Origin of the sequence: Streptomyces sp. NPDC087845, assembly GCF_044742755.1 — a bacterium.
Lineage (GTDB): Bacteria > Actinomycetota > Actinomycetes > Streptomycetales > Streptomycetaceae > Streptomyces.
The window spans coordinates 281003-338673 of sequence record NZ_JBIUVC010000005.1; the positions used below are offsets into that span (position 1 = coordinate 281003).

The following is a 57671-nucleotide window of genomic DNA, read 5'->3' on the forward strand; positions in this document are numbered from 1 at the left end:
GGCGGCGGCTGGGATCCGGGCGAGGCCACGGACGACACCCAGATGGCGGTTCTGGTCGCGGAATCCCTGCTGGAGCGGGGCGGCCTCGACCTGCCCGACCTGTTCGGCCGGTTTCGCCGATGGGCGGCGGGCGGACCGAAGGACATCGGGCTGCAGACCGCGGACGTACTGACGAGCGGTGAGCCCTGGGACCTCGCGGCGGCGCTGCACTTCCAGGTCAGCGGGCGTGCGGCGGGCAACGGTTCACTGATGCGCGCCGCCACGTCGGCCGTGTACTTCGCGCGGGCGGGCCGGGAGGCGACGATGGGCGCCGCCCGCCGGATCGCCGCGCTGACGCATGGCGACCGGGCCGCCTGGGAGGGCACCGCCGTGCTGCACGAGCTGCTCCGGGTGGCGCTGGACGGCGGCGATCCGCTCGCCGCCGTGGCGGGCGTCCTGGGCCTCGTGCACGAGGATCACCGCGCGCGCTGGGCCGCCGTCCTCGCGCCCGACTGGCATCCGGATTCCGCCACGGAGTTCAACGGTGCGGTGTGGCCGTGCCTGGGCTCCGCCCTGTGGGCGCTGCGGACCACACGTACGTACGAGGACGCACTGGCCGCGGCGGTGGACGCGGGCGGGGACACCGACACGGTCGCGGCGGTGACCGGCGGCCTGGCCGGGGCGGTGTACGGCTGCGGCGCCGTTCCGGCCCGCTGGACGGATCCCCTGCACGTGCCGCTGCCGGGATACGGGAACCGTGTGCTGCGGACACCCGGTCTGGCGGCCCTGGCCGAGCGGCTGGACAGCGCCTCGTAGCGCGGTGGTTCCCCGCGCTATTCACTCGCCCTAAAGATATTGATTCACCCCAGAACTCCACATAAGGGTGATATAAGCGCACAATGACATTGAGGCCGCTCATCATGCGAAGCGGCGCCAGGTCTGTAGGAGCGAAGGAGACGAACCCCATGTCAAACCTCTCGCACACCGGCCGTGACATGGCCAGTCACCCCGATGTTTCCGAAATGCGCGACCGCTACGACCGAATGCTCGGGGGCCGTGACGTGGCCCTCGTGGACGCACCGGTGTTCCTCGTCGGTCTCTACTGCGCCATCTCGCCCTGGGTGCTCCACTTCACGACGAGCCAGCCCACCCTCGTGGCGCACAACCTGATCATGGGTATCGCCATCGCCGCGCTGGGTCTCGGGTTCACCGTCATGCCGCAGCGGATGTACGGCCTGAGCTGGGCCATCTGCGCCATGGGTGCCTGGATGATCATCTCGACGTGGGTCGTCGGCAGCAGCCCGAGCCTCGGCGTCATCCTCAACAACGTCATCATCGGCGGGCTGACCCTGCTGCTGGGGCTGGTCTGCGTGGGTGCGTCGATGAAGACCGGCAAGCGCACGGTCTGAGACACACCGTCCGATACAGGGACCGCCGGCCGGCCCGCGTGGAGCGGGCCGGCCGACGGTGGGCGGGGCGAGTGACGGTGGGCGGGGCAGGTGGCCCGGACCCGATGCGGTGCCGTGGGTCAGACCTCCCGGAACGGCAGGTAGTCCACGTCGTAACCGAAGTACCGCGGCCCGGCGAGGGCCAGGCCGCCCGGTGTGGTCCAGCGCGGGTCGCACGGGGCCGCGAGAACGCTGACGCGCAGGCCGTAGCGCAGGCCCTCCGTCGTCACCGGGTCGCCGGTGTCGGTGTCCAGCACGCAGATGAGGTCGGGCGTGGTGGCGACCGTCTCGCCGTCGCGGGTGGCGAGCAGGTGCTCGTTCTGGAAGCCGAGCTCCAGGACCCGGCCCGCGTCGTCGCCGATGCCCTCGATCCGGGCGCCGCCGCGGGCGAAGCCGCCCTGGGTGCGGCGGCTGACGTCGACGACCTTGCCGGTCAGCAGGTGGGTGCCGGACAGCATGGAACGGGCCGCGCGCACCGGGTCCTCGTGCGCGGCGCGCGCCTCGCGGACGGCCGCGCCGAGCCGTTCGGCGAGCGTCATCGTGGCGGGGACGAGGCCGTCGGCGAGCTGGTCCCCCCGCATCACGGTGTCGGCGCTGGAGATCTGGCAGCCGAGCTCCACACAGACCGCCCGTGCGATGCGCTCCGCGGCGTGGTTGGAGACGGCGTCGACGATGATGCTGTTGCCCTTGTCGTCGGCGAGCGCCATCGGCGTGTTGGCCACTCCGATCAGACCGGGCAGCACCATCTGGGCCTCGGGAAAGGCGCGGCCCATGGCGTCGCCGTCGACCAGCGGCAGCCCCGCCTCGGCGGCGCAGGCGATGGGCAGCATGGAGTTGACGCCGCCGACCTCGATCGGCGCGATGTGGGTGGCGGGGCGGCCGATGTGCTTCTCCAGGGCGCGCAGGGCGGCCACTCCCTCGCCTCCGGCCGGGACGCGCTCCAGCAGCACGGTCGGAGCGCCCATGCCGGAGACGGGCACGACGGTCGCGTCGGCCGGCACCTCGTCGAAGCCGACGAGCCGGACCGGCCCGTACGTGCGGATGGCCTCGCGGGCCAGCAGCTTGCCGATGTACGGGTCGCCGCCCCCGCCGGTGCCGAGGATGCCCGCGCCGCGCGCGATGTCGTCCAGGTTGTCGAGGTTGATCTCACGCATGTGAAGCTGCTCCATGGGTGTCGCGCGCCCCGGCCGGGGCGCGGGTGCTGCCGATGCCGTTCAGGTCGAGATCGCCGACCGCCTTGACCCGGATACGGGTCGCGCCGCCCGGCAGATAGGCGAGCGGAACCTCCTCCACGTCGACGATGCGGACCGTGCCGGGCCTGGCGCCCGCGCTCTCGGCCCGGCCCACGGCCTCCTCGCGGGCCTCGGCGAGTACGGAGTCCCTGCGCCCCTCGGGCACCTGGAAGACCCGGTCCACCTCTCCGCCGACCTGGGCGATGGCGGCGCCCACGGCGTTGGCGACGTCGAAGTGGCCCGGGCGGCGCACCTCGTCGAACCCCGGCAGGGCCGAGGGCACCAGCACGCTGCCGCCGCCCACCGCGACGACCGGCAGCGGCCCCGCCGAGGTGCGCATCCGGTCGACCGTCTCGGCCAGCCGCTCGGCGATCCGGTCGAGCGCACGGGTGACGAACCCGTGGTCCAGGTGCGCGACACGGGAGTGGTCGCCGATGTCCGCGCGGCCCGCGGCGACCGCGAGATCGGTCGCCGTCAGGGTGGAGCCGCCGAAGACCAGTGCCTCCTCGGTGAGCCGGAAGCCGACCGAGCGGGGGCCCGTCTCGCCGTCGGCCGACACCAGGGATCCGCCGCCGATACCGAGCGAGAGGACGTCGGGGATACGGAAGTTGGTGCGGATACCAGCGGCCTCGCTCTCGCCCGCCGCCTCGCGCGGGAAACCGCCGGCCAGTATGCCGACGTCCGCGGTCGTGCCGCCGACATCGACGACCGCGCAGTCGCCGAGACCGGACAGGAACGCGGCGCCGCGCATCGAGTTGGTGGGCCCGGAGGCGAAGGTCGCCACCGGGTAGGCGCGGGCGAAGTCCACGTCCATCAGGGTGCCGTCGTTCTGCGACAGGAAGAACGGGGCGGTCAGCGAGACCTCGGCGAGCGACTTGGCGAAGGACTCCACGATCGCGGTCGCCAGGTCGCGCAGGGCCGCGTTGATGATCGTGGCGTTCTCCCGGGCCAGCAGCCCGACCCGGCCCAGCTCGTGCGAGAGCGAGAAGTGGACGCCGGGGCCCAGTTCCGCGCCGAGGATCTCGGCGGCCCGGCGCTCGTCGTCCTCCGCGACCGGGGAGAACACGGACGAGACGGCCACCGAGGTCAGTCCGCGCGCGGCGATGTCCGCGGCGGTGCGCTTCAGCTCCTCCGGGTCGAGCGGCGACAGCGGCCGTCCGTCGAACTCCCGCCCGCCGTGGCAGAGATAGCCGTGCCCGCCGACGGCCGCCCGCTGACGCTCCGGCCAGTCGGTCATCGGTGGCAGGGCGGCCGTCGCGGGCAGGCCGAGGCGCACGGCGGCGACGGGTGCGAGCCGGGCGCCCTCGATCAGCGCGTTGAGGAAGTGGGTCGTGCCGATCATGACGGCGGTGACGGATTCCATCGGCGGGTCGAGTGCCCGGATCGCCGCGGTGACGCCGGAGGTGATGTCGGAGGTGGTGGGGGTCTTCGCGGTGGCGATGATCCGGTCGTCGTCCCCCAGAAGGGCGGCGTCGGTGTTGGTGCCTCCGACGTCGATTCCGATGCGCATGGTGTGTCTGTCTTTCGTAGGGGGTGGGATTTCGGGTCGGGCGTACGGCTCAGGCGGTGGCCTTCGACGACCAGGCCGTGCCCGCCGCCGCCTCGATCGCGGCGGCGGGTCGGACCGGCTGGTCGAACGGCAGGTCCCGGGCACCGCGCACCAGGCCGAGCTTGCCGAGGACGACATAGCCGAGCCCGGCCAGCAGCAGGGAGTTGAGCGCCGGGATCCCCCACCACTGGTAGTGGTCGCCGAGCCAGCCGAACAGGGACGCGGCGGCCCACAGGACGATCGTGGCCGGAACCCAGCTGGGTTCCGTCTCGGGCAGCCGCCCGAGGGAGCGGGACGCGTCCAGCTGCGGGCGCCACTTCTTCACCACGAAGTACTCGGCGACCATGATCCCGGCGACCGGCGGGGTGAGGACACCGAGCACCGTGAGGAAGTCGGTGAACCGGTCCAGGATTCCGGCCGCGGCGGCGAGGCTGCCGAGCACGCCGATCGTGACGGTCGTACCGACCCGGTGCAGCCGGACCTTGAAGAGCGCCTCGACGGCGCCGATCAGGCCGAGCGACGACGAGTACAGATTCCAGTTGTTGATCTTCACGGTGGCGGAGACCAGGACGATGACGCCGATGACACCGGAGGAGGAGGTGATGATGGCGATCAGGTCGGACGACTTCACCGCGTAGGCGAGCAGCACACCGCCGAGTCCGAGGACGTACTCGCCGAGGCTGATGCCGACGACGGTCTGCTTCACGACATCGCCGGTGTTGCGGTTGAAGCGGGTCATGTCCGGGGTGGTGACGGCTCCGACAATGTACGAGCCGGCGACTACGGTCGCGCCGGTGGCGATGGACATGTGGGCGCCGAACGGCGCGGACGCCACCAGATCCCCGATGTTGTGCCGGGAGAACTCGACGGTCATCGCCCAGCCGGCGAGGCCGAGGAAGGCGGGGACGGTGACGAACGCGGTCCAGCCCATGGCGCGGAAGCCGCGCAGCACGAGCGCGGTGACACCGAGGCCGCAGACGAGGCACCAGGCCCACACGGGCAGCGCGGGCACGATGGAGTGCAGCCCGGCCGCGAACACGGCCGTCTGCACACCGAACCAGCCGAACAGGCTGACCGCGATGACGAGTCCGATCAGGGTGGAGCCGTAGCGTCCGAAGCCGGTCCAGCGGACCAGCATCGAGGTGGACAGGCCCTCCCGCATGCCGGCGATGCCGACGAAGATGCAGACGATCTCCAGGATCACCGAGCCGAGCGTGAAGGCCCAGAACGCCCCCCAGAAGGAGAGCCCGGCGCCGAGCGCGGCACCCAGCAGGAACTGCGTCAGGTCGGAGAGCTGGCCGAAGCGCTGCACGGCGACGTTGAACCAGGAGTAGCGGGCCGCGCGCGGCACCCGCTCCAGCGGGTAGTCCTCGTCCGTCCGCGCCCGCGCCTGCTGCCGGTCCGGCTGCTGTCGGTCCGGCTGGTTCTGAGCGGATGGCTGTGGGTGCACATCGAACTTCTGGGTCACGGGGACGGTCCTCGGGTGGGCGGGGCGGGCAGGAGGGCGCAGCAGCACGGCACCGGGCCGCTGCGGAGGAGGAGGGAACGGGGAGTGGGGAGTGGGGGTCAGAGCGGGAGGGGCGGTCCCACGGCCCGTGCGCGAAGGAGCACAGCACCCGGCAGATACGGCACCGGCAGGTCCGGCTCCGCGTGGGTGTGTACGCGCCGGGGATCGGCCCCCGCCCGTACGGCACCGGCCCGGGCCAGGTCCCGCACCTCGTCGCGTACGGCGTCGAGACGGCGGCCGGGCCCTCGGTGGACGATGCGGTCGTAGTGGCCGCCGACCGGACTGGCCGCCGCGCCGAACGCCCCGGCGACGCCGCCGTGTTCGGGCCGTACGACATCGAATCCGGTGAGTACGCGGCCGGGCACGCCACCCGCGCCGCCGCCGACCAGGATCAGCGGGAGGAGTCCGGCCGCGGGACGCATCCGGTCGGCCGCCTCGGCCAGTTCGCGGTGGGCGTCGGCGCTCACGGTGATCAGGTCGGGGAAGCGCAGGCTGACCGGGACGCCGCCGATACGTTCGCCGGGGCCGGCCTCCTGCGGGTAGCCGCCGGTCAGGGCGCCGACCCGGGCCCGGCGCTCGCCGATGTCGGCGACCACGGCGTCGCGGAGGCCGGCCAGGAGTCCGGCGCCGCGAATGGTGCAGGCCGGGCCGCTGCCCAGGCTGAGTCCGGGCTGGCGGCGCAGATACTCCAGGCTCATCAGCGTGCCGTCGCTGCGGGTGACGAGGACGGCGGCACCGGGGGCGAGGCCGAGGCCGGGCAGGGTGGCAGTCAGCTCGTCCGCGACCCGCGCCACGAGCACGGACAGGGCCGCGTCGAGGACCGTGGCGTTCTCGCGGGCCAGCAGGTCGAGGGTGCCGACGTCGCTGGAGAGCAGAACGGTCGTTCCGGGGCCCGTCTCGGCGCGCAGGATCTCGGCGGCCTCCCGCTCCTGGCCGCCGTCGACGGGCGAGAACACGGCGGTGACCGCGAACGCCTCGGCGCGGCCCGCGAGTGCGGCGCCGAACCGGGCCACGGCGTCCCGGTCGAGCGGTGTGGTGTCACGGGGTGCCAGGCCACCGCCGCCCCTGACGTTCGCGGTACCCGCGCACACGGCGTCGCGCAGCGCCTCGGGCCAGCCGAACAGCGGCCGCACGGCGTCGGCGGCGGCGCCCCCGACGCGCAGCACTCCGACCCGGGCCAGCCCGTCCCGTTCCCGCACCGCGCGGGCGGCGACCCGCAGCCCCACGGCGAGCTGGGTGGCCCGGCGGCGCAGCTCGGCCGGCAGCGCGCCGACGGCGGCGCAGAGCGACCCGACGGCGTCACCGGCGATCGAGGGAACCTTGACGGCCCGGACCGCCCGGTCACCGTCGAGGAGGACGGCATCGGTGTTGGTGGGCCCGACGTCCACGCCGAGGATCACGGGGTGCCTCCCCGCGACGTGCGGCCGCCGGTGCGCGAGGAGCTGTCCCACGCGAGCCCGCCGGGCCCCGCGAAACCGCCGGGCCCGTCGGCTCCCCCGGCTCCCCCGAGACCTGCGAGGCCGAAGGCGGACGGGCCCGCGAGCCGCAGTCCGTCCGGCGAGTACCAGACCGGGGCGGAGGGCAGCGCGACGAGGTGGACGCGGAGGCCGTAGCGGACCTCCTCGACCGGGACGGCCCAGCCCGTCCGCACGTCGACCAGGGCGATGACGTCCGGCACGACCGCGAGCGGGGTGCCGTCCTCCAGCGCCGCGACGAACTCGCTGCGGGCCTCGATGAGCATCGTCCGGCCCGCGTCGGGGCCCCCGCCCTCCAGCAGGACACCCGTGGCGTCGTCGCTGTCGGCGCCCTCGGTGGCGTACCTCCGGACCGAGGAGACCTTGCCGGTCAGCAGGGGGGCCGGCCCTTCGCCGCGGCCGAGGGCGAGTGCGCGTGTGACCGATCCGGCGACGGCGTACCGGGCCGCCTGCCCGGCGGTGAGGGGGTAGTCGGTGGATGCGGCACGTCCGCCGAAGGCGGCGACGGCGGCACGGGCGAACCGTTCGAGATGCGCGCCGTCCACGTCGTCGATGACCACCGTGTGGCCGTGTTCGTCGGCGAGGACGGCCGGTCCCGGGCGCAGTCCGGCCAGTTCGAGGACGTTCTGGTCCATGCGCGGAAAGGCGCGGCCCATCGAGTCGGCGTCGAGCAGCGGCAGCCCCAGCCGGGCGGCCCAGGCGACGGCGACGCAGCCGTTGAGGCCGCCGATCTCGCTGCTCATCACGGCGGCCACCGGCGCACCGTGCAGGGCCTCGAAGCGGGCGCGCAGCCGTGCGGGTTCGTCCCGGCCGCCGATCCGCTCGGCGGCGACGGCGGGCGACCCCACCAGCCCGACGGGCATGACGAGCGCGTCGGCGGGCAGCGCGGCCGGGGCGACGACGGGCACCGGACCGCACTCCTCGATCGCCTGTCCGGCGACGGGCAGGGTCACATCGGCGGGTCCGCCGCCTCCTGATCCCAGGACGGCACAGCCCCGCGCGAAGTCGGCGAGTGCTCCGGCGTCCACGGTCATGGATCCCAGCGTAGGAAGGAGAAACACGCCCCGTATGGGCCGGTGGCTCACGGTTGAGCGGCCTGGTGTGCTTCCAGCACACTGGAGGGATGCCGAACATCCTGGAGCTCCTCTCGTCCCCCGGCCTCGACGAGGTCCGCCCGCTGGTGGGGCCGCTCGACGCGGTGGAGGTCACGGGGGTGCGCCTGGAGCCACGCCCGGACCGGCTCGCCGCCATGCCCGCCGGCACGGTCGCGGTGCTGCTGGCGCCGGTGCCGGGGCATCTGCTGGATGTCGCGGTGCGGGACGCGGCGGCCGCCGGGGCCGCCGCGCTGGTGCTGACGGGGGTGACGGAGGCCCCGCACGGGCTGCCCGCCGAGGTGACGGCCACGGCGCGGGCGCTCGCGGAACGGGGCCGGGTCGCGGTGCTGTACGCGGAGGGGGATCTCGCCGCTCTCGTGGTGGCCGTGGAGCGGGCTGTGGCCGGGTCCGCGGCGGACGCGCTGTCGCGGGTCGCCGCCGCGGCGCGGGAGGTGACGGCCGTCGCGGGTGACCCGGACCGGGTGGCCGCGGCGGCCGCCCGCGCCCTCGGCGTGCCGGTGGAACTGCGTGCGGCGGGGCCGGGTGAGGAGGGTGCCGCCGCCGCGGGCCCGGACGGCGAGATCCGGCTCGCGGCCCCGGCCCGCCCCGGTCACGCGGGGGCGGCGGTGCGCTCCGTCCTCGCGCTGGCGGCCCTCGCGGCGGCGGGCGGCGGGCACGGCGACGTCCCCGTGCGCTCGCGCGGCCGGCTGCTCGCCGAACTGCTCGCGGCCCCGCAGGACCAGGCCGTCCGGCTGGCCGCGCGGGGCCGGGCGCTCGCGCTGCCGGTGGACGGCTGGCACATCGCGCTGCGGGTGGAGGCGGGCGGCCTCGACGCCGCGAACCGTCCGAAGGCGCTGGACGCGGTGATGTCCCAGGCACTGACCCTGCTGCGGACCTGGGACGGCCCGGCGGCGCACCCCGGCGCACCCGTGCCCCCGCCCGCGGACACCGTGCAGTGGAACGCCGCCCTGGTCGACGATGCCCTCGTCCTGCTCAGCACCTGGCCCGCCGCCCCGGGGACGGACGGGCGCCGCGCCACCCTGGCCCGGGCCCGACGTGTGGTGCAACGGCTGGCCGGACCGCGCCCGGAGGCCGGGTTGAGATGCGGCGTGGGCTCACCACACCGGGGCCCCCTGGGCATCCGCACCTCCGCCCGTGAGGCCCGCGCCGTTGTGCCGCGCGGCGCGGGGCCGGCGGTGGCCGCGCACGACGCGGTGGGCCTCGACCGGATGCTGCTGGAGTGGTACGCCTCGGACACGGCACGTGAGGCGGTGGCCGAACTCCTCGCTCCGGTCCTGGCGTTGGGCCCGGAGCGCGCCGAGCCGCTGCTGCGCACGCTCCAGGGGTACCTGGACCACAACAACTCGCCCGCCCGCGCGGCGGAGGCCCTGCATCTGCACCGCAACGCGGTGGGCGCCCGCATCCGCAAGATCGTCCAGCTGACGGGCGCCGATCTGAACGAGCCGGATGTCCGCCTCGCACTCCAACTGGCCTGCCGCGCGGGCCTGTCCACGCCCCCGGGCGAGCCGACCCCGTTCCCGTCGCCCGACCTCCGGCCCTGACACCCGCTGCCCGCGGCACCGCGCCCGCCGCGGCCCCTCGACGGCGCATCGGTCCCGGAAACGGTTGACTCGGCACCAACACGCCTGTTCCACTGGGCAGATGCGTCCTCAGCTGCGGCTGGTCACCCGTGACCACATCGACTTCGGTCGAGTGTGGTCCGCCTCGTGTTGTCGCTGACCGCTCCCGCGTCAGCGCCGCAGACCACCGTTCCCCGCAGCACGAGATGAGGCTTTGCCATGCCCGTCGAGTTTCTCGGCATCGCAGCAACCAATGAAGGTTCCGAAGTGACCCCCCGGTCCGGGGCGTCCTTCGACAAGGAGTACACGCTCGCACTGGCCCGCGCGCACGAGGAGCACGGCTGGGACCGGGTGCTGTTCGCCTACGGTTCCGGCTCTCCCGATCCGTCCCCGGCCGCCGCCTACATCGCGGCCCGCACCGAAACGCTCCAGATCCTGGTCGCGCACCGACCCAACGTCTCGTACCCGACGTTCGCGGCCAAGACCTTCGCGACCCTGGACCGGATCAGCGACGGCCGCCTCGCCGTGCACTTCATCACCGGCGGCAACGACCACGAGCAGCAGCGCGAGGGCGACTTCCTCACCAAGGACGAGCGGTACGCGCGCACCCGCGAGGCCATCCGGATCATCAAGAAGGCGTGGACGTCGCACGAACCCTTCGACCACGAGGGCACGCACTACCGCTTCAACGACTTCGTGAGCGACACCTTTCCCGTGCAGCAGCCGCATCCGCGGGTCTCGTTCGGGGGATCCTCACCGGCGGCGTATGCGGCCGGGGGCGCCGAGGCCGACATCTACTGCCTGTGGGGCGAGCCGCTGGCACGGACCGCGGAGCAGATCGCGGCGGTGAAGGCCGCGGCGAAGGCCGCCGGCCGTACGGACGTCCCCAGGATCCAGGTCGCCTTCCGCCCGATCATCGCACCGACGGAGGAACTCGCCTGGGAGAAGGCCCACCGGACACTGGCCCGGATCAAGGCCCGCAAGGCCGGCGCGCCGCAGAGCCGCCGCCACCCGCTGAACAGCCCGGAGAACGCCGGCTCCCAGCGGCTCCTCGCGGTGGCCGCCGAGAGCGAGCGCCACGACCGGGCCCTGTGGACGCCGACCGCGGCGGAAACGGGCGGCGCGGGCAATTCGACGGCCTTGGTGGGAACGCCCGAGACGGTGGCGCAGGCGTTGCTGGACTACTACGACCTGGGCGTGGAAATCCTCTCGGCCCGCGGCTACGACCTGCTGGACGACGCGATCGACTTCGGCCGCCACGTCATCCCGATCGTCCGCGAGGAAGTGGCCAAGCGGGACGCGGCCCGCCCGGCGCACATCTTCAGCCCCTCCGGCGATTGAGGAGCGGGGGTCCGGGGGCGGAGCCCCCGGTTACGGGAAGGGGCGGGTAGGGGAACAGGCCCGCCGCAGGCGCACCCCCGCACCTCACCGCAAAACCCCACCGCACTCCGCCCCGGAATCCGCACCCAGCGGAACCCTCACCCCACGGAGCTGTAGGCCACAACCCCCCGCAACACCGCATCCACCGCCTTGCGCGCGCTCCGCGCGACAGAACTCCCCTCCCGCGGAGCCGCGGCCGCAATCTGCCCCAGCACGTCGATCACCTGCTTGCACCACCGCACGAAGTCCCCGGCCGGCATGTCCGCCTCGCCCAGCACCTCGTCCAGCGTCCGCCCCGACGCCCACATGTAGACCGCCCAGGCAAACCCCAGATCGGGTTCGCGCTGCCCGACCCCCTCCGCCTGGTTGATCTTGAATTCCTCCTCCAGGGCATCGAGCCGGCCCCAGATCCGGACCATCTCGCCCATCGCGGTCTTCGCGGGACCCGACGGCAGCTTGGGCGCCACCGCGTCATCGGCCTGCCGTGCCTCGTACACCAACGCCGAGACGCACGCGGCGAGTTCGGCGGGGTTCAGGTCCTCCCACACGCCGTCCCGCAGGCATTCGCTCGCCAGCAGGTCCAGCTCGCCGTAGAGCCGTGCGAGGCGCCGCCCGTGTTCGGTGACCTCATTGCCCCGCAGGTAGTCGAGCTCGGTGAGCAGCGCGACGATCCGGTCGAAGGTGCGGGCGATCGTGTTCGTCCGCCCCTCGATGCGCCGCTCCAGCTGCTTGGTGTCGCGCTGCAGCCGGTGGTACCGCTCGGCCCATCGAGCGTGGTCCTCCCGCTCGTCGCACCCGTGGCAGGGGTGTGCGCGCAACGCCGCCCGGTAGCGGGCGATCTCCCGGTCGTCGGCCGCCGGGGACCGCTCCTTGCGGTGCCGCTCCGGCGCTATGTGCCCGGCCTTCGTCCGCAGCGCGGAGGCCAGATCGCGGCGCGACTGGGGCGAGCGCGGATTGAACGACTTCGGTACCCGCATCCGCTCCAGCGCTTCCACCGGGACCGGGAAGTCGATCGAGGCGAGCCTCTTGACCTGCCGCTCGGCGGTCAGCACCAACGGCCGTGGCCCGTCGTGGTATTCGAGCCCGCGGTGCCCGTGCGCGTTGGTCCGTCCGGCGGACAGCCCCGGGTCGAGGACCAGCGCCAGTCCGGCGAACTTGCCGGTGGGTACGTGAATGACGTCGCCCGGCTTGAGCTTCTCCAGGGACGCCGCCGCCGCGGCCCGCCGATGCGACGCGCCCTGCTTGGCGAGCTCGGTCTCCCGGTCCTTGAGGTCGCGGCGCAGCCGCGCGTACTCCTCGAAGTCACCGAGGTGGCAGGTCATGCCCTCCCGGTAGCCCGCCAGCCCCTCTTCGTTCCGCTGGACCTGGCGGGAGATCCCGACCACCGACCGGTCGGCCTGGAACTGGGCGAAGGAGGTCTCCAGCAGCTCGCGCGAGCGATGCCGCCCGAACTGGTGCACCAGGTTGACGGCCATGTTGTACGAGGGCCGGAAGCTGGACCGCAGCGGATACGTCCGCGTACCCGCGAGTCCGGCCAGCGCGCCCGGGTCCATGCCGCGCTGCCACAGCACCACCGCGTGGCCCTCGACGTCGATCCCGCGCCGTCCGGCCCGCCCGGTCAGCTGGGTGTACTCGCCGGGGGTGATGTCGGCGTGCTGCTCGCCGTTCCACTTGACGAGCTTCTCCAGCACGACCGAGCGTGCGGGCATGTTGATGCCGAGGGCGAGGGTCTCCGTCGCGAACACGGCCTTGACGAGCCCTCGTACGAACAGTTCCTCGACGACTTCCTTGAACGTGGGCAGCATCCCGGCGTGGTGCGCGGCGATGCCGCGCTCCAGTCCTTCGAGCCACTCGTAGTAGCCGAGTACATGGAGGTCCTCGCCGGGGATGGACGCCGTCCGCTCCTCGACGATCTCGCGGACCAGTCGCCGCTTGGCGTCGTCGTTGAGCCGGAGTCCGGCATGCAGGCACTGCTGTACGGCGGCCTCGCAGGCGGCCCGGCTGAAGATGAACGTGATGGCGGGCAGCAGCCCTTCGGCGTCCAGCCGGTCGATCACCTCGGGCCTGGAGGGGGTCCAGATCCGGCTGCGCTGGCGGCGCTCGCGCTCGCGGTCCGCCTCGCGGACCATTTTGCCGCGGCGGCGCTCGCGCGGGTTGTATCCCCGCTGGTTCTCCATCCGGGCGAGCCGGACGAGGTCGGGGTTGACCTCGCGGCGTCCGGTGCCGCGGCCGCCGTGGTCGGTCTCCTCCTCGAAGAGGTCGTACATCCGGCGGCCCGCCAGGACGTGCTGCCAGAGCGGCACGGGGCGGTGTTCGGAGACGATGACCTGGGTGTCGCCGCGGACGGTGTCCAGCCAGTCACCGAACTCCTCGGCGTTGGACACGGTCGCCGACAGCGACACGAGGGTCACGGAGTCCGGGAGGTGAATGATCACTTCCTCCCAGACGGCGCCCCGGAAGCGGTCGGAGAGGTAGTGCACCTCGTCCATCACCACATAGCCGAGGCCGCGCAGCGTCTGCGAGCCGGCGTACAGCATGTTCCGCAGCACCTCGGTGGTCATGACGACCACCGGCGCATCGCCGTTGAGGCTGTTGTCACCGGTCAGCAGGCCCACCTTGTCCGGCCCGTAGCGCTTGACCAGATCGGCGAACTTCTGATTGGACAGGGCCTTGATGGGGGTGGTGTAGAAGCACTTGCGGCCCTGCGCGAGCGCGAGGTGCACGGCGAATTCGCCGACGATCGTCTTGCCCGAGCCGGTCGGAGCGGCGACGAGCACCCCCTTGCCGGCCTCCAGCGCCTCGCATGCCTCGATCTGGTAGGGGTCCAGATCGAACTCGTACAACTCGCGGAAGGGCGCGAGTGCGGTGGCCAGCTCGGCGGCGCGGATCCGAGAAGCCTGGTATCGCTCAGCTGGTGAGAGGTCCTCTGTCATCTTGCTTATGAGCCTACCCGCCACCTCTGACAGTGACGCGATCTTTAAATCACGGTGGGAGGACCCGGTGCGAGCACCCTCACCGCGCCCGGTACGCAGGTCGCGGTGAGCGGCAGCGCCCCGAGTTGTTCACCGTCCGCGTACGCCGTGACACCGGCTGCGGCCAGTTCGATCGAGGAGACCCGGTACGAGGTGACGTCGGGGTGGCCGAGGTGCGTTCCCTTGTAGACGCGCGGAAAGACCTTGAGGAGTGTGGTGCGGCTGCAGTCCCCGACGACGGTCACGTCGAAGAGCCCGTCGTCCATGACGGCGTCCGCGCAGATCCGCATGCCTCCGCCGTACGTCGATCCGTTGCCGACGGCGACGAGCGTCGCCTCGATCTCCCGGACCAGCCCCCCGTCCAGCCCGATGCGGTACGGGATGGGTCTGAACGCGGCGAGCTCGGCGAGGATCGCGAGATCGTACTTGAACCGTCCGCTGACCCAGCGCATCCGGTTGCCGCGGTCGTTGACCCGGGAATCGAAGCCGGAGGCGAGCACGGACCCGAACCACCGCTCACCGACCCTGCCGAGGTCGATCGTCCGGACCGCACCGCCCTTCAGCGCCTGGGCGGCGAGCCGCCCGGCGGCGGCCGGATCCCGTATCGGCGTCCCCAGGGCGCGGGCGAAGTCGTTCCCGGTACCCACGGCGACGACGCCGAGCGGGGTCCTCGTGCCGGCGACGGCCTGCAGGGCGAGGGACATCATGCCGTCCCCGCCCACGGCTATCAGCGCACCGGTGCCGCCCGCGACGGCCTCCCGTGCCCGCCGCAGGGCGTCGTCGGCGTCCTCGCCGAGAATCGTGCGCACGGAGAATCCGGCGTCCCGCAACGCGGAAGCGGCCGGCTGCGCGGCGTGCGCGCCCCGGCCGCGTCCGGCGGTGGGATTGACGAAAAGGGTGATCTCGCTGGTCACCCCGGGGACCCTACAAGGTCAGGTGATGTCGTCGTAACCGTTGGCCCGGTCACGGTCCGAGCTCGCCTGGGTGGGCAACGACCGTCCGGAGGAGACCGGTTCGATCTCACCGATGTCCTCGGGGGTGAGGTCCAGCTCCGAGGCCTCGTCGTCGGCGGGTCCGGCCGCCACGACCCGTGCCTTGCGGCGGTCGTTGAGGAGCGAGATCGCCGTGGCCACGAAGTAGAGCACCCAGATCGGTCCGGCGAGCCCCAGCATGCTCACCGGGTCGGTGCTGGGCGTGGCCACCGCCGCGAAGACCGTAATGCCCATGATCATGCCCCGCCACCAGCCGAGCATGCGCTTGCCGGTGAGGACCCCGCCGAAGTTCAGCATGACGAGCAGCAGCGGCAGCTCGAAGGAGAGCCCGAAGACCACCACCATGCGCGTGATCAGGTCGAGCAACTCGTCCAGCGGCAGCTGGTTGTCGAGGTCGGCCGGCGAGAATTCCAGAAGCACCCGCGCCATGGTCGGCAGCGTCTTGTACGCGAAGAAGCCACCGGCCAGGAAGAGCGGGAATCCCGCACCCACGAAGGCGAGCGAGTACTTCTTCTCGTGCTTGTGGAGCCCCGGTGCGACGAAGGCCCACAACTGGTAGAGCCAGATCGGCGACGACAGGACGACACCTGCCATCAAGGAGACCTTGAGGGCGAGGGTGAACGGGGTGAGCAGACCGTTCAGGACGATACGCGCGCAGGTACCGTCCTCCTGCTTGGTGAGTTCGGCGAAGCTGTACGCGCACCCGACCGACTTCAGCACCGGGTCGGTGAAGAACTCGATGATCTCCTTGTAGAAAAACGCGGCCACAATCGTGACGACGACGATCCCGAGCAGCCCCTTGGCCAACCGGTTACGCAGCTCACGCAGGTGCTCGACCAGGGGCATGCGCCCCTCTGGGTCCGTCTCCTGCTTGCGGGCAGACTTGAGCAACCCACGTCCTCATCTCGTGCAGCAGGCCCTCACCGATCAGGGCGCCTGCGTCGGCCCGTTTCTTGTCAGCGCTTGGTCGAGTCGGTCGGCTCGGCGACCGGCCGCGAACTGGTCACGTCACCGGGCGCGGCCTTGATGGTGCGCGGGGCGGCCTGGTCCTGGGCGGCGGTGTCGTTCGCCGGTTCGGCCGGGGTGGCCGACGGACTGCCCTCGGACTTCATGGCCTTGGCCTCGCTCTTGAGGATGCGGGCCGACTTGCCGAGCGAGCGAGCCATGTCAGGAAGCTTCTTCGCGCCGAACAGCAGAACAATGACGACGAGGATCAGGATGATCTCGGGAGCGCCGAGCCTTCCGAACATATGCGTGTACCTTCTCACCGAGGCAGCAGGGGTGGGGCGGATCGAACGTCGGACGGACGTCCGATCGTCGTACTGTCAGCGATCGTATCCCGCAGGAGTAAACGCAGGGCAATACCCATGCATCCTTGCGATTACGGCCCATGCCTCGCTCTCCGGGCCGCTTTCAGCAGCGTACCCCCCGAACCCGCGAAACTGGAGGCCGCGCCCGCTCCGTTCGATCGTCCCTGCTCACGGGGGTGCAGGGGCACGGCGCCCCGGGGTCACCCGAACGTGGGAGCGGTCCTTCTAGCGCAACGCCTCACCGGTGGCAGCGAGGTCCGTCGCAGCGCGTTCGAGGTCCTCCGCCGCCCGGTTGATGCGCTGGGTGGTTCGCGTCACCTGACGCCCCAGACGCTGGGCCTCGACGAAGACCTTGACGGCCAGCACCCCGAGGACGGCGATCCCGAGGAACCCCAGGGCGATGGCGAGCATGGGCCAGAACATGCGCAGAGCCTCGATGTGTCTAGGTGTCCGGAGTTCTAAAGGCCGGTGTGCAGGCGCAGCGTCCGCACGCCGCCGCCGGTGAGGAGCTCAACTATCCGCTCCCCGGCGGGTTTGCGGACGGCCGCACCGCACGCGGGGCAGGTGAAGGAGTAGAACGTCGTCCGGCGGCTGGCACCCACGGCGAGGCGGATGGCGCTCGCCGCCAGCTCGAACCGCTCGCGGCAGTCCGGGCAGGCGGCCTTGAACCGTACGGACTCGGGCACCACCACGGTCGGCACGCCTGACATCACGGACATATTGTTCATATCTCTCAGGTCCTCGTTCAGGCCGGGCCGTCGTAGGCAGCGAGCGCCGCACGGGCTGCCCGCTGTGCGCTCTGTGCCAGTTCCGGCGGGGAGACGATGCGGCCTTCCCCGCCGAGCCGCAGCGCGAGCCTGCGCAGTGAGGCCGGGTCGGGCGTGCGCAGGGTGATCCGCAGCCCGCCGTCGGGCAGCTCCTGGGCACTGTCGTGCGGATAGTACTCGGCGACCCACCGGCCGCCGGGGCCCACCTCCACCACGACCTCCGGGTCCTCGGCCGACGGCTGGACGAGCCCTTCGGACAGATCCCGCAGCTCCAGCTCGGGCGGCGCGGCCGGCTCGTCCAGCAGCCGGATCTCGGCGACCCGGTCGAGCCGGAACGTACGCCGGTCCTCGGTGGACCGGCACCAGGCCTCCATGTACGTGTGGCCCACGGCGAACAGCCGGATCGGGTCGACCTCGCGCTCGGTCAGCTCGTCGCGCGCGGGCGAGTAGTACCGCAGCCAGAGCCGGCGCCGCTCGGAGATCGCCCGGTCGACATCGGCGAAGACACCGCCCTCGGACTCGAAGGTGACCGAGAGCCGCGAGCTCGCCGCTCCCACCTCACCGGCCGCGGTCTCCAGCTTCGCGGTGGCCCGCAGCAGCGCCTGCCGGTCGCTCTCGCGCAGCCCCGGCAGGGTGGCCACGGCGCGGGCGGCGACCAGCAGCGCCGTCGCCTCGTCGGCCGCGAGCCGCAGCGGCTCCGCGACATCGTCCGGGTTGTGCCACCAGATCCGGTCGCCGTCGGTGTCGATGTCCAGCAGGTCGCCGCCGCGGAAGCTCGTCCCGCACATGGGCAGCACATCGAGGTCCGAGATCAGCTCGTCCTCGGTGATCCCGAAGGCGCGGGCGACGTCCTGGACGTGGGCGCCGGGGCGCTCACGCAGATACGTCACCAGGGAGAGCATCCGGCGGGTCTGGTCGATCGCGTTCGTGGCCATGAATGGGTCCCCTCAGTCCTTGGCCACGGCACGCAGCCGGTCCACCACATCGGCCCGCAGATCGGCGGGTTCCTGTACGACGACGTCCGGACCGAACTCGACGAGCCAGGCATCCAGACCGTGTCCGTACGGAATCTCCAACTCGTCCCACCCGTCGCCGAGTTCCCGGACCGATACGGCGCGCGAGCGCAGCGGGTATCCGGCCCCCGCGCGCAGCCTGATGCGTGCGGTCCGGGTGGCCGTCTCCCCCGCCCAGCTCTCGACCGTCTCCCGGACGGTCACGACGTCGGGCACCTCGGCGGTGAACGCTCCGGCCCGGGAGCGGACCCGGCCGGTGATCCGGGAGAGCCGGAACACCCGCTCGGCGCCGCGCTCCCGGTCCCAGCCGGCCAGGTACCAGTGGCCGCGCCAGCACTCCAGCGTCCACGGCTCGACCTGGCGCTGCTCGGGCCGGGCGGCGTTGGCCTTGCGGTAGTCGAAGGTCACCGGGCGGCGGTCCCGGCAGGCCAGCATCAACGGCTCGAAGGCGGCCTCATGAACGGGGATGCGGGGTTCGAGGGCGCTGTGCACCTCGTACGCGTCCTCGGCCTCCGGCATGCCCGCGGCCCGCAGCTTCTGCAGCGCACCACTGGCGGCACCGGCCAGCCGCGCCTGCTGCCAGACCTTGGCGGCCAGTCCGAGGGCGGCGGCCTCCTCGGCGTCCAGCGTGATCGGGGGCAGCCGGTTGCTGTCGCGGCGGGCGAGATATCCCGTCTCGCCGTCCAGGTTCTCCACGGTTTCGATGACCAGACCGAGCTCGCGCAGATCTTCCTTGTCGCGCTCGAACATCCGGTTGAAGGCGTCGTCGGAACCGGCTTCCAGATAGGCCTCGATGGAGCCGCGCAGCTCGCGCTTGCTCAGCGGACGCCGGGTCCCCAGCAGACACAGAGCCAGGTTCATCAGCCGCTCGGCCTTGGCGATCGCCATCGACGCCCTTTCTGTTTTGCTCTACGACGGTCGACCGTACCGCTCCGCGGTGTCCGGACAAAAGCGAGGGCCCGTGCCTTGCGGCACGGGCCCTCGCATCGCACGGATGCGGATCAGACGGCGACCAGGTCGCAGACGAAGATCAGTGTCTCGCCGGGGGCGATACGGCCGCCGCCGGCGCCGCGGTCGCCGTACGCGAGGTGCGCGGGGATGGTCAGCTGGCGGCGGCCGCCGACCTTCATGCCCTGCACGCCCCGGTCCCAGCCGGAGATGACCTGGCCGGCACCGAGCTGGAACTGCAGCGGGGCGCCGCGGTTCCAGGAGGCGTCGAACTCCTCGCCGGTGGAGAAGGCCACGCCCACGTAGTGGACGGAGACGGTGGCGCCTGCCTTGGCAACCGCGCCGTCGCCTTCCCAGATGTCCTTGATCTCCAGGTCGGCCGGCGGCTCGCCACCCGGGAAGTCGATCTCGGGCTTCTCGATGCTCACTGACTTGCTCCTCTTAATGATGAACTGGGCAACCGGGACAGTCTTACATCTTCGCCAGGATGTCCACGGCGAAGACCAGCGTCGACTTCGCCGGAATCGACTGCTGCGCCTTGTCGCCGAACCCCTGGTCCGGCGGGATGACGAGGAGCACGCGGCTGCCGATCTTCTTGCCGACCAGACCGTTCTTGAGCCCCTTGAGGGTGACCTGGGCGAGCGGGAAGGTCTGCGTCTTGCCCGCGGTGTAGGTGCTGTCGAACGTCTTGCCGTCCTTCCACAGCAGACCCACGTAGTTCACGACGACGCTGTCGGTGTCCTTCACGACATCGCCCTTGGACTCCAGGATGTAATTGGAGACGAGCTTCTTCGGCGGGTCGCTCTTGGTCGGGATGGTGACCTTCGGGGCCTTGCCGTCCGTGTTGGTGCCGACCTTGGGCAGGGCGATGTCGTCCTGGGCGACCTCGGTGCCCTTGGCGGACGCCGGGATCTGCGTCGACTTCAGAACGTCGACGACGAAGACGAGCGTGGCGTTCGGCTTGATGTCGCCCTGGCCCTGCGCCCCGTAGCCGAGCTCCGGCGGAATGACCAGCTCGACCCGGCTGCCGACCTTCTTGCCGACCAGGCCCTTGTCCCAGCCCTGGATCACCATGCCGGCGCCGAGGGTCAGGTCGAACGGCTGCTTGCGGTCGAAGCTGTTGTCGAACGGCTTGTCGGAGTCCCAGGCCTGCCCGAGGTAATTGACCTGGATCGCGTCACCGTTCTTGAGCGTGGCGCCGTCCCCCTCGCTGACGACCCGGGTCTTCAGCTCCTTGGGCGGGTTCCCCGTGCCCTTGGCCAGGGTGGGCTTCTCGCCGAACTTCGCGCCCGCGGTGATCGCGGGGAACCCGTCCTTGGACGCGGCGGAGGCGGAAGCGGAATCGGAAGCGGAGCCCTTTTCGTCACCGCAGGACGCTGTCAGCAGCAACAGGGGGACGACGAGAAGGCCGGCAAGTCGGCGCACTTGTTCCTCAGATCTCAGACGGCACAGTTGGTTGAGTCCCCGACACTCTAGGGCGTACGCAGGGCCCCGTACGAGGAACGTACGGGGCCCGCGTCGCGTCGGAAGCCGGGGTTTCCTGTCGCCGGCTCACATACCCGCGATCAGCTTCTCCACCCGGTCGTCGACCGAACGGAACGGGTCCTTGCACAACACCGTGCGCTGCGCCTGGTCGTTGAGCTTGAGATGGACCCAGTCGACGGTGAAGTCCCGCCGCTGCTCCTGGGCCCTGCGGATGAAGTCTCCGCGCAGCCGCGCCCTGGTCGTCTGCGGGGGCACCGACTTGCCCTCGAAGATCTTCAGGTCGTTGCACACACGGGCGGCCTGCCCCTTGCGCTCCAGCAGGTAGTACAGGCCGCGGCGGCGGTGGATGTCGTGGTACGCGAGGTCTATCTGGGCGACCCGCGGATGCGACATGGTCATGTTGTGCTTGGCCCGGTACCGCTCGATGAGCTTGTACTTCATCACCCAGTCGATCTCGGTCTCGATCCGGTCGAGGTCCTCGGCCTCGACCGCGTCGAGCGTACGGCCCCACAGTTCCAGGACCTGGGCGACGGTTCCGGTGCGGATGCCCCGGCGGTCGACGAAGTCCACGGCCTTCTCGTAGTACTCGCGCTGCACCTCGATGGCGGACGCCTCACGGCCACTGGCCAGGCGTACCTTGCGCTGCCCCGTGGTGTCGTGACTGACCTCGCGGATCGCCCGGATCGGGTTCTCCAGCGTCAGATCCCGCATCACGGTGCCCGCCTCGATCATGCGGAGCACCAGATCGGTCGCGCCGACCTTGAGCAGCATCGTCGTCTCGGACATGTTGGAGTCGCCGACGATGACGTGGAGGCGGCGGTAGCGCTCCGCGTCCGCGTGCGGTTCGTCGCGCGTGTTGATGATCGGGCGGGAACGGGTCGTCGCGGAGCTGACGCCCTCCCAGATGTGCTCGGCACGCTGGCTGACGCAGTAGACGGCGCCCCGCGGTGTCTGCAGCACCTTGCCCGCGCCGCAGATCAGTTGCCTCGTGACGAGGAAGGGAATGAGGATGTCCGCGAGCCGGGAGAATTCTCCGTGCCGCGCCACGAGATAGTTCTCGTGGCACCCGTAGGAGTTTCCCGCCGAGTCGGTGTTGTTCTTGAAGAGATAGACGTCGCCCGCGATTCCCTCCTCGTGCAGGCGGCGTTCGGCGTCGACGAGCAGACCTTCGAGAATGCGCTCGCCGGCCTTGTCGTGGGTGACCAATTCGGTCAGGTTGTCGCATTCGGGGGTTGCATATTCCGGATGCGATCCCACGTCGAGGTAGAGGCGGGCGCCGTTCCGCAGAAACACATTGCTGCTGCGGCCCCATGACACAACACGGCGGAAGAGGTAGCGCGCCACTTCATCAGGGGACAGTCGGCGCTGTCCCCTGAACGTGCACGTGACGCCGTACTCGTTCTCCAGCCCGAAAATGCGGCGGTCCATGACTGAACATTACGCCTGATGGCCTGAGCTGAAACCGGGTTCGACAGCACCGTTTCGATCATTTTCCGATCCCTGTACGGCAACTGCCGTGCGCCCGGGAACTGCGAGGACCCTTCCCGTGGCCAGCAGAACCAGCAGCGCCGCCACCCCACCGGCCCCCGCGACGGCGAAGCTCCACGCCGTACCGCCCAGCTCGACGGCCGGGCCGGCCACGGCCGTTCCCGCCGCCGCGCCCACCCCGAACGTCGTCACGAGCCAGGAGAACGCCTCCGTCACCGTGCCCCGCGGGGCGTGCCGGTCGACCACGATGAACGAGCACGCGATCGCGGGCGCCAGAAAGACTCCGGCCACCGCCGCCAGAGCGGTCATGGCGGCCACCCCCGGGGTCAGCATCAGCGGCAGGTAGCCCAGTGCCAGCAGGGCGACGATGCCCCGCAGCCGTCGCTCGGGAGCCCCGGCCCACTGCCGCGCCCCGTACACCGCGCCCCCGACCAGCGCACCCAGGCCGAGCGCGGCCATCAGCCAGCCGTACACCGACTCCCGGCCGTGGTCGTCGGCGTACGCCACACCGGCCACCGTGATGGAACCGAGGGCGAGCCCGACGAAGAAGAACGAGCCGAGCAGCGCCAGCAGCCCCGGCGAACGCAGCGCACCCAGCCAGTGCGCCTCGCGGGGCGCGGAGCGCCAGGCGCGGGAGGGCTCGGAGAGGACGACCGAGAGCGCCCCCAGAACCCCGATCGCATTGATCACGAGCAGGGCGGCGGCGGGCGACCACAGGGAGACGAGCAGGGTCACCAGCAGCGGGCCCACGGTGAACATGACCTCCTGGGCGACGGCGTCCATCGCGTACGCCCGGTGCACCCGGTCCTCGCTGCCCAGGACGCTCGGCCACAGGGCCCGCAGACCGCCCTCCAGCGGCGGGGTGAAGACGCCGGCCACCACCACCGCCCCGTAGGCCAGCGGCAGCGACCCCAGGCCCACCAGAGCCAGCAGGGCCATGCCCAGCGCCGACACCGCGGCGGCCGGCAGCTGGACGCGCGGCTGGCCGTACAGGTCGACGGCGCGGCCCAGCAGCGGCTGCCCGACCGCGGTGGACAGCCCGTACACGGCCGCGAGCGCGCCGGCGAGGGTGTAACTGCCGCCCTCGGCCCGGGTGAACAGCACGATCGCGATGTGCGCGGTGCCGTTCGGCAGCCGCCCCACCAGGGTTCCCGTCAGCAGCCGGGCGGCATGCCGCGCCCGGAGGATGTCCAGATATCCCGCGGCCATGTCCCGCCCTTCTCCTGCGGGCGCTCTCCGGCACCCTGAGGTTTTACGTATAACGTCGAGGCTCATACGTACCATGTGCCCAGTCCGCAGGTCCACCTCACGGCGCCTGCCCCGACCGGCCCGGAGGCCCCGAGTGACCAGCGCACCACCGTCACGCCCCGACCCGCCCCGGCCCACCAGCCGCGATGTCGCGCGGGCCGTCGGGGTCTCGCAGGCCACCGTCTCCCTCGTGCTCGGCGGCAAATGGCGCGGCCGGGTCTCCGAGGCCACGGCCGAACGCGTCCGGCACGCCGCCCGCGGCCTCGGCTACCAGCCCAACCTCGCCGCCCGCAGCCTCCGCCTCGGCCGTACCAGGACCGCTCTGCTCGTCGTCCCCGCGCTCACCAGCGAGTTCTTCGCCCGCGTCTACACCGGCGCCGCCGAGGTCGCCGCCGAACACGGCTTCGGGGTCGTCCTCTACCCGTCGCCCGAAGGCGTCGGTCCGGCCAGGGATCCGTTCGCCTCGGCGCGCGCCTCCCTGGACGGGGTGATCGCCTCGTCCATGGCCGCCGGCGCCCTCGACGCGCTGCGCGGCGCCGGTCTGCCGCTGGTCATGCTCGACAGCGACCCGGCGGACACCGGTGTCGCGGCCCGGGTCAACCTCGACATCGCCGACGGCATGCGGCAGGTCGCGGACCATCTGCTCGCGCTCGGCCACCGCCGCTTCGTGCACCTCGCGTCGGCGGTCGACTCCTGGACCTTCGCCGCCCGCGCGCGGGCACTCCACGACGCCCTGGCGGCGGTGCCCGGCACCTCCGTACGGACCGTCGCGGCGGTGCTCGACGTGCACGCGGGCCGCGAGGCGACGGAGCGGGCGCTGGACGCCCCCGGCCCCCGGCCCACCGCCCTCGTGTGCGACGACGACATCCTCGCCGCGGGCGCCTGCAAGGCCGCCCGCAGACTGGGGCTCCGGGTCCCCGACGACCTCTCCGTCACCGGTTTCGACGATCTGGCCCTGGCCACGGCCGTCGAACCGGAGCTCACCACCGTACAGCTGCCCGCCGAGCAGGTCGGGGAACGCGGCATGGCCGCCCTGCTGGCGGTCCTGGACGGCCGCCCGGCCGAGCCCGGCAGCCTGCCCGTGCGGCTGGTGGCACGCGGCTCCTCGGCACCCCCGCCCGCGGACGGCCCGCGGGCATGACGGTGCCCCGGCCCGCCGGGAGGGACGGACCGGGGCACCGGAGGAACTACTCCACGTCCCCACCGGAGTCGGTGGAGTCGGTGGGCTTGGCGACGTCCGTCGTGCTCGCGGGAGACCCGGTCTCCTCGCCGTCCTCGATGTCCGAGGGGGCGTCCGTCGGCGCGGCGCCGCCGTCCGCCTCCAGCAACCGCGCCAGCTGCCGGCCGACGATCCGCTTGAACTTGCGCTGCTGCGGCCTCGTACGGTCCAGGACCGCGACCTCCAGCCGCTCCGCGGGGATCTCCCGCTCGCTGCCGTTGGGATCACGCGACAGCGCCTGCACGGCCAGCTTGAGCGCCTCGGCGAGCGTCATCCCGTCCCGGTGCCGCTGATCCAGGAAGGTGCTGATCTGCTCGGCGTTGCCGCCGACCGCGACGGAGCCGTGCTCGTCGACGATCGAGCCGTCGTGCGGCAGCCGGTAGATCTGGTCGCCCTCCGGCTCGGCGCCCACCTCGGCGACCACCAGCTCCACCTCGTACGGCTTCTCGGCCGCACTGGAGAAGATGGTGCCCAGCGTCTGCGCGTAGACGTTGGCCAGCCCACGGGCCGTCACATCGTCGCGGTCGTAGGTGTACCCGCGCAGATCGGCGTAGCGCACACCGCCGATGCGGAGGTTCTCGTACTCGTTGTACTTGCCGGCGGCGGCGAAACCGATCCGGTCGTAGATCTCGCTGAACTTGTGCAGCGCACGGGACGGGTTCTCGCCGACGAACACAATGCCGTCGGCGTACTGCAGCACAACCAGGCTGCGACCACGGGCGATGCCCTTCCGGGCGTATTCCGCCCGGTCGGCCATGGCCTGCTGAGGTGAGACATAGAACGGCGTCGACACCGGTTATCCGTCCCTTTCTGTCAGTGACAAGAGCATCGAAGAAGCAGCGGAACGGCGGTCAGAGCAGCGCGGCGCGCGGGCCGTCGGGCTGTTCCATGCGACGTTCCAGGATCGTGCGGGCGATCTCCGAGGATTCCGCCTCGGCCAGCTTCCGGAAGCCCTCGTCGGTGATGACGGTGACGATCGGATAGATCCGCCGGGCCACATCGGGACCGCCGGTCGCCGAATCGTCGTCCGCGGCGTCGTACAGGGCCTGGACGACCAGGGTGAGGGCCTCCTGCTCCGTCAGGTCTTCGCGGTAGAGCTTCTTCATCGACCCGCGGGCGAAGATCGATCCGGAGCCGGTGGCCGCGTAGCCGACTTCCTCGGAACGGCCGCCGGTGACGTCGTACGAGAAGATCCGGCCCTTCTCGCGGTCGACGTCGAAGCCGGCGAAGAGCGGCACGACGGCGAGGCCCTGCATGGCCATGGCCAGGTTGCTGCGGATCATCGTGGAGAGCCGGTTCGCCTTGCCCTCCAGGGAGAGCTGGGCGCCCTCGACCTTCTCGAAATGCTCCAGCTCCAGCTGGAAGAGCTTGACCATCTCCACGGCCAGCCCGGCCGTACCGGCAATGCCCACCGCCGAGTACTCGTCGGCCGGGAAGACCTTCTCGATGTCGCGCTGCGCGATCATGTTGCCCATGGTGGCCCGCCGGTCGCCGGCCAGGACCACACCGCCGGCGAACGTCGCCGCGACGATGGTCGTCCCGTGCGGCGCCTCGATGACCCCCTGCAGGGGCGGCAGGCTCCGGTTGCCGGGGAGCAGCTGGGGAGAGTGGTCGGACAGGAAATCCATGAACGAAGAGGATCCCGGCGTCAGGAAGGCAGCTGGTAGACGCCCGGTGCTACGAGTGTTGGCTTCCACGCGTTTCCCTCCAGGTAAGCGACGGCCCCGCGGAAGGTGCCGGGATCGTCTCCCGACGTGCCGATGGCCGAATTGCAGTTGATGCGGTTACGCCACGGACCCTACCCGCCCCGTGGCAGTGATCCACCTGAACTGCGGGGGCGGCCGCACCGCTCGCGGTGCCGCTTGTGCCCGCGCGGCACGGGCCGACTCCGCCCGCACCGCGCGCACCTCTCCACCCCCGCGTTCACGTCTGTGAACTACTGTCCACCCTTTTGAACGAAGGAACGCACGAAGTCCTCTGCGTTCTCCTCGAGCACGTCATCGATCTCGTCCAGAACCGAGTCGACATCGTCGCTCAGCTTCTCCTGGCGCTCCTTGAGGTCCTCGGACGCCTGCGCGTCCTGCGCCTGCTCCTCGACCTCCTCCGTGGAACGCGTCGCCTTCTGCTGTCCGCCGCCGGTGTCCTTGGTCGCCATATAGCTCACCCCGCTCGGTTCGAAGCACTTGATCAGACCCTACCCACGGGGTCCGACATTGGCCCGGTACTTGTCTCAACGTCCGGGGGTCATCCCGATGATTCCCCGATCGCGGCCCTTTCAGCCGCCCGACAGCACCTGGACCAGCTCCTCCGCCGTGCGGCAGCGGTCCAGCAGCTCCTTGACGTGGTTGCGGGTGCCCCGGAGCGGTTCCAGGGTGGGGACCCGCTGCAGCGAGTCATGGCCCGGAAGGTCGAAGATCACCGAGTCCCACGAGGCCGCGGCCACGTCGTCGGCGTACTGCTCCAGGCAGCGGCCCCGGAAGTAGGCCCTGGTGTCCTCCGGGGGGGCCGTACGGGCCTTCTCGATGTCCCCGTCGTCCAGCAGGCGCTTCATCTTGCCGCGCGCCGCCAGACGGTTGTACAGGCCCTTCTCGGCCCTCACGTCGGCGTACTGGAGATCCACCAGGTGCAGCCGCGCCGCGTCCCAGTCCAGGCCGTCACGGCGACGGTAGCCCTCCATGAGTTCCCGCTTGGCGATCCAGTCGAGCTCGCCGGACAGGCTCATCGGATCGTTCTCCAGCCGGTTGAGGGTGTCCTCCCAGCGGACCAGGACGTCCTTGGTCTGCTCGTCGGCGTCCGCCCCGTACCGTTCCTCGACGTATTTGCGGCCCAGCTCGAAGTACTCCATCTGGAGCTGCACCGCGGTGAGCGTACGGCCGCTGCGCAGCGTGATCAGGTGCTGCAGAGTCGGGTCGTGGGAGACGTGGTGCAGCGTGCGCACCGGCTGGTCGACCGCGAGATCGACGTTGATGAAGCCGTCCTCGATCATGGAGAGGACCAGGGCGGTGGTGCCGAGTTTGAGGTAGGTGGAGATCTCCGAAAGGTTCGCGTCGCCGATGATCACATGGAGCCGGCGGTACTTCTCGGCGTCGGAGTGCGGTTCGTCGCGGGTGTTGATGATGGGGCGCTTGAGGGTGGTCTCCAGGCCGACCTCGACCTCGAAGTAGTCGGCGCGCTGGCTGATCTGGAAGCCGTGCTCGTGGCCGTCCTGGCCGATTCCCACGCGTCCCGCGCCGGTCACCACCTGGCGGGAGACGAAGAACGGGGTCAGATGGCGCACGATGTCGGAGAAGGGGGTCTCCCGCTTCATCAGGTAGTTCTCGTGCGTGCCGTACGAGGCGCCCTTGTTGTCGGTGTTGTTCTTGTAGAGGTGGATCGGCTGGGCGCCGGGCAGCTGGGCCGCGCGCTCGGCCGCCTCGGCCATGATGCGTTCGCCGGCCTTGTCCCAGAGCACCGCGTCCCGCGGATTGGTGACTTCCGGGGAGCTGTACTCGGGGTGCGCGTGGTCGACGTAGAGGCGGGCCCCGTTGGTGAGGATGACATTGGCGAGGCCGATGTCCTCGTCGGTGAGCTGGCTGGAGTCCGCGGTCTCGCGGGCGAGGTCGAATCCTCGCGCGTCCCGCAGCGGGTTCTCCTCCTCGAAGTCCCAGCGGGCGCGGCGCGCCCGGTGCATCGCCGCCGCGTAGGCATTGACGATCTGGGACGAGGTGAGCATGGCATTGGCGTTGGGGTGGCCGGGGACGGAGATCCCGTACTCCGTCTCGATGCCCATTACTCGCCGTACGGTCATGCGGCCCTCCTTGCCCGGCGGCGCTCCCTTGAGGGGCGGCGCTCAAGTACCGCTGCTTGTCGGTGGCGCGTGCGCTGCCCGTCCACGCACTGCGCGACCGGGCGGTACGCAAGAGCCTAGAGCGCCTCTGTGCTGGTGGGGAGATCAATTGCGTCATTGCTGCGGTGTCGTGCGAGCTGTCCGGAAAGCAACCGGCTGCGGATGCCCGGCCGGGCATCCGCAGCCGGTCCGCGCTTTACAGGTACTGCCCGGTATTCGCCACCGTGTCGATGGAGCGGCCGGTGTCCGCGCCCTGCTTTCCGGTGACAAGCGTACGGATGAACACGATCCGCTCGCCCTTCTTGCCGGAGATGCGGGCCCAGTCGTCCGGGTTCGTGGTGTTCGGCAGGTCCTCGTTCTCCTTGAACTCGTCCACGCATGCCTGGAGGAGATGGGAGACGCGAAGGCCCTTCTGGCCCTGGTCGAGGAAATCCTTGATGGCCATCTTCTTGGCCCGGTCGACGATGTTCTGGATCATCGCGCCGGAATTGAAGTCCTTGAAGTAGAGGACTTCCTTGTCGCCGTTGGCGTACGTGACTTCGAGGAAGCGGTTCTCCTCGGACTCGGTGTACATCCGCTCGACGACGGACTGGATCATCGCGTGCGTGGCGGCCTCCTTGGAGCCGGTGTGCTCCGCGAGGTCGTCCGAGTGCAGGGGCAGAGAAGGCGTGAGGTACTTCGCGAAGATGTCCTTCGCGGCCTCCGCGTCCGGGCGCTCGATCTTGATCTTCACATCGAGGCGGCCGGGTCGCAGGATCGCGGGGTCGATCATGTCCTCGCGGTTGGAGGCGCCGATGACGATGACGTTCTCCAGGCCCTCGACACCGTCGATCTCGGCGAGCAGCTGGGGGACGATGGTGTTCTCCACGTCCGAGCTGACGCCGGATCCCCGGGTGCGGAAGAGGGACTCCATCTCGTCGAAGAAGACGATGACGGGAGTGCCCTCGCCGGCCTTCTCGCGGGCACGCTGGAAGACCAGGCGGATGTGCCGCTCGGTCTCGCCGACGTACTTGTTGAGGAGCTCCGGGCCCTTGATGTTGAGGAAGTAGCTCTTGCCCGCGGGCTGGCCCGTGACTTCGGCGACCTTCTTGGCAAGGGAGTTGGCCACCGCCTTGGCGATGAGCGTCTTTCCGCAGCCGGGCGGTCCGTAGAGCAGGATGCCCTTCGGCGGCCGCAGTTCGTGCTCCTTGAAGAGGTCGGGGTGGAGGTAGGGGAGCTCGACCGCGTCCCGGATCAGCTCGATCTGGTCGCCCAGGCCGCCGATCTTGTCGTAGTCGATGTCCGGGACCTCTTCGAGGACGAGCTCTTCGACCTCGCTCTTGGGGACCACTTCGTAGACATAGCCGGACCTGGATTCGAGCAGGAGCGCGTCGCCGGGGCGGATGGTGGCGTCCAGCAGTGGCTCGGCGAGCCGTACCACCCGTTCCTCGTCGGTGTGTCCGATGACCAGGGCCCGCTCGCCGTCCTCAAGGATCTCCTTGAGGGTGACGATGTCCCCGGCCCGCTCGAATTCCATGGCGTCGACCACGTTGAGCGCTTCATTGAGCATGACTTCCTGGCCGCGCCGGAGGTCGTCGAGTTCGACGCTGGGGCTGACATTCACCCGGAGCTTTCGGCCTCCGGTGAAGATGTCGCAGGTGCCGTCCTCATTGCCCTGCAAGAACACACCGAACCCGGCCGGCGGCTGTGCGAGCCGGTCGACTTCTTCCTTGAGGGCCACGATCTGGTCGCGGGCCTCGCGGAGCGTGTTGGCGAGCCGTTCGTTCTGCGCGGACACGCCTGCCAGGTTGGTCTGCAACTCGACGATCCGCTCTTCGAGAATCCTCGTATGGCGCGGAGAGTCGGCGAGCTTACGTCGCAGGACGGCGATTTCCTGCTCGAGATAGGCGACCTGGCCGGCTGGGTCTTCGGACCCCCGCCCGGGCCGGATGCCGCGGTTGATGTCGTCGTCGTGGGCTGCCACGGTCCTCACCTCCTCCAAGGGGAGCTGGACGCTTCCTGACCCTACCTGGGTGGGTGATGATTGAAACCCCTAGATCACAAAGACTGCGGGGCGTGTCCGATCTTCACCCTTGCGTTCCCCCTCGTGAGAGGGGAATACCCACCCTTCAACATCGGAAAGCGGCCGGTTGTATCGTCGAACCGTTCAACACCCGTCAGGGCTGGCTTCTTTTGGTTCGGATACGCAGGGAACGGCAGGAGAAATGACCGTGCAGCAGGACGCTCCCACCGGCAGCGACACACAGGGTCTGGAGGTCTGGATCGACCAGGACCTCTGCACGGGGGACGGCATCTGCGTGCAGTACGCGCCCGAGGTGTTCGAGCTGGACATCGACGGTCTGGCGTATGTGAAGAGCAGCGACGACGAGCTGTTGCAGGACAAGGGCGCGACCACGCCCGTACCGCTGCCGCTGCTTCAGGACGTCGTCGATTCGGCCAAGGAGTGCCCGGGCGACTGCATCCATGTGCGTCGTGTTTCGGACAGGGTCGAAGTGTACGGTCCCGAGGCCGCCTGATCCGGCGGCTCCGGGCGGGCGGGCACGCGCGGTGACCGCTCAGGCGTCGGCCGGGGCGGCCCGGACGCTTCGGACGAACGCGCCGCCCTTCCACCGCCAGGTGACCTTCTCCTGCTGGTCGGGGCAGCAGCGGGGTACGTCGGCCGAGGAGTAGCCGAACAGGGTGGCGGAGACGACGCCGTCACGCACCGCGAGATCGCCGACGTTCATCTTCTGCGCGGGGTCCACCAGGGTCGCCACGATCCTGGGTGCGGCCCCGCTTCCCCGTGTGAGGACGTAGACGCCGCTGGGCGGGGTACCGGATCCGGCGTCGCAGTGGACGACGGCGACGGTCTCGGGGCGGCCGTCGCCGTCGAGGTCGCCGGGTGCCTGTTGGGCCACGACACTCCCCACCCCGGCGCATTCCAGGGGATAGGCCACCCGCTCCGGATCGGGTGCGGCGACGGGTGCGGTGCCGTGCTGTGCGGTGGTCCGGTGGGTGGTCGAGGCGGAGGCGGCGGGGTCCGGCTGGAGCATTCCGGCGGCTGCGACGACAGCGGCCATGGCTGTCGCGGTGGCGAGCCAGTGCAGCGGCCTGCTGTCGGTGTGCGCGAGGTCCGGGAGCTCGGAGGGCTGCACGCGGGATGTCTCCTGTGGTTCCTGTGGATCGAGGATGCCTGGATGCCCGGGCGGGCGGTGCCGCCCGTGGGACGTCCGCGGTGGCGTGGGGTGGCCAGCATCGTGCCACACCCCATGGGACAGGGGAACGGTGGGGTCGGCGCGGATGCGTGTCCCTGTCGACAACGGAAAGGCGCCGCCGCCGAGTTCCCGGGTCGGTCCGGGAACTCGGCGTCGGCGCCGGTACGTTGTGCGGCTCAGCCGCGGGAGGAGCCGCTCTGGCTGCCGGGACCGTCGTAGTCCTCGCCGTAGGCGCCCTTGGCCGGGCGGCGGCGGCGCAGCGGGGCCTCCACACCGTCGGCCAGGCGGCGGGCGGTGACGAGGAAGCCGGTGTGGCCGATCATCCGGTGGTCCGGACGGACGGCCAGTCCCTCGACGTGCCAGTTGCGGATCATCGATTCCCAGGGCTGCGGTTCGGCGAAGCAGCCCATCTCGCGGATGGACTCGACGGTCCGCGCGAGCTGGGTGGTCGTCGCGACGTACGCGCAGAGGATGCCGCCGGGGACGAGCGCCTTGGAGACGGCCTCCAGGCACTCCCAGGGGGCGAGCATGTCGAGGACGACCCGGTCGACGTCGGTGTCCGAAAGGTTGTCCTGGAGGTCGCCGACGGTGAGCTGCCAGGCGGGGTGGGGTTCGCCGAAGTAGCGTTCCACGTTCTGCTGGGCGATCTCGGCGAAGTCCTCGCGGCGCTCGTAGGAGTGCAGCATGCCCTGGTCGCCGATGGCGCGCAGCAGGAAGGTGGAGAGCGAGCCGGAGCCGACGCCGGCTTCCACGACGCGGGCGCCGGGGAAGATGTCGGCGAAGGCCAGGATCTGCCCCGCGTCCTTGGGGTAGACCACGGCGGCGCCGCGGGGCATGGACAGGACGTAGTCGGGGAGCAGGGGGCGCAGCGCGAGATAGGCGACGTTTCCCGTGGTTCGGACAACACTGCCCTCGGGGGCACCGATCAGCTCGTCGTGCGGGAAAGAACCCTTGTGGGTGTGGAAGTTCTTTCCGGCTTCGAGCGTGAAGGTGTAGTGGCGTCCCTTGGGATCGGTGAGCTGGACCTGGTCCCCGACCTTGAAGGGCCCGCGTCGGCGGGCGGCACCGGTCGGTTCAGACATGTGACCAGCGTACCGGTGATTCCCCGGGCTCCGACCGCGAGGCGGGGCGCGGGCCGGGCGGTCAGGCGGCCGGCCTGGCCAGGGCGGCGACGAATGCCCGTTCGACGTCGGCGGTGGACAGCACGCCGAAGATCTCCCCGGTCTCCTCGAGGACGAGGTATTCGGTGGCGGGATTGGCCTTGAGGCGGTCCAGCAGTGCTTCGCCGGCCAGCTCGGCGGAGATCTTCATGCCTTCGGTGAGGTCCTGGGCGAGGCCGCCCACGGCGACCCACGGGCGGCGGTGTTCGGGGACGGAGACGATGGCCGTTTCGCGGACGACGCCCTTGGGTTCGCCGTGCCCGTCGACGACGACGAGGGCGCGGGCGCCCGCCTCGTTGGCGCGGCGCAGGGCCTCGGAGAGCGGGGTGGCGGCCTCCACCGGGACGGCGCGCCGGGTGAGGGTGCGGGCACGCAGTTCGGGGAGGTGCTCGCGCAGGCGGGCCATGCGCAGGCTGTTGCCCGCTCCGGTCCAGATGATGGCGGCGAGGATGGCGGCGAGCAGCGCGTCGGTGACGGTGTCCATGCCGCTGAGGTCCCGGGGGTCGTTCCCGAAGGAGCCGGTGTGGGTGAGCAGCGGGAGGCCGATGAGGGTGACGACGGCGAGGGCCCGGCCGACCCAGGCGGCGGCGACGGTGCCGCTCATCGGCCGGCCGGTGATCTTCCAGACGACGGCGCGGAGCATCCGTCCGCCGTCGAGCGGGAGGCCGGGCAGGAGGTTGAAGGCTGCCACCAGGAGGTTGGAGATCATCAGTCCGGCGAGGAGGACGCCGGGCACGGTGCCGGGTGCGACGAACAACATCCCGACGTAGAAGAGGCCGGCCAGCACCAGGGAGAGCAGCGGGCCGACGAAGGCGAGCAGGAATTCGCGGCCGGGCGTCTCGGACTCCTTCTCGATCTCGGAGACGCCGCCGAAGAACTGGAGCTGGATGCGGCGCACGGGCAGCTCGTAGCGCAGCGCGACGACCGTGTGGGCGAGTTCGTGGACGAGCACGGAGGCGTAGAAGGCGATCGCGAAGAAGAGGGAGACCAGGTAGCGCGCCGCGCCGAGCTCGGGCAGTACGCGTTCGAGCTGACCGCCGAAGACCCAGGTGATCAGTGCGGCCACGATGAACCAGCTCGGTGCGACGTACACGGGCACGCCGAAGGGACGGCCCATGAGAAGGCCGCCGCCGGGCTCTTCGGGGCGCCGCGGTTCGCCCTTGCCGGGGCCGGTGCCGGGGGCCGTTCCCCCCGTACCGGGCTGCGGCCGCCCGCTGTCGCCGCTCTCGTCCACGGGGTCCTTTCGGTCGGTGCCGTACGGCACGATCATGCAGTGTTCGAGGGTCTGTGGTCGATGGTATGCCGCCGGCTGTCGGTGGCGGGCCGTAGGGTCTTCGACATGACCTCCCTGCCGCGGCCCGCTCAGCCGCCTTCGTCCCTGTCGCCGTCGCGGGCGAGCGATTTCATGCAGTGTCCTCTGCTGTACCGCTTCCGGGTCATCGACAAGCTGCCGGAGAAGCCCAGCGAAGCGGCTACCCGGGGCACGCTGGTCCACGCGGTGCTGGAGCGGCTCTTCGACAACCCGGCCGCGGAGCGCACGGCGGGCCGGGCCACCTCGCTGATCCCCGCCCAGTGGGACCGGCTGCTGGAGTCGAAGCCGGAGCTGTCGGAGCTGTTCGCGGAGGATGCCGGGGGCGAGCGGCTGTCGCGCTGGCTCTCGGAGGCGGAGAGCCTGGTGGAGCGCTGGTTCTCGTTGGAGGATCCGACGCGCCTGGAGCCCGCCGAGCGGGAGATGTTCGTCGAGACGGAGCTGGAGTCGGGCCTGCGGCTGCGCGGGGTGATCGACCGGATCGATGTGGCGCCGACGGGCGAGGTCCGGATCGTCGACTACAAGACGGGAAAGGCACCGCGCCCGGAGTATGCGGAGGGCGCGCTCTTCCAGATGAAGTTCTACGCCCTGGTGATCTGGCGGCTGAAGGGCGTGGTGCCGCGCCGGCTCCAGCTCGTCTATCTCGGCAGTGGCGACATCGTGACGTACGACCCGGTGGTGGCGGATCTGGAGCGGGTCGAGCGGAAGCTGCTGGCCCTCTGGGACGCGATCCGGCTGGCCACGGAGACGGGTGAGTGGCGGCCCCGGCCGACGAAGCTGTGCGGCTGGTGCGACCACCGGTCGGTCTGCCCGGAATTCGGTGGCACTCCCCCGGTATATCCGTTGTCCGTACGCCCGGCGGAGCCGGAGCAGGATGTCCAGGGCAGAATGGACCCGGTCCGCGCTGAGGCCGCCCGGCCTGTGGCCCTCGAAGGACCTCAACTCGAAGGACCGTAAGGAGACCCTGTGGCTATCCGCGTCCTACTGGTCGACGACCAACCACTGCTGCGCACCGGCTTCCGGATGATTCTGGAGGCGGAGGGGGATCTCGCGGTGGTGGGCGAGGCCGGTGACGGCCTCCAGGCTCTCGACCAGGTGCGGGCGCTGCAGCCCGATGTGGTGCTGATGGACATCCGCATGCCGCGGATGGACGGCGTCGAGGCGACGCGTCAGATCACCGGTCCGGGCCGGGACGGTCCGGCGAAGGTGCTGGTGCTGACCACGTTCGATCTCGACGAGTACGTGGTGGAGGCGTTGCGCGCCGGCGCCAGCGGCTTCCTGCTGAAGGACGCTCCGGCCAATGAGCTGGTGCAGGCGATCCGTGTGGTCGCGGCGGGCGAGGCGATGCTCGCTCCGAGCATCACCCGCAGGCTGCTCGACAAGTACGCGGACCACCTGCCGTCCGGCGAGGAGCCGCTGCCGGACACCCTGCACACGCTGACGGACCGGGAGGTCGAGGTGCTGAAGCTGGTGGCGCGCGGCCTGTCGAACGCGGAGATCGCCGCGGATCTGTTCGTCAGCGAGACGACGGTCAAGACGCATGTCGGCCACGTGCTGACCAAGCTCGGCCTGCGGGACCGGGTGCAGGCGGCCGTGTACGCGTACGAGAGCGGCCTGGTGCGCCCCGGCGCCCAGTGAGCGAACCGGAGGGCGGCCCCGCGAGGCCCGGAACGCGGACGGCGCCCCCCGGCCGGGGGGCGCCGTCCGCGTTCAGCCGGTGCCCTTGCCGAGTTCCCAGAGGTGTAGATCGGCGGAGGAGTTGACCGCCCACTCGACGCCGGTGAGTCCTTCGCGGGAAGCGGCGTACTGCTTGCCCTGCCAGATCGGCAGGAGGGGGACGTCGGTGGCGATGATGTCCTGGAGCTGCCGGAAGGTCTTGGTCGCGGCGCTGCGGTCGGACTCCCGGCGGGACTGCGGGATGAGCGTCTTCTGGGCCGGGGTCAACGTGTAGGGCGAGTTGAGGAAGTTGTTCCGGTCGAGGAACGGCGCCACGAAGTTGTCGGGGTCCGGGAAGTCGGGGAACCAGCCCATGCCGTACACGGCGTAGTCGCCGCGCAGCTGTGCCGGGCGGTACTTCGCCCAAGGGGTTCCCTCGACGGTCACGTCGAACAGTCCGGTGTCGTTGAACTGCTTCTTCAGGGTTCCGAACTCGGCGGCGGAGCCGGCCCCGACACGGTCGGACGGGTAGTGGAGGGTGAGCTTCACCGGGGTGTCGACGCCTGCGTCGTCCAGGATCGCCGCGGCCTTCGCGGCACTGGGCTCCCGGTACTTGTCGTAGAACGAGTTGGCGTGCGCGGTGATGCCGGACGGGATCAGCGAGTACAGCGGCTCGGCCGTGGTGCCGTACACCTTGCCCGCGATCTCGCCGCGGTCGATGATCTGGGCCATGGCCTGGCGGACGGCCTTGTTCTTCACGGCCGGGTCGTTGGTGTTGAAGCCCAGGAAATGGATGGCGAGGCCGGGCATCTCGGTGAGTTTGATGCCGTCCTCGGGCTTTTCGAGCATCTGCCGGGACTGCTCGGGCGACATGGTGCGGGTCATCATGTCGATCTTCTTGTCGTCGAGGGCCTTGCCCATGGCCTCCGGGCCGGGGAAGACGTCCAGCTCGACCTTCTCGTTCCGCACCTTCAGGTCCCCCTTGTAGAGGGGATTCCTGGTGAAGAGGACCTTGACGACCTTGTTGTGCTCGACTTCCGGCTTCATCGTGTACGGGCCGGAGCCGTCCACCTGGAATCCGGCGCGCGCGGACTTCGCCTCGTACTTGCTCCGGGGCACGATCCCGGCGACCGGGGTGGCGAGCTTGTACGGGAACGTGGCGTCCGGCGTGCGGAGGTGGAAGACGACCTCCCGCTCGCCGCGCGTCTCGACGGTGTCGATGTTGGCGAGCAGGGCGACGGGGCCGTTGTCGGCGTCGATGCGGATGACGCGGTCGATGGAGTACTTCACGTCATCGGCGGTGATCGCCGTGCCGTCGGCGAACTTCAGGCCGCCGCGCAGCTTGCAGCGGTAGCTCTCGTTCTGGGTGTCCGTGAAGGCGCAGCTCTCCGCCGCTTCGGGTACCGGCTCGCCGCCGCCGCGCGGCACATGCATCAGCGTCTGCACGGTCTGCCGGAGAACGTTCCAGACGCCCGCTTCGTAGCCGATGGCGGGGTCGAGGGGGGCGGGGCTGTCCTTGGAGGCGACGAACTGGTCCGTGGTGCCGACAACGATGGCAGCCTTGCCATCGCTCCCGTCTCCCGACGCGCCGCAGGCGGCGAGTGCGGGTGCGAGCAGGCCGACGACGGCCGGCAGCACCAGAGTCTTGCGGTTCATTGTGGACGCTCTCCCTCATCCGGCATTGAGAGAGCGACACTAGTGCGCGCCGTCGGCGTGGCCGGACCGGAGCTGCCCCGATGCGTAATCGGACGGTGATGGGAATGACCGGCGAGCCGTTTTCCCCGGTCGGGAAGGTTTCTCACGAGAAGCCATCAACCGGGACACTTCGATACCCCAAAAAGGCCATCTCGGGCGATCTTGAAGAGCCATTGATCGCGATTCGGGTGACAAAGGTCACGCCCGAACCCGTTTTCCCTCTGCCGTGGGCCCGGCTTGCGCACACGTACACACGACAGAAAACGCACCGTCCCGCGCCGAGAGTTTTTCGGTTCGTTCACAGGAACACTCTCGGTGTGCGGATCAGCGCACTCCCGTGACCAGGCCCCGGAGGAATGCGAGATCGACTTCTTCGAGCGACCGCACGACCACGCGGCCGGACGCGGGGGCGATGGGCGCGACGGACGGTACGGCGACGACCCGGCAGCCCGCGGCCTCCGCGGCAGCGACACCGGTGGCGGTGTCCTCGATGACCGCGCAGCGCTCGGGCTCCGCCCCGAAGCCGGACGCGGCGGTGAGATAGGGCTCCGGGTGCGGCTTCGTACGGGCGACCTCGTCGCCCGCGACGGTGAGCGAGAAGTGGTGGTGGCCCACCGAGTCCAGCACCCGGTCGATGATCCGCCGGTGCGAGGCCGAGACCAGGGCGGTGGGAATCTCGTGCCGGGCCAGTTCGGCCAGCAGCCGTGCCGCGCCCGGCATCAGCGGCACTCCGCGGCCGATGCGCTCCTCGAAGCGGTCGTTGAGCAGCACGGTGAGTTCGGCGAGGGTGATGTCCGCGCCGGTGACGTCCATGAGGTAGCCGGCGCTGCGGGTCATCGGCCCGCCGACCACCACGTCCCGCCAGGCCTCGTCGAGCCGGTGCCCGAGACCGGCGAAGACCTCCACCTCGGCGTCCCACCAGAAGCCCTCGGTGTCGACGAGGGTGCCGTCCATGTCGAGCAGGACGGCCTGCAGGGCGGCGCCTTCGGCCGTGCGGGTCATGGACGCGGGAACCGTGCTGGTCATCCGGCACACCTTCCGTAAGGGACGAGAAGGCCGGCCGCCTTTTCCCGTGGGAGGGGCGACCGGCCTGCACTGGACCGACCAGTGTACGACTTGTCCTGCTACCGCGCGGTGAACGCCGTCTTACCGCGCGTTGAAGTACTTCGCCTCCGGGTGATGGATGACGATCGCGTCGGTGGACTGCTCCGGGTGCAGCTGGAACTCCTCCGAGAGATGCACGCCGATCCGCTCCGGCTGGAGCAGCTCGGCGATCTTCCCCCGGTCCTCCAGGTCGGGGCAGGCACCGTAGCCGAGGGAGAAGCGCGCGCCCCGGTACTTCAGCGCGAACATGTCCTCGACATCGGCCGGGTCCTCGCCGCCGAAGCCGAGCTCGGAGCGGACCCGGGCGTGCCAGTACTCGGCAAGGGCCTCGGCCAGCTGCACGGACAGGCCGTGCAGCTCCAGGTAGTCGCGGTAGGAGTTGGCCTCGAAGAGCTTGGCGGTCTCGCCGCCGATCTTCGAGCCGACGGTGACGACCTGGAGGCCGATCACGTCCGTCTCGCCGGATTCCTCGGGGCGGAAGAAGTCCGCGAGGCAGAGGCGGCGGCCACGGCGCTGGCGCGGGAAGGTGAAGCGGGTGCGCTCGGAGCCGTCCTCGTGGAGCAGGATCAGGTCGTCGCCCTTGGAGACGCAGGGGAAGTAGCCGTAGACGACGGCGGCTTCCAGCAGGTTCTCGGTGTGGAGCTTGTCGAGCCAGCCGCGCAGGTGCGGGCGGCCCTCGGTCTCCACCAGCTCCTCGTACGTCGGTCCGTCACCCGCGCGGGCCTGCTTGAGACCCCACTGGCCCTTGAAGAGCGCGCCCTCGTCCAGCCAGGACGCGTACTCCTTGAGCTGGATGCCCTTGACGACCCGGGTGCCCCAGAAGGGGGGCTCGGGGACCGGGTTGTCGACGGCGACGTCGGAGCGGACGCCCTCCTCCGGCTCGTCGGTCTCCGGGGCCACGGTGTCGCGCTTGGGTACGCGGCGCTGCTTGAGTTCCGGGAGGGCGGCGCCGGGGACGCCTCGCTTGACCGCGATCAGGGCGTCCATCAGGCGCAGCCCCTCGAAGGCGTCGCGGGCGTAGCGGACCTCGCCCTCGTAGATCTCGTGGAGGTCCTGCTCGACATAGGCCCGGGTGAGGGCGGCGCCGCCGAGGATCACCGGGAAGTCGGCGGCCAGCTTGCGCTGGTTCAGCTCCTCCAGGTTCTCCTTCATGATCACGGTGGACTTCACCAGGAGGCCGGACATGCCGATGACGTCGGCGCGGTGCTCCTCGGCGGCCTCCAGGATCGCGGAGACCGGCTGCTTGATGCCGAGGTTCACGACGTTGTAGCCGTTGTTGGACAGGATGATGTCGACGAGGTTCTTGCCGATGTCATGGACGTCGCCGCGGACGGTGGCCAGGACGATGGTGCCCTTGCCCTCGGCGTCGGACTTCTCCATGTGCGGTTCCAGATGGGCCACCGCGGTCTTCATGACCTCGGCGGACTGGAGCACGAACGGCAGCTGCATCTGGCCGGAGCCGAAGAGTTCGCCGACGACCTTCATGCCCTCCAGGAGGGTGTCGTTGACGATGTCGAGGGCCGGGCGGGTCCGCAGGGCCTCGTCGAGGTCGGTCTCCAGGCCGTTCTTCTCGCCGTCGATGATGCGGCGCTGGAGGCGTTCGTCGAGCGGCAGGGCGAGGAGTTCCTCGGCCTTGCCGGCCTTCATCGACTTCGTGCTGACGCCCTCGAAGAGCTCCATGAGCTTCTGGAGGGGGTCGTAGCCCTCGGAGCGTCGGTCGTAGACGAGGTCGAGTGCGACCTTGACCTGCTCCTCGTCGAGACGTGCGATCGGCAGGATCTTGGAGGCGTGCACGATCGCGGAGTCGAGACCGGCTTTGACGCACTCGTCGAGGAAGACGGAGTTGAGGACGACGCGGGCGGCCGGGTTGAGGCCGAAGGAGATGTTGGACAGGCCGAGCGTGGTCTGTACGTCGGGGTGGCGCTTCTTGAGTTCGCGGATGGCGCCGATGGTGGCGATGCCGTCGCCGCGGGACTCCTCCTGACCGGTGCAGATGGTGAAGGTCAGGGTGTCGACGAGGATGTCGGACTCCTGGATGCCCCAGTTGCCGGTCAGGTCCGCGATGAGCCGCTCGGCGACGGCGACCTTGTGCTCGACGGTGCGGGCCTGGCCCTCCTCGTCGATGGTCAGGGCGATCAGCGCGGCGCCGTGCTCGGCGGCCAGCGCGGTGACCTTGGCGAAGCGGGACTCGGGTCCGTCGCCGTCCTCGTAGTTGACGGAGTTGAGGACGGCACGGCCGCCGAGCTTCTCCAGACCGGCCCGCAGGACGGGCAGTTCGGTGGAGTCGAGCACGATCGGCAGGGTGGAGGCGGTGGCGAAGCGGCCGGCCAGCTCCTCCATGTCCGCCACACCGTCGCGGCCCACGTAGTCGACACAGAGGTCGAGCATGTGGGCGCCCTCGCGGATCTGGTCGCGGGCCATCTCCACGCAGTCGTCCCAGTGGCCCTCCAGCATGGCCTCGCGGAACTTCTTCGAGCCGTTGGCGTTCGTACGCTCACCGATCGCGAGGTACGAGGTGTCCTGGCGGAACGGGACGGTCTGGTAGAGGGACGCGGCGCCCGGCTCGGGGTGCGGGGTGCGGGTGGTGACGGCGACGCCGCGGACCCGTTCGACGACCTGGCGCAGGTGCTCCGGGGTCGTACCGCAGCAGCCGCCGACCAGCGAGAGGCCGTACTCGCGGACGAAGGTCTCCTGCGCGTCGGCCAGTTCCGCCGGGGACAGCGGGTAGTGCGCGCCGTCCTTGCCGAGCACGGGGAGGCCGGCGTTGGGCATGCAGGAGAGCGGGATGCGCGAGTGGCGGGCGAGGTAGCGCAGGTGCTCGCTCATCTCGGCGGGGCCGGTGGCGCAGTTCAGGCCGATGAGGTCGATGCCGAGCGGCTCCAGGGCGGTGAGCGCCGCGCCGATCTCGGAGCCGAGCAGCATGGTGCCGGTCGTTTCGACGGTGACGGAGCAGATCACCGGGAGGTTGGCGCCGGTGGCCTCCAGGGCGCGGCGGGCGCCGATGACGGAGGCCTTGGTCTGCAGCAGGTCCTGGGTGGTCTCGACCAGGAGGGCGTCGGCGCCGCCGGCGATCATGCCCTCGGCGTTCTGCTGGTAGGCATCGCGGAGCCTGGTGTACGGGGCGTGGCCCAGCGTCGGCAGCTTCGTGCCCGGCCCCATGGAGCCGAGCACCCAGCGCTGCTGTCCGGTGGAGGCGGTGAATTCGTCGGCGACCTCGCGGGCGATGCGCGCGCCGGACTCGGAGAGCTCGAAGACCCGCTCGGCGATGTCGTACTCGCCCAGGGCCGCCAGGTTGGCGCCGAAGGTGTTCGTCTCCACGCAGTCCACGCCGACGGCGAAGTACTCCTGGTGCACGGAGCGCACGATGTCGGGACGCGTGACGTTCAGGATCTCGTTGCAGCCTTCGAGGTTCTGGAAGTCCTCGAGACTGGGGTCCTGTGCCTGGAGCATGGTGCCCATGGCACCGTCGGCCACCACCACCCGGGTGGCGAGTGCCTCGCGGAGGGCTTCGGCTCGGTTCCGGCTGTCGGCGGAAGGGGTCGGCGACGAGGCCATGGATGTACTCCCTGGGATGCGACGGCTGTCGGCTTTGCGTCTTCGGCGGAAGGCGCACCAGGCCAGCGTAGCCGGGTGGCACCCGGGGCCGTCACTCCGTCCCAGGGAACGGACGGCATGCTGTGCGGGGGGACGTCCGGATCGGAGTGGTGCAGCGGTTTTCCTGCGTGATCGCGCACGGGTCGGCATCGACCGATAGTGTTCAGCATTGTCGAACCGAGGTGGAGGAGTACGGCGCGATGGCCAAGAACATCCAGTCGCTGGAGCGGGCGGCGGCGATGCTGCGCCTACTGGCAGGCGGCGAGCGGCGGCTGGGGCTGTCCGACATCGCCTCTTCACTGGGCCTGGCCAAGGGCACCGCGCACGGCATCCTGCGCACGCTCCAGCACGAGGGCTTCGTCGAGCAGGACACGGCGTCCGGCCGCTATCAGCTGGGCGCCGAGCTGCTGCGGCTGGGCAACAGCTATCTGGACGTCCACGAGCTGCGGGCGCGCGCGCTCGTCTGGACGGACGACCTGGCCCGCTCCAGCGGCGAGAGCGCCCATCTGGGCGTCCTGCACCAGCAGGGCGTCCTCATCGTCCACCACGTCTTCCGGCCCGACGACAGCCGGCAGGTCCTGGAGGTCGGGGCCATGCAGCCGCTGCACTCGACGGCCCTGGGCAAGGTGCTCTCCGCGTACGACCCGGTGGCGCACACCGAGGCCCTGGAGGCCGAGCGGCGGCCGTTCACCCCGCGCACCGTCACGGACGTGGAGGAGTTCGAGGCGATGCTCGACCTGATCCGGGCCCGCGGCTGGGCAGCTGACGTGGAGGAGACCTGGGAGGGCGTGGCCGCGGTGGCCGCCCCGATCCACGACCGGCGGCGGATGCCGGTCGGCGCGGTGGCCGTGACCGGCGCGGTGGAGCGGGTCTGCGCGGACGGGGAGCTGCGCCCCGAACTGATCGCGGCGGTGCGGGACTGCGCCCGCGCGGTCTCCAGGGATCTGGGCGCCCGGCCCTTCTGACCGCCTCGGCGGGTGGCCGTCACCGGCGGCGCGACACGACGGGTCGCCGGTAACGATCGAGTTATGGGCCACACAACCCTTGACGCATGATTCACCGGGGTGAAGCATTGCCGTTCATCGGTCGGCATTGTCGAACAGCTAACGGAATTTCGCGTTAAGGTGTGACAGCGCCAAGGGCCGGAAAACGCCCTCACGTGAGGGCGCGGACCACCGGAGGGACCCGGGGTTCGGCTTCCCTGGACGAAGGACAAAGGAGTCGCGGGTGTCCAGCTCCGACATCTTCATCGGCGAGACCATAGGTACCGCCGTACTCATCCTGCTCGGCGGCGGTGTCTGTGCCGCCGTCACTCTCAAGCGCTCCAAGGCGCAGAACGCCGGCTGGCTCGCCATCACCTTCGGGTGGGGTTTCGCCGTGCTGACCGGCGCTTATCTGGCCGGTGGCGTTTCCGGCGCGCACCTCAACCCGGCGGTCACGATCGGTCTCGCGATCGAGGGCGGCACCAAGTGGAGCGACGTCCCGCTGTACCTCGGCTCCCAGCTGTTCGGCGCGATGATCGGCGCGGTGCTGGTCTGGCTGACGTACTACGGGCAGTTCCGGGCGCATCTCACAGATCCGGAGATCGTGGGCGCCCAGCCGGGTGAAGAGGCCATGGTCGACCAGGTCTCGGCCCCGAAGGCGGGCCCGGTGCTGGGCATCTTCTCCACCGGTCCCGAGATCCGCCACGCGGTGCAGAACCTCGTCACCGAGATCATCGCCACCGTCGTGCTCGTCCTGGCGATCCTCACCCAGGGCCTGAACAACGACGGCAACGGCCTCGGCACGCTCGGCGCGTTGGTCACCGCTCTGGTCGTCGTCGGCATCGGTCTCTCGCTCGGCGGGCCGACGGGATACGCAATCAACCCGGTTCGCGACCTCGGTCCGCGTATCGTGCACGCGCTGCTGCCGCTGCCGAACAAGGGCGGCTCCGACTGGGGCTACGCGTGGATCCCGGTGGTCGGACCGCTCATCGGCGGCGCGATCGCGGGCGGGCTCTACAACGTCGCCTTCGCCTGAGCCGTGACGCACAGCGCCGTGACGTACCGAGCCGCAACCCTCACGACCACACAGACTTCCGGGAGCACACCGTGACCGACGCACACACCACCGGCCCGTTCATCGCCGCCATCGACCAGGGCACCACCTCCAGCCGCTGCATCGTCTTCGACAAGGACGGCCGGATCGTCTCCGTCGACCAGAAGGAGCACGAGCAGATCTTCCCGAAGCCGGGCTGGGTCGAGCACAACGCGACCGAGATCTGGGAGAACGTCCAGGAGGTCGTGGCGGGCGCCGTCGTCAAGGCGGGCATCACCGCCGCCGACGTGAAGGCCATCGGCATCACCAACCAGCGCGAGACCACGCTGCTCTGGGACAAGAACACCGGTGAGCCCGTCCACAACGCCCTCGTCTGGCAGGACACCCGCACCGACGCGCTCTGCAAGGAGCTCGGCCGCAACGTGGGCCAGGACCGCTTCCGCCGCGAGACCGGTCTGCCGCTCGCCTCGTACTTCGCCGGCCCCAAGGTCCGCTGGCTGCTCGACAACGTCGAGGGGCTGCGCGAGCGCGCCGAGCGCGGCGACATCCTCTTCGGCACCATGGACTCCTGGGTCATCTGGAACCTGACCGGCGGCACGGACGGCGGCGTCCACGTCACCGATGTCACCAACGCCTCGCGCACCCTGCTGATGAACCTGCACACCATGACGTGGGACGACAAGATCCTCGCGTCCATGGAGATCCCGGCGGCCGTGCTGCCCGAGATCCGCTCCTCCGCCGAGGTGTACGGCACCGCGAAGGGCGGCGTGCTGGACGGTGTCCCCGTCGCCTCCGCGCTCGGCGACCAGCAGGCGGCCCTCTTCGGCCAGACCTGCTTCTCCGAGGGCGAGGCCAAGTCCACGTACGGCACCGGCACCTTCATGCTGATGAACACCGGTGAGACGCCGGTCAACTCCTACAACGGACTGCTGACGACCGTCGGGTACCGGATCGGCGACCAGAAGCCGGTCTACGCCCTGGAGGGCTCCATCGCCGTCACCGGTTCGCTGGTGCAGTGGATGCGCGACCAGATGGGCCTGATCAAGTCCGCGGCCGAGATCGAGACGCTGGCCTCGTCGGTCGAGGACAACGGCGGCGCGTACTTCGTGCCCGCCTTCTCGGGTCTGTTCGCCCCGTACTGGCGCTCCGACGCCCGCGGCATCATCGCCGGTCTGACCAGGTACGTCACCAAGGCGCACATCGCCCGTGCCGTCCTGGAGGCCACCGCCTGGCAGACCCGCGAGATCACCGACGCCATGACGAAGGACTCCGGTGTCGAGCTGGCCGCCCTGAAGGTCGACGGCGGCATGACCTCCAACAACTTGCTGATGCAGACGCTCGCCGACTTCCTGGACGCACCCGTGGTGCGGCCCATGGTCGCCGAGACGACCTGCCTCGGCGCCGCCTACGCCGCCGGTCTCGCCGTCGGCTTCTGGCCGGACACCGACGCGCTGCGCGCCAACTGGCGCCGGGCCGCCGAGTGGACCCCCCGCATGGACGCGGACACCCGCGACCGCGAGTACAAGAGCTGGCTCAAGGCCGTGGAACGGACCATGGGCTGGATCGAAGACGAGGAGTAATCGACATGACCACCCTGCGACGCGTTCCCGCGCTGGGGACGCACCCGGCCTCCGGCTCCCTTCCGAGCCGCGCCGAGACTCGGGAGCAGCTGTCCAAGGCTGCGTACGACCTCCTGGTGATCGGTGGCGGCATCCTGGGCATCTCCACCGCCTGGCACGCCGCGCAGTCCGGGCTGCGGGTGGCCCTGGTGGACGCCGGCGACTTCGCCGGCGCCACCTCCTCCGCCTCCTCCAAGCTGCTCCACGGCGGTCTGCGCTACCTGCAGACCGGTGCGGTGAAGCTGGTCGCGGAGAACCACTTCGAGCGCCGTGCGGTGTCCCGCCAGGTGGCTCCGCACCTGGCCAATCCGCTCACCTTCTACCTGCCGGTCTACAAGGGCGGCCCGCACGGCGCGGCCAAGCTCGGCGCGGGCGTGTTCGCGTACTCGGCGCTCTCCGCGTTCGGTGACGGTGTCGGGCACGTGATCAGCCCGGCGAAGGCGCAGCGCGACGTGCCGGAGTTGCGCACGGACAACCTGAAGGCCGTCGCGGTCTACGGCGACGACCAGATGAACGACGCCCGCATGGCGCTGATGACGGTCCGCGCGGCCGTCGACGCGGGTACGGTCGTCCTGAACCACGCGGCGGTGACCGGGCTGCGGTTCACCCGGGGCCGGGTGACGGGCGCCGACCTGGAGGACCGTACGGACGGCACGGAGTTCGGCGTCAACGCCCGTCTCGTGCTGAACGCCACCGGCCCGTGGGTCGATCACCTGCGCAGGATGGAGGACGCCGGCGCGGCTCCTTCGATACGCCTGTCCAAGGGCGCGCACCTGGTGCTGAAGCGGACGCGTCCGTGGAACGCCGCGCTGGCCACGCCGATCGACAAGTACCGGATCACGTTCGCCCTGCCGTGGGAGGACATGCTCCTGCTCGGTACGACGGACGAGGAGTACGAGGGCGATCCGGCGGACGTCGCGGTCAACGAGAAGGACACCGCGCAGATCCTGGACGAGGCCGCGTTCTCCGTCAAGGACCAGCAGCTTTCGCGTGATCTGATCACGTACTCCTTCGCGGGGCTGCGGGTGCTGCCCGGCGGACCGGGCGACACGTCCAAGGCCAAGCGCGAGACGGTCGTGACGGAGGGCCGCGGCGGAATGCTGTCGGTCGCGGGCGGCAAGTGGACGACGTTCCGCCACATCGGCCGTACGGTGATGAACAAGCTGGCCGCGCTCCCCGGGCACCCCCTGGCGGAGGACATGGAGCCGATCGCGCATCTGCCGAAGAAGCTCCCGCTGCCCGGCATCGCCAACCCGAGAGCGGTGGCGCACCGGCTGCTGGTCGACGGCGGTACGCCCGGTCCGCGGATGGCGGCCGACACGGCCCGCCACCTCGCCACCCACTACGGCTCGCTCTCCTTCGACATCGCGCGGCTGGCGAACGAGAACCCGGCACTGGCCGAGCGCATCCACCCGGACGCGCCGGAGATCTGGGCGCAGGTCGCCTACGCGCGTGACCACGAGTGGGCCGAGACGGCGGACGACGTGCTGCGCCGCCGGACGACGCTGACGATCCGGGGCCTGGCGACGGACGAGATCCGGGCCGGCGTCGAGTCCATGCTCGGCGACCGGGGCTGACGGAACCGGACGCATCGGACGGGGCGGCTCCCACGCGGGGGCCGCCCCGTCCGCGCGTCCGGAAGACCCCGGCCCGGTGAACGCGCCGTACGACGCCATACGGCTGCCATACGGGTGCAATATGACGCGGGGACAGTTGAACTATGAAGCTCTCCGTGCTTTCCCTCATCGGCCACGCCCCGCACCCGCTGACCGGTCGGCGCCCCTCCCCCGCCGAGCGGTTCGAGGAGGTGATCGAGACCGGAGTCGTCGCCGAGCGGCTCGGCTTCGACGCGTACGCGATCGGCGAGCGGCACGCCGGCCCCTTCCTGTCGTCGAGTCCGAGTGTGGTGCTCGGCGCGCTGGCGGCCCGTACCTCCGCCATCCGGCTCCTGACCGGTGTCACGGTCGTCGCGATCCTCGATCCGGTGCGGGTGGCCGAGGACTTCGCGACCCTCGACCAGCTGTCCAGGGGCCGGATCGAGCTGGTCGTCGGGAAGGGCGCCGAGGCCGGCCACTTCGACCTCTTCGGGCTCGACGAGGAACGGCAGTGGGACCTCCAGAAGGAGAAGTACGAGCTGCTGCGGCGGCTCTGGACCGAGGAGGGCGTCGACTGGGAGGGCGAGTTCCGGCCGGCCCTGAAGAACGCGACGACCCTGCCGCGCCCGTACGCCGGGGCCCCGCGCGTCTGGCACGGCTCGGCGACCAGCCTCAACTCCCCCGAACTGGCGGCGTTCCACGGCGATCCGCTGTTCACCGCCAATGCCGTCCAGCCCCGGGCTGCGTACGCCCGGCTGATCGGCCACTACCGGGAGCGCTTCGAGGCGTACGGCCACGATCCGGCCCGCGCGCATGTGGCGGCGGGTTCCGGCGGGCTGCTGATCGCCGACAGTTCGCAGCAGGCGGTGGAGCGCTACAAGGAGCTGTACGAGGCGAAGGTGAGGCAGTCCTCCCGGCCGCATCTGGAGGGCCGGCCCGGCTACAACACCCCGTTCCGGACGATCGAGGAGGCCATCGCGGACGGGCCCCAGCTGATCGGCAGCCCGCAGCAGATCATCGACAAGATCCTCGGCTGGCACGAGGTGTACGGGCACGATCTCCAGTCGGTCACCGTGGACGGGTTCGGGCTGAGCCACCCCGAGCAGATCGAGACGCTGGCGCGGTTCGCCGAGGACGTGGCGCCCGTGGTGCGGCGCGAGGCACCGTCCGCGCTCTGGGACTGACCCCTGCCCGGCCCGGCGGCCGCGCACCCGGGACGGCCTTCGCCGGACCTGGCTCATCCGCCTCTCCCGACCCGCATAATGAGAGGAGACATCGGATGTCTGATTCCAGTCCGGATCCAGGAGGACCGTCATGGCTGTCACCGACGAGGCGATCGAGAAGATCAAGGGAATGATCGTCTCGGGTGCGCTGAGGCCCGGCGACCGGCTCCCCAAGGAGAGCGAACTCGCGGCCGAGCTGGGGCTCTCCCGCAACTCCCTCCGGGAGGCGGTGCGCGCGCTGTCACTGATCCGCATCCTCGATGTGCGGCAGGGTGACGGCACGTATGTGACCAGCCTCGATCCGCAGTTGCTGCTGGAGGCACTGAGCTTCGTGGTGGACTTCCACCGCGACGACACGGTGCTCGAATTCCTGGCGGTCCGGCGGATCCTGGAACCGGCCGCGACGGCGATGGCGGCCACCCGGATCAGCGAGGCCCAACTGGACGCACTGAGCTCGCAGTTGGACGCCCTGGGTGCGCAGCCCTCGGTGGAGGAACTGGTCGCCTGCGACCTGGAGTTCCACCGCGGGATCGTGCAGTCCTCCGGGAACTCGGTGCTCTGCTCGCTGCTCGACGGGCTCTCGGGGCCGACGACCCGGGCGCGGGTCTGGCGCGGACTGACGCAGGAGGACGCGGTGAGCCGCACGCTCCACGAGCACCGGGCGATCGTGTCGGCGCTGCGGGACCGGGACGCGGAGGCCGCGCGGGCCTGGGCGACGGTGCACGTGGCGAGCGTGGAGCAGTGGTTGCGGTCGACGCTGTAGGGCGTCTTCGGGGCTCCGCCCCGGACACGCGCCGCACCACGCCGGTGGGGCCGACAGGCGTCGGCCCCACCGGCGTCACGGGATCAGGGGGTCAGTCCTGCTTCTCGCCGCTCGCGAAGCGGGAGATCACCAGGGCGACGATGATGATCGCGCCGTTGAGGAACTGGTTCCACAGCGCCGGGACACCGCCGAGGGTCATCACATTGACCACCAGCTGGAGCGTCAGTACGCCGGTCAGCGCACCGAACAGGGTGCCGCGCCCGCCCTTGAGACTGATGCCGCCGATGACCGCCGCGGCGAACACCTGGAAGATCCAGCCGTTGCCCTGCGTGGCCGCGACCGATCCGTAGTGGCCGGTGTAGAGGATGCCCGCGAAGGCCGCCAGCAGACCACCGAGGGCGAGCACGATCCAGGTGACCCGGTCCACCCGGATGCCCGCGGCGCGCGCGGCCTCCGGGTTGCCGCCGATCGCGTACAGCGAGCGCCCGTGGCGCAGCCAGGCCAGCGCGGCGCCGCCGACGGCGAACAGCGCCAGGCAGATCCAGACGGCGGCCGGTGCGCCGAACCACTCGCTCTTGCCGAGGTAGCGGAAGGACTCCGGCACGTCGGTGATGGACTTGCCCTCGGTGATGCCGATGTGGAGGCCGCGCAGCATGGTGAGCATGCCGAGCGTGGCGATGAAGCCGTTGACCCGAAGCTTCAGCATCAGGAAGCCGTTGACCGCGCCGATGACGAGGCCCACCAGCAGGCAGAGCGGGATCGCCGACCAGGCGGGCAGCAGGCCGAGCCCCGCGAAGCGTCCGCCCTCGGCGGGCAGGACCAGCCACATCGCGACGACCGGCGCGATGCCGATCGTCGACTCCAGCGAGAGGTCCATCCGTCCGCAGATCAGAATCAGCGCCTGGCCCAGGACCAGCAGACTCAGCTCGGAGGACTGCTGGACGACGCTGATCAGGTTCTCGGAGGTCAGGAACACCGGCGAGACGATGAACCCGATCACCATCAGCACCAGGATCACCGGTACCAGGGAGAAGTCGCTCCACCGGATCAGCTTCAGCCGGTCCAGCGGGCTCTCGCCCGTCGGGGAGCCCTTGGGCCCGCCGTCGATGCCGTCGGCCGCCGCGGGCCGTACCGTGCCGGTCATTCCCTTTCCCCCACACCTTCCATGGCGGCGACGAGTTCCCCGTCGCTCCACCCGCTTGCGAAAGTCGCGACCACGCGCCCGTGGAACAGGGCGAGCACCCGGTCGCAGACCCGTAGATCGTCCAGTTCGTCCGAGACGATCACCGCGGCGTTCCCCTCGTCCGCGACCCGCCGCACGACTCCGAGCAACGAGTCCTTGGATTTGACGTCCACGCCCGCGGTGGGCCGGACCGCCACCAGCACGCTCGGCGCACGGGCCAGCGCGCGGGCCACCACCACCTTCTGCTGGTTGCCGCCGGAGAGCCCGGAGACGGGCTGCTCGGGTCCCTGTGTCTTGATGTCCAGCGAGGCGATCATCGACCGCGCGAACTCCCGCGTACGGGAGGGCAGTACGGTCCCCCACGGGCCGAGCTGGTCCGTGACCGTGAGGGTGGCGTTCTCGGCGACGCTGCGCTCCGGTACGAGGCCCTGGTCGTGCCGGTCCTCGGGGATGTAGCCGATCCCGGCGTCCAGCGCGTGCGGCACGCTGCCGGAGCGCACGGCCCTGCCGTGGACAGAGACCGTGCCGCCGCCCGCCTTGCGCATTCCGGCCAGCGTCTCGCCCAGGGCCGTGTTGCCGCTGGCCGCGGAGCCGGCCAGGCCGAGCACCTCGCCGGGGCGGACCTCCAGGTCCAGGGGCTCGAACTGGCCCTCCAGGGTGAGCCCTTCGGTACGCAGGACGGGGGCGGCCGACTCGTCCCGTGCCGTCGCACCGGCACCGCTCGCGTGCCAGGCGGTGGCGCCGGCGGACTGTTCGCCGGTCATCGCCGCCACCAGTTCCGCCTTGTCGATGCCGGCGACCGGGGCGGTGAGCACATGGCGGGCGTCGCGGTAGACGGTGACCGCCGTGCACAGTTCGTACACCTCCTGCAGATGGTGGGAGATGAAGAGGAACGCAACTCCCTGGCTCTGCAGTTCCCTGAGCTTGTCGAAGAGCCGCCCGATGCCGCGGGCGTCGAGCTGGGCGGTCGGCTCGTCCAGGATGATCAGCCGGGCGCCGAAGGACAGCGCGCGGGCGATCTCGACGAACTGCCGCTGTTCGACGGCGAGATCGCGCGCCCGGGTGCCGGGGTCGACCTGGACGCCGTACTCGGCGAGGAGCCCCTGGGCCCGCTTGCGGAGCTTCCCCCAGCTGATCCAGCGGGCCTTGTCGTCGAAGCGGTTGAGGAAGAGGTTCTCGGCGACGGTCAGATCGGGGACGACCATGGACTTCTGGTAGACGCAGGCGACCTTGGACTGCCAGGCCGCGGTGTCCCCGAAGGCGGGCGCGGGCTGCCCGCCGAACGTGACCGTGCCCGCGTCCGGCTTGTGGAGTCCGGTCACCACGCCGACCAGCGTGGACTTGCCGGCGCCGTTGCGGCCGACGAGGGCATGGGACTCACCGGGCCGCACGGTGAGCCGGACCCCGTCGAGCGCCAGGGTGGGACCGAAGCGTTTGACGACGCCTTCCGCCTGTACGGCAGGTGGTGGTACCTGGTCCATGGCTAGCTCTTCTTCTCCAGCTGGTTCGCCCACAGCTTCGGGTCGTCGACGTTGTCCTTGGTCACCAGCGGCGCGGGGAGCTGGTCCTCCAGGCCGCCCGGGATCTCGATGATGTTCGAGTCGTGGTCGGTCGGGCCCACCTTGAAGGTCTTGCCGTCCAGGGCCGCCTTCGCGTAGTAGAGCGCGTACTTCGCGTACAGGTCGGCGGGCTGGGAGATCGTCGCGTCGATCTTCCCGGCCTTGATGGCGTCGAATTCCTCCGGGATGCCGTCGTTGGAGATGATCGTGATGTGGCCCGGCGCACTGGCCGGCTTCAGCAGCTTCTTCTGCTCCAGGAGCGCGAGGGTGGGCTGCAGGAAGACACCGCCGGCCTGCATGTAGATCCCGTTGATGTCGGGGTTGGCGGCCAGGGTGGCCTGGAGCTTCGCCGAGGCGACGTCGCCCTTCCAGTCGGTGGCCAGCTCGAAGACCTTGATGCCGGGGAAGTCCTTGTCCATGCAGGACTTGAACGCCTCGGACCGGTCACGGCCGTTGATCGAGGAGAGGTCGCCCTGGAACTCGACGACCTTGCCCTTGCCCTTCAGCTGTTCGCCGAGGTACTTGCAGGCGTTGGTCCCGTACGCCTTGTTGTCGGCCCGCACCACCATGTAGATGTTGCCCTTGTCGGGGCGGGTGTCGACGCTGATGACGGGGATCTTCTTCTCGTTCAGCGTATTGAGCGACTCGGCAATGGCACCGGTGTCCTGAGGTGCCATCACGACGGCCTTGGCGCCCTGGTCGGTGAAGGTCTGGACGTTGGCGACCAGCTTGCCGATGTCGTTCTGCGAGTTGGTCAGCGGCAGCGCCTTGACCTCGCCCGCCTTGACCCCCTTCTCCACATAGTTCTGGTACGAGTTCCAGAAGTCGCTGTCGCTGCGCGGCAGATCGATCCCGATCTTCCCGCCACCCGCCCCGTCGTCGGAGGACTCGCGGTTGCAGCCCGCGAGGGCAGTGACGGCCAGCAGTACGGCGCAGGCCGCCGCACTCGTCGTACGCACTCTCATTGGTGTCCCAATCCTTTGTGGAGTACCGGCTCGGAGCTCTGTGGCAGAGCGGGGGTGCGTGGTGCGCGGGGTGCGTGGTGCGCGGGGGCGCGGGGGCGCGGCCGGTGGTGCGGCCCGGCCCGTCCGGCGGATCAGGCCGGACTGGCCCGGGGCCGCGTGTCCCGGATCAGCTGTCGGCGGGGCGCAGCCGCAGACCCTGCATTCCGCCGTCGACGGCGAGCGCCGTGCCGGTGACGGAGGCGGCGGCCGGGCTCGCGAGGTAGACGATCGCGGCGGCCACCTCGTCGGCCGAGACCAGCCGTCCCAGCGGCTGGCGGGCGTTGAGCGCGGCGCGTTCGGCCGCCGGATCGCCGGCCTGGCCGAGGAGCCGTCCGATCCACGGGGTGTCCGCGGTGCCCGGGTTGACGCAGTTGACCCGGATGCCCTCGCGGACGTGGTCGGCGGCCATCGCGAGGGTCAGGGAGAGGACCGCGCCCTTGCTCGCGCTGTACAGGGCGCGCTGCGGCAGTCCGGCGGTCGCGGCGATCGAGCAGGTCTGGGTGATCGACGCGGCGCCGGGGCGGTCGGCCGCCGCACGCCGCAGATGGGGCAGGGCGTGCCGGGCGGTGCGGACCATGCCGAGGACGTTGATGTCCAGGACCCGGGTCCACTCCTCGTCGGCGTTGTCCTCGACGGTGCCGATGGAACCGATGCCCGCGTTGGACACCACGGTGTGCAGGCCGCCCAGTTCGCCGGCGGCCCGGTCGACCGCCTCGCGCACGGCGTCGTCGTCGGTGACGTCCGCCTCGACGGCCAGGACGCCCGCGGGGGCGCCCGCGGTCTCGCGGTCGAGCACGGCCACCTGCGCGCCGCGTGCCAGCAGCAGGGTCGCGACGGCCGCCCCGATGCCGGAGGCGCCGCCCGTCACCAGGGCGTTCATCCCCTCGAAGTCGCTTGTGCCGGTCATCGGTCAGCCTCCTCGGTGGTACGGCGGGCCTGCCATACGGGGCCCTCCGGGTAGCGGTGTGCGGCGATCGACTCGGGGAGCATCCGGGCGGAGAAGCCCGGTGAACCCGGCGCGGCATAGCGGCCGTTCTCGATCACGGTGGGGTCGGCGAAGTGTTCGTGGAGATGGTCCACGTACTCGATCACGCGGTTCTCCCAGCTGCCGGAGACCGCCACATAGTCGAACATCGAGAGGTGCTGCACCAGCTCGCACAGCCCGACTCCACCCGCGTGCGGGCAGACCGGTACGCCGTACTTGGCGGCGAGCAGCAGGATCGCGAGGTTCTCGTTGACGCCCGCGACCCGGGCCGCGTCGATCTGGACGAAGTCGACCGCTCCGGCCTGCAGCAGCTGCTTGAAGACGACCCGGTTGGCGACGTGTTCGCCGGTGGCGACCTTGACCGGCTGCCCGGCGCGGACGGCTGCGTGGCCGAGGACGTCGTCGGGGCTGGTCGGCTCCTCGATCCAGTGCGGGTCGTACGGCGCGAGCGCGGTCATCCACTCGACCGCGTCGGCGACGTCCCAGCGCTGGTTGGCGTCGACGGCGATCCGGACGTCGGGCCCGACGGCCTCGCGGGCCAGGGCGAGTCTGCGTACGTCGTCGCCGAGACTGCCGCCGACCTTCAGCTTGATCTGGGTGAAGCCGTCGGCGACGGCCTCCTTCGCCAGCCTGACGAGCTTGTCGTCGGTGTATCCCAGCCAGCCCGGCGAGGTGGTGTACGCCGGGTAGCCCTCCGCGCGCAGCCGCTCGGCGCGCTCGGCCCGCCCCGGTTCGGCGGCCCGCAGGATCGCGAGGGCCTCGTCGGGAGTGAGGGCGTCGGTGAGGTAGCGGAAGTCGACGAGCGAGACGATCTCCTCGGGCGTCATCTCGGCGAGGAACTGCCAGACGGGCCTGCCCGCCTGCTTCGCCGCCAGGTCCCAGGCGGCGTTGACGACCGCGCCGGCCGCCATGTGCATCACGCCCTTCTCGGGGCCGAGCCAGCGCAGTTGGGAGTCATGGGTGAGCTCACGGTGCAGGAGCGCGAGGTCGGCCGCGGTGCGGGGGGCCGGGCGCCCCACCAGGTACGGGCGCAGTGCCTCGATCGCGGCGGCCATCACCTCGTTGCCGCGCCCGATGGTGAAGCAGAAGCCATGTCCCTCGATCACCGCACCGTTGTCACCCGGTCCGGTTCGCAGTACGACATAGGCGGCCGAGTAGTCGGGATCGGGGTTCATGGCGTCCGAGCCGTCCAGTTGTTCCGAGGTCGGAAAACGGATGTCGTGGACCTCGAAATCCGTGACGGTCTGACTCATGTGCGCCCCCAGGGGAATAACATCGGACCTCTGTTCTGGTCATCCGATGTATAGCGTCACGAAGGTCTCAACGTCCAGCGTTGGAGCGAAATTGACCGGACACAGCTCGGATGTATCCATAGACTGATGCCCTGATTCGACCGGTGATGCACCCCCGTGGCACAGGTTCACCCAGCTGTGCACAGGGGCTGCGGCGGGAGTGGCCGGAAGCCGTAAGGTTGGTGCGTACGCAAGGGAACTTCGGAAGGAGGCCTGGGTGATCGAGCTCGAGGGGGTTCCCGAGCTGATCGACCCGGTCATGGTGGCCGCGTTCGAGGGTTGGAACGACGCGGGTGACGCCGCCTCCACGGCGGTCGCTCACCTGGACCGGGAGTGGAAGGGCGAGGTGTTCGCGGCGCTGGACGCCGAGGACTACTACGACTTCCAGGTCAACCGGCCGACGATCTGGCTGGACGGCGGGGTGCGCAAGATCACCTGGCCGACCACCCGGCTCTCCGTGGTGCGCGTCGGCGGGGAGAAGCCCCGCGATCTCGTCCTGGTCCGCGGTATCGAACCGTCCATGCGCTGGCGCTCGTTCTGCAACGAGATCCTGGCCTTCGCCCATGAGCTGGGCGTGGAGATGGTGGTGGTCCTGGGCGCGCTGCTCGGCGACACCCCGCACACCCGCCCGGTGCCGGTCAGCGGAGTCACCTCCGACCCGGATCTGGCGCGGACCATGGATCTGGAGGAGACCAGGTACGAGGGTCCGACGGGCATCGTCGGCATCCTCCAGGAGGCCTGCACGCACGCGGGCGTGCCCGCGGTGAGCCTGTGGGCGGCGGTGCCGCACTATGTGTCGCAGCCGCCCAACCCGAAGGCGACCCTCGCCCTGCTCAACCGCCTGGAGGACCTCCTCGGTCTGCGCATCCCGCTGGGCGAACTGCCCGAGGACGCGCGCGCCTGGCAGCTCGGCGTGGACCAACTGGCCGCCGAGGACAGCGAAGTGGCGGAGTACGTGCAGACGCTGGAGGAGGCCCGGGACACGGCGGAGCTTCCCGAGGCGAGCGGCGAGGCCATCGCCCGGGAGTTCGAGCGCTATCTGCGCCGCAGGGACACCGGTCCGGGCCAGGCGCCCGGCGGGCACGCGACCGAGAGCGGCGACGCGTCGTATCTGCGCGACACGTCCAGCGGCCGCACCCGTCCGCCGAAGCCGCTCCGGCCGGAGACCGGTGGCGGGACGGGGCCCGGCTCGCCGCCCACCGGCGGCCCCGGCCGGCAGCCCCCGGCCGACGAGGGGAACGAAAGGATCGAGGGAACCGAAAACGGCGACGGCGGCGCCGGCGACGGCCCGCGGGATTCGTCGGAGGACTCCTCGGAGGACTGAGACGACCGGTGGAGCGCCGGGCGGGGTGCACCCGCCCGGCGCTCCTGTGCTGTCCGGGTCGTTCAGGGACATCCGGCCCTTTCAGGAACAGGTGAACCGCGCCGCGGCCCAGTCCCCGTGGTCGCCGGTCTTGGAACCGTTGGTGTCCGTGACCTTCAGGTGCACATGGCGCGCGCCGTCGAGCTTCACCTCGACCGGTACGGTGGCCGACGCCCCCGTCACCTTCGGCGAGGTCCACAGCACCTTGCCGTCCGCCTCGACGGAGAACGCCACTTCGCCGTAGCCGTCGATCTCGTCGTCGATGCCCGCGTCCGCGGTGAAGGCGGTGCAGCGCCCGCCGAGGTAGACCTCGATGTCGGAGTCGGCATGGGTGCCGATCCCCTTCTCGTACACCTTGCCCGCGAGGGTCAGCGGGTGTCCGTCGGCCGCGCCCGACTCGCCGTTGCTGCGGTCCCGCTCGGCGGGCCCGTAGCCGTTCACCGACTTCAGCCACACCAGGTCGCTCGCCCAGGCCTCACCGGTGGGCGGCGGTGGCATCACTCCGGCGGCGAACCGCTGGACGGTGGTCCGGGACTCACCGGCCGACCGGTAGCGGGCGAGTGCGGTGATCCTCGCCTCCCCCGCCGTGGCGTCCTTCGCCGGGGTGACCGGCACCTCGACCCGCCGGGTGGTGCCCGCCGGGATCCGGCCCACGGCCGCGGCCGGTGCGGCCTGCCAGCCGTCGGGAACGTCCAGGGCGACCGTGGCGTCCGTCACATCGGCGTTGCCCGCAGTGACATCGACGGCGACAGTGCCTTCGGTCCCGGCGCCGATCTCCTGGCCGGCCGGCACGGAGACGACGGCGGTCGCGGCGGCGTTCCGCC

At 70.7% G+C, this 57671-nt stretch carries 49 protein-coding genes and 1 pseudogene (2 of these 50 running past the window's edge); 15 read left to right on the forward strand and 35 right to left on the reverse strand.

Going from position 1 to position 57671, the window contains the following annotated elements:
* Positions 1-795 carry the 3' portion of an ADP-ribosylglycohydrolase family protein gene (locus ACIOMQ_RS15780; RefSeq protein ID WP_401755382.1) on the forward strand. Its footprint begins 153 nt before the window's first position, so only the last 795 of its 948 coding nucleotides appear in the window; its start codon lies beyond the left edge, outside the window; it ends in the stop codon at positions 793-795.
* Positions 796-944: 149 nt separating this feature from the next.
* On the forward strand, positions 945-1388 hold the full coding sequence (locus ACIOMQ_RS15785) for an SPW repeat protein (protein WP_362210197.1): 444 nt from the start codon (positions 945-947) through the stop codon (positions 1386-1388).
* 119 nt (positions 1389-1507) lie between these two features.
* Here ACIOMQ_RS15785 and ACIOMQ_RS15790 read toward each other — a convergent pair whose 3' ends face one another.
* The 5 genes from ACIOMQ_RS15790 to ACIOMQ_RS15810 form a co-directional block, all read right to left on the reverse strand.
* Entirely contained in the window at positions 1508-2581 is a 1074-nt protein-coding gene (locus ACIOMQ_RS15790; RefSeq protein WP_402189207.1) for a DUF917 domain-containing protein, read from the reverse strand.
* Positions 2574-4169, reverse strand: a complete 1596-nt coding sequence (locus ACIOMQ_RS15795; RefSeq protein ID WP_362211454.1) for a hydantoinase/oxoprolinase family protein — start codon at positions 4167-4169, stop codon at positions 2574-2576. The genes ACIOMQ_RS15790 and ACIOMQ_RS15795 overlap by 8 nt, the downstream gene beginning before the upstream one ends.
* Positions 4170-4218: 49 nt before the next feature.
* Positions 4219-5676 carry a purine-cytosine permease family protein gene (locus tag ACIOMQ_RS15800; RefSeq protein ID WP_401267389.1) on the reverse strand — a complete coding sequence of 486 codons (1458 nt, stop codon included), beginning with the start codon at positions 5674-5676 and terminating at the stop codon, positions 4219-4221.
* Positions 5677-5774: 98 nt separating this feature from the next.
* A complete protein-coding gene (locus ACIOMQ_RS15805; RefSeq protein WP_362211460.1) occupies positions 5775-7115 on the reverse strand; it encodes a hydantoinase/oxoprolinase N-terminal domain-containing protein in 1341 nt (446 codons plus the stop codon).
* Positions 7112-8224, reverse strand: a complete 1113-nt coding sequence (locus tag ACIOMQ_RS15810; RefSeq protein ID WP_362211463.1) for a DUF917 domain-containing protein — start codon at positions 8222-8224, stop codon at positions 7112-7114. Before ACIOMQ_RS15810 ends, ACIOMQ_RS15805 begins: the two co-directional genes overlap by 4 nt.
* An 89-nt stretch (positions 8225-8313) precedes the next feature.
* Between ACIOMQ_RS15810 and ACIOMQ_RS15815 the strand changes: the two genes are divergently transcribed.
* On the forward strand, positions 8314-9846 hold the full coding sequence (locus tag ACIOMQ_RS15815) for a helix-turn-helix domain-containing protein (RefSeq protein WP_362211466.1): 1533 nt from the start codon (positions 8314-8316) through the stop codon (positions 9844-9846).
* Between the two features lie 237 nt (positions 9847-10083).
* Complete coding sequence (locus tag ACIOMQ_RS15820) at positions 10084-11205, forward strand: LLM class flavin-dependent oxidoreductase (protein ID WP_401267397.1); 1122 nt, start codon at positions 10084-10086, stop codon at positions 11203-11205.
* Between the two features lie 137 nt (positions 11206-11342).
* Here the strand turns inward: ACIOMQ_RS15820 and ACIOMQ_RS15825 are convergent, their stop codons facing one another.
* The 12 genes from ACIOMQ_RS15825 to ACIOMQ_RS15880 form a co-directional block, all read right to left on the reverse strand.
* The gene (locus tag ACIOMQ_RS15825; RefSeq protein ID WP_362211471.1) at positions 11343-14177 is read right to left on the reverse strand and encodes a DEAD/DEAH box helicase; all 2835 of its coding nucleotides are present in this window, start codon (positions 14175-14177) and stop codon (positions 11343-11345) included.
* A 44-nt stretch (positions 14178-14221) separates the two neighbouring features.
* Positions 14222-15130 (reverse strand): diacylglycerol kinase, encoded by a 909-nt coding sequence (locus ACIOMQ_RS15830; protein WP_402189209.1) that lies wholly within the window; start codon positions 15128-15130, stop codon positions 14222-14224.
* Between the two features lie 18 nt (positions 15131-15148).
* The gene (tatC, locus tag ACIOMQ_RS15835; protein WP_402189212.1) at positions 15149-16099 is read right to left on the reverse strand and encodes a twin-arginine translocase subunit TatC; all 951 of its coding nucleotides are present in this window, start codon (positions 16097-16099) and stop codon (positions 15149-15151) included.
* A gap of 65 nt (positions 16100-16164) precedes the next feature.
* Complete coding sequence (tatA, locus tag ACIOMQ_RS15840; RefSeq protein WP_362211480.1) at positions 16165-16458, reverse strand: Sec-independent protein translocase subunit TatA; 294 nt, start codon at positions 16456-16458, stop codon at positions 16165-16167.
* Between the two features lie 285 nt (positions 16459-16743).
* Complete coding sequence (locus ACIOMQ_RS15845; protein WP_124718718.1) at positions 16744-16941, reverse strand: hypothetical protein; 198 nt, start codon at positions 16939-16941, stop codon at positions 16744-16746.
* A gap of 35 nt (positions 16942-16976) precedes the next feature.
* Complete coding sequence (locus ACIOMQ_RS15850) at positions 16977-17246, reverse strand: hypothetical protein (protein ID WP_401267403.1); 270 nt, start codon at positions 17244-17246, stop codon at positions 16977-16979.
* Positions 17247-17263: 17 nt separating this feature from the next.
* Positions 17264-18220 (reverse strand): WYL domain-containing protein, encoded by a 957-nt coding sequence (locus tag ACIOMQ_RS15855; protein ID WP_362211486.1) that lies wholly within the window; start codon positions 18218-18220, stop codon positions 17264-17266.
* Between the two features lie 12 nt (positions 18221-18232).
* The gene (locus ACIOMQ_RS15860; protein ID WP_362211489.1) at positions 18233-19186 is read right to left on the reverse strand and encodes a WYL domain-containing protein; all 954 of its coding nucleotides are present in this window, start codon (positions 19184-19186) and stop codon (positions 18233-18235) included.
* A gap of 113 nt (positions 19187-19299) precedes the next feature.
* A complete protein-coding gene (locus ACIOMQ_RS15865) occupies positions 19300-19674 on the reverse strand; it encodes an FKBP-type peptidyl-prolyl cis-trans isomerase (protein ID WP_362211492.1) in 375 nt (124 codons plus the stop codon).
* Between the two features lie 43 nt (positions 19675-19717).
* Complete coding sequence (locus tag ACIOMQ_RS15870; protein ID WP_362211495.1) at positions 19718-20671, reverse strand: FKBP-type peptidyl-prolyl cis-trans isomerase; 954 nt, start codon at positions 20669-20671, stop codon at positions 19718-19720.
* A 126-nt stretch (positions 20672-20797) separates the two neighbouring features.
* Positions 20798-22159, reverse strand: coding sequence for a Pup--protein ligase (gene pafA, locus ACIOMQ_RS15875; RefSeq protein WP_093894153.1), 1362 nt, complete (start codon positions 22157-22159; stop codon positions 20798-20800).
* Positions 22160-22168: 9 nt separating this feature from the next.
* The gene (locus tag ACIOMQ_RS15880) at positions 22169-23428 is read right to left on the reverse strand and encodes an MFS transporter (RefSeq protein WP_362211499.1); all 1260 of its coding nucleotides are present in this window, start codon (positions 23426-23428) and stop codon (positions 22169-22171) included.
* Positions 23429-23501: 73 nt separating this feature from the next.
* Between ACIOMQ_RS15880 and ACIOMQ_RS15885 the strand changes: the two genes are divergently transcribed.
* The gene (locus ACIOMQ_RS15885; protein ID WP_362211502.1) at positions 23502-24608 is read left to right on the forward strand and encodes a LacI family DNA-binding transcriptional regulator; all 1107 of its coding nucleotides are present in this window, start codon (positions 23502-23504) and stop codon (positions 24606-24608) included.
* Positions 24609-24654: 46 nt separating this feature from the next.
* On the opposite strand, the gene prcA is transcribed toward ACIOMQ_RS15885, so the two are convergent.
* The 6 genes and pseudogenes from prcA to arc form a co-directional block, all read right to left on the reverse strand.
* On the reverse strand, positions 24655-25479 hold the full coding sequence (gene prcA, locus ACIOMQ_RS15890) for a proteasome subunit alpha (RefSeq protein ID WP_362211505.1): 825 nt from the start codon (positions 25477-25479) through the stop codon (positions 24655-24657).
* A 58-nt stretch (positions 25480-25537) separates the two neighbouring features.
* Complete coding sequence (gene prcB, locus ACIOMQ_RS15895; RefSeq protein WP_362211508.1) at positions 25538-26383, reverse strand: proteasome subunit beta; 846 nt, start codon at positions 26381-26383, stop codon at positions 25538-25540.
* A pseudogene (locus tag ACIOMQ_RS15900) lies at positions 26335-26525 on the reverse strand (endonuclease domain-containing protein); the annotation flags it as partial. The gene prcB and the pseudogene ACIOMQ_RS15900, both read right to left, overlap by 49 nt.
* Before the next feature lie 97 nt (positions 26526-26622).
* The gene (locus ACIOMQ_RS15905) at positions 26623-26841 is read right to left on the reverse strand and encodes a ubiquitin-like protein Pup (protein ID WP_016325855.1); all 219 of its coding nucleotides are present in this window, start codon (positions 26839-26841) and stop codon (positions 26623-26625) included.
* A gap of 120 nt (positions 26842-26961) precedes the next feature.
* Positions 26962-28473 carry a depupylase/deamidase Dop gene (gene dop, locus ACIOMQ_RS15910; protein WP_362211512.1) on the reverse strand — a complete coding sequence of 504 codons (1512 nt, stop codon included), beginning with the start codon at positions 28471-28473 and terminating at the stop codon, positions 26962-26964.
* Positions 28474-28708: 235 nt separating this feature from the next.
* Entirely contained in the window at positions 28709-30475 is a 1767-nt protein-coding gene (gene arc / locus ACIOMQ_RS15915) for a proteasome ATPase (RefSeq protein WP_362211515.1), read from the reverse strand.
* A 241-nt stretch (positions 30476-30716) separates the two neighbouring features.
* On the opposite strand from arc, the gene ACIOMQ_RS15920 reads away from it, so the two are divergent.
* Entirely contained in the window at positions 30717-31028 is a 312-nt protein-coding gene (locus ACIOMQ_RS15920) for a ferredoxin (RefSeq protein ID WP_389800560.1), read from the forward strand.
* A gap of 39 nt (positions 31029-31067) precedes the next feature.
* Here the strand turns inward: ACIOMQ_RS15920 and ACIOMQ_RS15925 are convergent, their stop codons facing one another.
* From ACIOMQ_RS15925 to ACIOMQ_RS15935, 3 genes are all read right to left on the reverse strand, one after another.
* Positions 31068-31646, reverse strand: coding sequence for a hypothetical protein (locus ACIOMQ_RS15925; RefSeq protein WP_402189214.1), 579 nt, complete (start codon positions 31644-31646; stop codon positions 31068-31070).
* A 236-nt stretch (positions 31647-31882) separates the two neighbouring features.
* Complete coding sequence (locus ACIOMQ_RS15930; protein WP_362211524.1) at positions 31883-32788, reverse strand: tRNA (adenine-N1)-methyltransferase; 906 nt, start codon at positions 32786-32788, stop codon at positions 31883-31885.
* Positions 32789-32849: 61 nt separating this feature from the next.
* Positions 32850-34100, reverse strand: a complete 1251-nt coding sequence (locus ACIOMQ_RS15935) for a site-2 protease family protein (RefSeq protein ID WP_401267583.1) — start codon at positions 34098-34100, stop codon at positions 32850-32852.
* 171 nt (positions 34101-34271) lie between these two features.
* Here ACIOMQ_RS15935 and ACIOMQ_RS15940 point away from each other — a divergent pair, with 171 nt between their 5' ends.
* Together ACIOMQ_RS15940 and ACIOMQ_RS15945 are read left to right on the forward strand one after the other, a co-directional pair.
* The gene (locus ACIOMQ_RS15940; protein ID WP_362211536.1) at positions 34272-35132 is read left to right on the forward strand and encodes a PD-(D/E)XK nuclease family protein; all 861 of its coding nucleotides are present in this window, start codon (positions 34272-34274) and stop codon (positions 35130-35132) included.
* A gap of 9 nt (positions 35133-35141) precedes the next feature.
* Positions 35142-35813 (forward strand): response regulator transcription factor, encoded by a 672-nt coding sequence (locus ACIOMQ_RS15945; protein ID WP_266736078.1) that lies wholly within the window; start codon positions 35142-35144, stop codon positions 35811-35813.
* Between the two features lie 72 nt (positions 35814-35885).
* Here ACIOMQ_RS15945 and ACIOMQ_RS15950 read toward each other — a convergent pair whose 3' ends face one another.
* The 3 genes from ACIOMQ_RS15950 to metH form a co-directional block, all read right to left on the reverse strand.
* Positions 35886-37487 (reverse strand): ABC transporter substrate-binding protein, encoded by a 1602-nt coding sequence (locus ACIOMQ_RS15950; protein ID WP_362211610.1) that lies wholly within the window; start codon positions 37485-37487, stop codon positions 35886-35888.
* Positions 37488-37850: 363 nt separating this feature from the next.
* Positions 37851-38552, reverse strand: a complete 702-nt coding sequence (locus ACIOMQ_RS15955; protein ID WP_362211607.1) for an HAD family phosphatase — start codon at positions 38550-38552, stop codon at positions 37851-37853.
* 120 nt (positions 38553-38672) lie between these two features.
* A complete protein-coding gene (gene metH, locus ACIOMQ_RS15960) occupies positions 38673-42185 on the reverse strand; it encodes a methionine synthase (RefSeq protein WP_402189216.1) in 3513 nt (1170 codons plus the stop codon).
* A gap of 239 nt (positions 42186-42424) precedes the next feature.
* Between metH and ACIOMQ_RS15965 the strand changes: the two genes are divergently transcribed.
* The 6 genes from ACIOMQ_RS15965 (at position 42425) to ACIOMQ_RS15990 (ending at position 49461) form a co-directional block, all read left to right on the forward strand.
* On the forward strand, positions 42425-43189 hold the full coding sequence (locus ACIOMQ_RS15965; RefSeq protein WP_362211601.1) for an IclR family transcriptional regulator: 765 nt from the start codon (positions 42425-42427) through the stop codon (positions 43187-43189).
* A 262-nt stretch (positions 43190-43451) separates the two neighbouring features.
* On the forward strand, positions 43452-44243 hold the full coding sequence (locus ACIOMQ_RS15970; RefSeq protein ID WP_401267420.1) for an MIP/aquaporin family protein: 792 nt from the start codon (positions 43452-43454) through the stop codon (positions 44241-44243).
* Positions 44244-44314: 71 nt separating this feature from the next.
* A complete protein-coding gene (glpK, locus tag ACIOMQ_RS15975; RefSeq protein WP_362211595.1) occupies positions 44315-45841 on the forward strand; it encodes a glycerol kinase GlpK in 1527 nt (508 codons plus the stop codon).
* Positions 45842-45846: 5 nt separating this feature from the next.
* Positions 45847-47457, forward strand: coding sequence for an FAD-dependent oxidoreductase (locus ACIOMQ_RS15980; protein WP_402189219.1), 1611 nt, complete (start codon positions 45847-45849; stop codon positions 47455-47457).
* A gap of 143 nt (positions 47458-47600) precedes the next feature.
* Complete coding sequence (locus ACIOMQ_RS15985; RefSeq protein WP_362211589.1) at positions 47601-48659, forward strand: LLM class flavin-dependent oxidoreductase; 1059 nt, start codon at positions 47601-47603, stop codon at positions 48657-48659.
* Positions 48660-48789: 130 nt separating this feature from the next.
* Entirely contained in the window at positions 48790-49461 is a 672-nt protein-coding gene (locus ACIOMQ_RS15990) for a FadR/GntR family transcriptional regulator (RefSeq protein WP_362211586.1), read from the forward strand.
* Between the two features lie 91 nt (positions 49462-49552).
* Here ACIOMQ_RS15990 and ACIOMQ_RS15995 read toward each other — a convergent pair whose 3' ends face one another.
* The 5 genes from ACIOMQ_RS15995 to ACIOMQ_RS16015 form a co-directional block, all read right to left on the reverse strand.
* Entirely contained in the window at positions 49553-50605 is a 1053-nt protein-coding gene (locus ACIOMQ_RS15995; RefSeq protein ID WP_362211583.1) for an ABC transporter permease, read from the reverse strand.
* The gene (locus ACIOMQ_RS16000) at positions 50602-52125 is read right to left on the reverse strand and encodes a sugar ABC transporter ATP-binding protein (protein WP_401267427.1); all 1524 of its coding nucleotides are present in this window, start codon (positions 52123-52125) and stop codon (positions 50602-50604) included. The genes ACIOMQ_RS15995 and ACIOMQ_RS16000 overlap by 4 nt, the downstream gene beginning before the upstream one ends.
* A 2-nt stretch (positions 52126-52127) precedes the next feature.
* Complete coding sequence (locus tag ACIOMQ_RS16005) at positions 52128-53168, reverse strand: sugar ABC transporter substrate-binding protein (RefSeq protein WP_402189221.1); 1041 nt, start codon at positions 53166-53168, stop codon at positions 52128-52130.
* Between the two features lie 166 nt (positions 53169-53334).
* On the reverse strand, positions 53335-54114 hold the full coding sequence (locus ACIOMQ_RS16010; protein WP_362211574.1) for an SDR family oxidoreductase: 780 nt from the start codon (positions 54112-54114) through the stop codon (positions 53335-53337).
* On the reverse strand, positions 54111-55445 hold the full coding sequence (locus ACIOMQ_RS16015; protein WP_362211571.1) for an L-fuconate dehydratase: 1335 nt from the start codon (positions 55443-55445) through the stop codon (positions 54111-54113). The genes ACIOMQ_RS16010 and ACIOMQ_RS16015 overlap by 4 nt, the downstream gene beginning before the upstream one ends.
* 256 nt (positions 55446-55701) lie before the next feature.
* Between ACIOMQ_RS16015 and ACIOMQ_RS16020 the strand changes: the two genes are divergently transcribed.
* Entirely contained in the window at positions 55702-56808 is a 1107-nt protein-coding gene (locus ACIOMQ_RS16020; protein WP_402189223.1) for a PAC2 family protein, read from the forward strand.
* 81 nt (positions 56809-56889) lie between these two features.
* Here ACIOMQ_RS16020 and ACIOMQ_RS16025 read toward each other — a convergent pair whose 3' ends face one another.
* Positions 56890-57671, reverse strand: the end of a protein-coding gene (locus tag ACIOMQ_RS16025; RefSeq protein WP_402189225.1) for an NPCBM/NEW2 domain-containing protein. Its footprint extends 2266 nt past the window's final position; 782 of the gene's 3048 nt are visible here — the last part of the coding sequence; its start codon lies beyond the right edge, outside the window; it ends in the stop codon at positions 56890-56892.

What these genes read in the sequence shown, in the direction of transcription:
- ACIOMQ_RS15785 (WP_362210197.1), top strand. Translation starts at nt 945, where the DNA reads ATGTCAAACCTCTCGCACACCGGCCGTGACATGGCCAGTCACCCCGAT.
- ACIOMQ_RS15790 (WP_402189207.1), bottom strand. Translation starts at nt 2,581, where the DNA reads ATGCGTGAGATCAACCTCGACAACCTGGACGACATCGCGCGCGGCGCG.
- ACIOMQ_RS15795 (WP_362211454.1), bottom strand. Translation starts at nt 4,169, where the DNA reads ATGCGCATCGGAATCGACGTCGGAGGCACCAACACCGACGCCGCCCTT.
- ACIOMQ_RS15810 (WP_362211463.1), bottom strand. Translation starts at nt 8,224, where the DNA reads ATGACCGTGGACGCCGGAGCACTCGCCGACTTCGCGCGGGGCTGTGCC.
- ACIOMQ_RS15815 (WP_362211466.1), top strand. Translation starts at nt 8,314, where the DNA reads ATGCCGAACATCCTGGAGCTCCTCTCGTCCCCCGGCCTCGACGAGGTC.
- ACIOMQ_RS15820 (WP_401267397.1), top strand. Translation starts at nt 10,084, where the DNA reads ATGCCCGTCGAGTTTCTCGGCATCGCAGCAACCAATGAAGGTTCCGAA.
- ACIOMQ_RS15825 (WP_362211471.1), bottom strand. Translation starts at nt 14,177, where the DNA reads ATGACAGAGGACCTCTCACCAGCTGAGCGATACCAGGCTTCTCGGATC.
- tatA (WP_362211480.1), bottom strand. Translation starts at nt 16,458, where the DNA reads ATGTTCGGAAGGCTCGGCGCTCCCGAGATCATCCTGATCCTCGTCGTC.
- ACIOMQ_RS15845 (WP_124718718.1), bottom strand. Translation starts at nt 16,941, where the DNA reads ATGTTCTGGCCCATGCTCGCCATCGCCCTGGGGTTCCTCGGGATCGCC.
- ACIOMQ_RS15850 (WP_401267403.1), bottom strand. Translation starts at nt 17,246, where the DNA reads ATGAACAATATGTCCGTGATGTCAGGCGTGCCGACCGTGGTGGTGCCC.
- ACIOMQ_RS15855 (WP_362211486.1), bottom strand. Translation starts at nt 18,220, where the DNA reads ATGGCCACGAACGCGATCGACCAGACCCGCCGGATGCTCTCCCTGGTG.
- ACIOMQ_RS15860 (WP_362211489.1), bottom strand. Translation starts at nt 19,186, where the DNA reads ATGGCGATCGCCAAGGCCGAGCGGCTGATGAACCTGGCTCTGTGTCTG.
- pafA (WP_093894153.1), bottom strand. Translation starts at nt 22,159, where the DNA reads ATGGACCGCCGCATTTTCGGGCTGGAGAACGAGTACGGCGTCACGTGC.
- ACIOMQ_RS15880 (WP_362211499.1), bottom strand. Translation starts at nt 23,428, where the DNA reads ATGGCCGCGGGATATCTGGACATCCTCCGGGCGCGGCATGCCGCCCGG.
- ACIOMQ_RS15885 (WP_362211502.1), top strand. Translation starts at nt 23,502, where the DNA reads ATGTGCCCAGTCCGCAGGTCCACCTCACGGCGCCTGCCCCGACCGGCC.
- ACIOMQ_RS15905 (WP_016325855.1), bottom strand. Translation starts at nt 26,841, where the DNA reads ATGGCGACCAAGGACACCGGCGGCGGACAGCAGAAGGCGACGCGTTCC.
- dop (WP_362211512.1), bottom strand. Translation starts at nt 28,473, where the DNA reads ATGACCGTACGGCGAGTAATGGGCATCGAGACGGAGTACGGGATCTCC.
- ACIOMQ_RS15920 (WP_389800560.1), top strand. Translation starts at nt 30,717, where the DNA reads ATGACCGTGCAGCAGGACGCTCCCACCGGCAGCGACACACAGGGTCTG.
- ACIOMQ_RS15930 (WP_362211524.1), bottom strand. Translation starts at nt 32,788, where the DNA reads ATGTCTGAACCGACCGGTGCCGCCCGCCGACGCGGGCCCTTCAAGGTC.
- ACIOMQ_RS15940 (WP_362211536.1), top strand. Translation starts at nt 34,272, where the DNA reads ATGCAGTGTCCTCTGCTGTACCGCTTCCGGGTCATCGACAAGCTGCCG.
- ACIOMQ_RS15950 (WP_362211610.1), bottom strand. Translation starts at nt 37,487, where the DNA reads ATGAACCGCAAGACTCTGGTGCTGCCGGCCGTCGTCGGCCTGCTCGCA.
- ACIOMQ_RS15955 (WP_362211607.1), bottom strand. Translation starts at nt 38,552, where the DNA reads ATGACCAGCACGGTTCCCGCGTCCATGACCCGCACGGCCGAAGGCGCC.
- metH (WP_402189216.1), bottom strand. Translation starts at nt 42,185, where the DNA reads ATGGCCTCGTCGCCGACCCCTTCCGCCGACAGCCGGAACCGAGCCGAA.
- ACIOMQ_RS15965 (WP_362211601.1), top strand. Translation starts at nt 42,425, where the DNA reads ATGGCCAAGAACATCCAGTCGCTGGAGCGGGCGGCGGCGATGCTGCGC.
- ACIOMQ_RS15980 (WP_402189219.1), top strand. Translation starts at nt 45,847, where the DNA reads ATGACCACCCTGCGACGCGTTCCCGCGCTGGGGACGCACCCGGCCTCC.
- ACIOMQ_RS15985 (WP_362211589.1), top strand. Translation starts at nt 47,601, where the DNA reads ATGAAGCTCTCCGTGCTTTCCCTCATCGGCCACGCCCCGCACCCGCTG.
- ACIOMQ_RS15990 (WP_362211586.1), top strand. Translation starts at nt 48,790, where the DNA reads ATGGCTGTCACCGACGAGGCGATCGAGAAGATCAAGGGAATGATCGTC.
- ACIOMQ_RS15995 (WP_362211583.1), bottom strand. Translation starts at nt 50,605, where the DNA reads ATGACCGGCACGGTACGGCCCGCGGCGGCCGACGGCATCGACGGCGGG.
- ACIOMQ_RS16000 (WP_401267427.1), bottom strand. Translation starts at nt 52,125, where the DNA reads ATGGACCAGGTACCACCACCTGCCGTACAGGCGGAAGGCGTCGTCAAA.
- ACIOMQ_RS16005 (WP_402189221.1), bottom strand. Translation starts at nt 53,168, where the DNA reads ATGAGAGTGCGTACGACGAGTGCGGCGGCCTGCGCCGTACTGCTGGCC.
- ACIOMQ_RS16010 (WP_362211574.1), bottom strand. Translation starts at nt 54,114, where the DNA reads ATGACCGGCACAAGCGACTTCGAGGGGATGAACGCCCTGGTGACGGGC.
- ACIOMQ_RS16015 (WP_362211571.1), bottom strand. Translation starts at nt 55,445, where the DNA reads ATGAGTCAGACCGTCACGGATTTCGAGGTCCACGACATCCGTTTTCCG.